58 protein-coding genes and 1 pseudogene (1 of these 59 cut by a window edge) are annotated in these 57,671 nt (G+C 43.2%); 32 read left to right on the forward strand and 27 right to left on the reverse strand.

Features of this window, described 5'->3' with window-relative positions:
- Window positions 1–377: 377 nt before the first annotated feature.
- From V5G28_RS34705 to sufB, 9 genes are all read right to left on the reverse strand, one after another.
- Complete coding sequence (locus V5G28_RS34705) at window positions 378–653, reverse strand: TM2 domain-containing protein (RefSeq protein ID WP_096561202.1); 276 nt, start codon at window positions 651–653, stop codon at window positions 378–380.
- A gap of 696 nt (window positions 654–1,349) precedes the next feature.
- Window positions 1,350–2,930, reverse strand: coding sequence for a CPBP family intramembrane glutamic endopeptidase (locus V5G28_RS34710; RefSeq protein WP_332996111.1), 1,581 nt, complete (start codon window positions 2,928–2,930; stop codon window positions 1,350–1,352).
- Window positions 2,931–3,421: 491 nt separating this feature from the next.
- A complete protein-coding gene (locus V5G28_RS34715; RefSeq protein ID WP_332996113.1) occupies window positions 3,422–3,838 on the reverse strand; it encodes an Imm1 family immunity protein in 417 nt (138 codons plus the stop codon).
- Window positions 3,838–4,239 (reverse strand): deaminase, encoded by a 402-nt coding sequence (locus V5G28_RS34720; protein WP_332996290.1) that lies wholly within the window; start codon window positions 4,237–4,239, stop codon window positions 3,838–3,840. Before V5G28_RS34720 ends, V5G28_RS34715 begins: the two co-directional genes overlap by 1 nt.
- 69 nt (window positions 4,240–4,308) lie before the next feature.
- Window positions 4,309–4,944, reverse strand: coding sequence for a Uma2 family endonuclease (locus tag V5G28_RS34725; protein ID WP_332996115.1), 636 nt, complete (start codon window positions 4,942–4,944; stop codon window positions 4,309–4,311).
- A gap of 322 nt (window positions 4,945–5,266) precedes the next feature.
- Window positions 5,267–6,529 (reverse strand): SufS family cysteine desulfurase, encoded by a 1,263-nt coding sequence (locus V5G28_RS34730; protein ID WP_332996118.1) that lies wholly within the window; start codon window positions 6,527–6,529, stop codon window positions 5,267–5,269.
- Window positions 6,530–6,598: 69 nt separating this feature from the next.
- Window positions 6,599–8,020 (reverse strand): Fe-S cluster assembly protein SufD, encoded by a 1,422-nt coding sequence (sufD, locus tag V5G28_RS34735; RefSeq protein WP_332996120.1) that lies wholly within the window; start codon window positions 8,018–8,020, stop codon window positions 6,599–6,601.
- On the reverse strand, window positions 8,020–8,808 hold the full coding sequence (sufC, locus tag V5G28_RS34740) for a Fe-S cluster assembly ATPase SufC (protein ID WP_332996122.1): 789 nt from the start codon (window positions 8,806–8,808) through the stop codon (window positions 8,020–8,022). The genes sufD and sufC overlap by 1 nt, the downstream gene beginning before the upstream one ends.
- A gap of 134 nt (window positions 8,809–8,942) precedes the next feature.
- Window positions 8,943–10,379 (reverse strand): Fe-S cluster assembly protein SufB, encoded by a 1,437-nt coding sequence (gene sufB, locus V5G28_RS34745; protein ID WP_336231541.1) that lies wholly within the window; start codon window positions 10,377–10,379, stop codon window positions 8,943–8,945.
- Between the two features lie 233 nt (window positions 10,380–10,612).
- Between sufB and sufR the strand changes: the two genes are divergently transcribed.
- Both sufR and V5G28_RS34755 read left to right on the forward strand, forming a co-directional pair.
- Complete coding sequence (gene sufR / locus V5G28_RS34750) at window positions 10,613–11,290, forward strand: iron-sulfur cluster biosynthesis transcriptional regulator SufR (protein WP_332996292.1); 678 nt, start codon at window positions 10,613–10,615, stop codon at window positions 11,288–11,290.
- A gap of 152 nt (window positions 11,291–11,442) precedes the next feature.
- Window positions 11,443–11,703, forward strand: coding sequence for a hypothetical protein (locus V5G28_RS34755; RefSeq protein ID WP_073632356.1), 261 nt, complete (start codon window positions 11,443–11,445; stop codon window positions 11,701–11,703).
- A 132-nt stretch (window positions 11,704–11,835) separates the two neighbouring features.
- Here the strand turns inward: V5G28_RS34755 and V5G28_RS34760 are convergent, their stop codons facing one another.
- Window positions 11,836–12,459, reverse strand: coding sequence for a hypothetical protein (locus tag V5G28_RS34760; protein WP_096561196.1), 624 nt, complete (start codon window positions 12,457–12,459; stop codon window positions 11,836–11,838).
- Between the two features lie 500 nt (window positions 12,460–12,959).
- A complete protein-coding gene (locus tag V5G28_RS34765; protein ID WP_096561195.1) occupies window positions 12,960–13,286 on the reverse strand; it encodes a YbjQ family protein in 327 nt (108 codons plus the stop codon).
- 257 nt (window positions 13,287–13,543) lie between these two features.
- Between V5G28_RS34765 and V5G28_RS34770 the strand changes: the two genes are divergently transcribed.
- Window positions 13,544–14,227 carry a tetratricopeptide repeat protein gene (locus V5G28_RS34770; RefSeq protein ID WP_332996126.1) on the forward strand — a complete coding sequence of 228 codons (684 nt, stop codon included), beginning with the start codon at window positions 13,544–13,546 and terminating at the stop codon, window positions 14,225–14,227.
- 2 nt (window positions 14,228–14,229) lie between these two features.
- Here the strand turns inward: V5G28_RS34770 and V5G28_RS34775 are convergent, their stop codons facing one another.
- Window positions 14,230–15,081 carry an ABC transporter ATP-binding protein gene (locus tag V5G28_RS34775; protein WP_332996128.1) on the reverse strand — a complete coding sequence of 284 codons (852 nt, stop codon included), beginning with the start codon at window positions 15,079–15,081 and terminating at the stop codon, window positions 14,230–14,232.
- A 284-nt stretch (window positions 15,082–15,365) separates the two neighbouring features.
- Window positions 15,366–15,560 carry a hypothetical protein gene (locus V5G28_RS34780; RefSeq protein WP_332996129.1) on the reverse strand — a complete coding sequence of 65 codons (195 nt, stop codon included), beginning with the start codon at window positions 15,558–15,560 and terminating at the stop codon, window positions 15,366–15,368.
- Window positions 15,561–15,812: 252 nt separating this feature from the next.
- On the opposite strand from V5G28_RS34780, the gene V5G28_RS34785 reads away from it, so the two are divergent.
- Window positions 15,813–15,989 carry a hypothetical protein gene (locus V5G28_RS34785; protein ID WP_336231542.1) on the forward strand — a complete coding sequence of 59 codons (177 nt, stop codon included), beginning with the start codon at window positions 15,813–15,815 and terminating at the stop codon, window positions 15,987–15,989.
- A 66-nt stretch (window positions 15,990–16,055) separates the two neighbouring features.
- Here the strand turns inward: V5G28_RS34785 and V5G28_RS34790 are convergent, their stop codons facing one another.
- Complete coding sequence (locus V5G28_RS34790) at window positions 16,056–16,895, reverse strand: 3'(2'),5'-bisphosphate nucleotidase CysQ family protein (RefSeq protein WP_332996133.1); 840 nt, start codon at window positions 16,893–16,895, stop codon at window positions 16,056–16,058.
- A gap of 245 nt (window positions 16,896–17,140) precedes the next feature.
- On the opposite strand from V5G28_RS34790, the gene V5G28_RS34795 reads away from it, so the two are divergent.
- Complete coding sequence (locus tag V5G28_RS34795; RefSeq protein ID WP_332996134.1) at window positions 17,141–17,551, forward strand: nuclear transport factor 2 family protein; 411 nt, start codon at window positions 17,141–17,143, stop codon at window positions 17,549–17,551.
- A gap of 29 nt (window positions 17,552–17,580) precedes the next feature.
- On the opposite strand, the gene V5G28_RS34800 is transcribed toward V5G28_RS34795, so the two are convergent.
- The gene (locus V5G28_RS34800; protein WP_332996136.1) at window positions 17,581–18,444 is read right to left on the reverse strand and encodes a sugar kinase; all 864 of its coding nucleotides are present in this window, start codon (window positions 18,442–18,444) and stop codon (window positions 17,581–17,583) included.
- A gap of 174 nt (window positions 18,445–18,618) precedes the next feature.
- Here V5G28_RS34800 and V5G28_RS34805 point away from each other — a divergent pair, with 174 nt between their 5' ends.
- The 3 genes from V5G28_RS34805 to V5G28_RS34815 all read left to right on the forward strand — a co-directional run bounded on the left by V5G28_RS34805 (window position 18,619) and on the right by V5G28_RS34815 (window position 22,384).
- Window positions 18,619–19,200 (forward strand): IS607 family transposase, encoded by a 582-nt coding sequence (locus tag V5G28_RS34805; protein ID WP_332996138.1) that lies wholly within the window; start codon window positions 18,619–18,621, stop codon window positions 19,198–19,200.
- Between the two features lie 38 nt (window positions 19,201–19,238).
- A complete protein-coding gene (locus V5G28_RS34810; RefSeq protein WP_336231543.1) occupies window positions 19,239–20,756 on the forward strand; it encodes a transposase in 1,518 nt (505 codons plus the stop codon).
- 95 nt (window positions 20,757–20,851) lie between these two features.
- Window positions 20,852–22,384: an alkaline phosphatase D family protein gene (locus V5G28_RS34815; protein WP_442994323.1), complete on the forward strand. Its 1,533-nt coding sequence runs from the start codon at window positions 20,852–20,854 to the stop codon at window positions 22,382–22,384.
- A gap of 91 nt (window positions 22,385–22,475) precedes the next feature.
- On the opposite strand, the gene V5G28_RS34820 is transcribed toward V5G28_RS34815, so the two are convergent.
- The gene (locus V5G28_RS34820) at window positions 22,476–24,845 is read right to left on the reverse strand and encodes a glycoside hydrolase family 31 protein (RefSeq protein WP_332996144.1); all 2,370 of its coding nucleotides are present in this window, start codon (window positions 24,843–24,845) and stop codon (window positions 22,476–22,478) included.
- A 305-nt stretch (window positions 24,846–25,150) separates the two neighbouring features.
- Here V5G28_RS34820 and V5G28_RS34825 point away from each other — a divergent pair, with 305 nt between their 5' ends.
- The 3 genes from V5G28_RS34825 (at window position 25,151) to V5G28_RS34835 (ending at window position 26,640) form a co-directional block, all read left to right on the forward strand.
- Window positions 25,151–25,357 carry a hypothetical protein gene (locus V5G28_RS34825; protein WP_332996146.1) on the forward strand — a complete coding sequence of 69 codons (207 nt, stop codon included), beginning with the start codon at window positions 25,151–25,153 and terminating at the stop codon, window positions 25,355–25,357.
- 124 nt (window positions 25,358–25,481) lie between these two features.
- Window positions 25,482–25,613 carry a hypothetical protein gene (locus tag V5G28_RS34830; protein ID WP_332996149.1) on the forward strand — a complete coding sequence of 44 codons (132 nt, stop codon included), beginning with the start codon at window positions 25,482–25,484 and terminating at the stop codon, window positions 25,611–25,613.
- Window positions 25,614–25,962: 349 nt separating this feature from the next.
- Complete coding sequence (locus V5G28_RS34835; protein WP_332996151.1) at window positions 25,963–26,640, forward strand: PEP-CTERM sorting domain-containing protein; 678 nt, start codon at window positions 25,963–25,965, stop codon at window positions 26,638–26,640.
- 518 nt (window positions 26,641–27,158) lie between these two features.
- On the opposite strand, the gene V5G28_RS34840 is transcribed toward V5G28_RS34835, so the two are convergent.
- From V5G28_RS34840 to V5G28_RS34855, 4 genes are all read right to left on the reverse strand, one after another.
- Entirely contained in the window at window positions 27,159–29,237 is a 2,079-nt protein-coding gene (locus tag V5G28_RS34840; protein ID WP_332996153.1) for a hypothetical protein, read from the reverse strand.
- Between the two features lie 36 nt (window positions 29,238–29,273).
- Entirely contained in the window at window positions 29,274–29,501 is a 228-nt protein-coding gene (locus V5G28_RS34845) for a hypothetical protein (protein ID WP_332996155.1), read from the reverse strand.
- 194 nt (window positions 29,502–29,695) lie between these two features.
- Window positions 29,696–30,208, reverse strand: coding sequence for an orange carotenoid protein N-terminal domain-containing protein (locus tag V5G28_RS34850; RefSeq protein WP_332996157.1), 513 nt, complete (start codon window positions 30,206–30,208; stop codon window positions 29,696–29,698).
- A 502-nt stretch (window positions 30,209–30,710) separates the two neighbouring features.
- Window positions 30,711–31,202, reverse strand: coding sequence for an orange carotenoid protein N-terminal domain-containing protein (locus V5G28_RS34855; protein WP_332996159.1), 492 nt, complete (start codon window positions 31,200–31,202; stop codon window positions 30,711–30,713).
- Window positions 31,203–31,576: 374 nt separating this feature from the next.
- Here V5G28_RS34855 and V5G28_RS34860 point away from each other — a divergent pair, with 374 nt between their 5' ends.
- Window positions 31,577–31,822 carry a hypothetical protein gene (locus V5G28_RS34860; protein ID WP_332996161.1) on the forward strand — a complete coding sequence of 82 codons (246 nt, stop codon included), beginning with the start codon at window positions 31,577–31,579 and terminating at the stop codon, window positions 31,820–31,822.
- A gap of 344 nt (window positions 31,823–32,166) precedes the next feature.
- Here V5G28_RS34860 and V5G28_RS34865 read toward each other — a convergent pair whose 3' ends face one another.
- The gene (locus V5G28_RS34865; protein ID WP_442994319.1) at window positions 32,167–32,706 is read right to left on the reverse strand and encodes a DUF6335 family protein; all 540 of its coding nucleotides are present in this window, start codon (window positions 32,704–32,706) and stop codon (window positions 32,167–32,169) included.
- A 562-nt stretch (window positions 32,707–33,268) separates the two neighbouring features.
- On the opposite strand from V5G28_RS34865, the gene V5G28_RS34870 reads away from it, so the two are divergent.
- From V5G28_RS34870 to V5G28_RS34915, 10 genes are all read left to right on the forward strand, one after another.
- Window positions 33,269–33,670, forward strand: a complete 402-nt coding sequence (locus tag V5G28_RS34870; protein ID WP_332996163.1) for a DUF2267 domain-containing protein — start codon at window positions 33,269–33,271, stop codon at window positions 33,668–33,670.
- 83 nt (window positions 33,671–33,753) lie between these two features.
- Window positions 33,754–34,845, forward strand: a complete 1,092-nt coding sequence (locus V5G28_RS34875) for a DJ-1/PfpI/YhbO family deglycase/protease (RefSeq protein WP_332996165.1) — start codon at window positions 33,754–33,756, stop codon at window positions 34,843–34,845.
- Between the two features lie 182 nt (window positions 34,846–35,027).
- Window positions 35,028–35,732: an SRPBCC family protein gene (locus V5G28_RS34880; protein WP_096564381.1), complete on the forward strand. Its 705-nt coding sequence runs from the start codon at window positions 35,028–35,030 to the stop codon at window positions 35,730–35,732.
- A 102-nt stretch (window positions 35,733–35,834) separates the two neighbouring features.
- Window positions 35,835–37,004 carry a zinc-dependent alcohol dehydrogenase gene (locus V5G28_RS34885; protein WP_332996168.1) on the forward strand — a complete coding sequence of 390 codons (1,170 nt, stop codon included), beginning with the start codon at window positions 35,835–35,837 and terminating at the stop codon, window positions 37,002–37,004.
- A gap of 91 nt (window positions 37,005–37,095) precedes the next feature.
- Window positions 37,096–37,833, forward strand: coding sequence for a hypothetical protein (locus V5G28_RS34890; RefSeq protein WP_332996170.1), 738 nt, complete (start codon window positions 37,096–37,098; stop codon window positions 37,831–37,833).
- Between the two features lie 106 nt (window positions 37,834–37,939).
- Window positions 37,940–39,109, forward strand: coding sequence for a zinc-dependent alcohol dehydrogenase (locus V5G28_RS34895; RefSeq protein WP_332996172.1), 1,170 nt, complete (start codon window positions 37,940–37,942; stop codon window positions 39,107–39,109).
- A gap of 190 nt (window positions 39,110–39,299) precedes the next feature.
- Complete coding sequence (locus V5G28_RS34900; protein WP_332996175.1) at window positions 39,300–40,484, forward strand: Gfo/Idh/MocA family protein; 1,185 nt, start codon at window positions 39,300–39,302, stop codon at window positions 40,482–40,484.
- A gap of 84 nt (window positions 40,485–40,568) precedes the next feature.
- Window positions 40,569–40,910: a cupin domain-containing protein gene (locus V5G28_RS34905; protein WP_332996177.1), complete on the forward strand. Its 342-nt coding sequence runs from the start codon at window positions 40,569–40,571 to the stop codon at window positions 40,908–40,910.
- 291 nt (window positions 40,911–41,201) lie between these two features.
- A complete protein-coding gene (locus V5G28_RS34910; protein ID WP_332996178.1) occupies window positions 41,202–42,122 on the forward strand; it encodes a manganese catalase family protein in 921 nt (306 codons plus the stop codon).
- Window positions 42,123–42,384: 262 nt separating this feature from the next.
- On the forward strand, window positions 42,385–42,534 hold the full coding sequence (locus tag V5G28_RS34915; protein WP_336231545.1) for a hypothetical protein: 150 nt from the start codon (window positions 42,385–42,387) through the stop codon (window positions 42,532–42,534).
- On the opposite strand, the gene V5G28_RS34920 is transcribed toward V5G28_RS34915, so the two are convergent.
- Together V5G28_RS34920 and V5G28_RS34925 are read right to left on the reverse strand one after the other, a co-directional pair.
- Complete coding sequence (locus V5G28_RS34920) at window positions 42,523–43,617, reverse strand: hypothetical protein (protein WP_332996182.1); 1,095 nt, start codon at window positions 43,615–43,617, stop codon at window positions 42,523–42,525. The two genes, V5G28_RS34915 and V5G28_RS34920, sit on opposite strands and share 12 nt — an antisense overlap.
- A 208-nt stretch (window positions 43,618–43,825) precedes the next feature.
- A pseudogene (locus V5G28_RS34925) lies at window positions 43,826–43,993 on the reverse strand (RNA-guided endonuclease TnpB family protein); the annotation flags it as partial.
- A 400-nt stretch (window positions 43,994–44,393) separates the two neighbouring features.
- Between V5G28_RS34925 and V5G28_RS34930 the strand changes: the two are divergent.
- The 7 genes from V5G28_RS34930 (at window position 44,394) to V5G28_RS34960 (ending at window position 50,912) form a co-directional block, all read left to right on the forward strand.
- Window positions 44,394–44,540: a hypothetical protein gene (locus tag V5G28_RS34930; protein ID WP_332996184.1), complete on the forward strand. Its 147-nt coding sequence runs from the start codon at window positions 44,394–44,396 to the stop codon at window positions 44,538–44,540.
- 100 nt (window positions 44,541–44,640) lie between these two features.
- Window positions 44,641–45,084: an urease accessory protein UreE gene (gene ureE, locus V5G28_RS34935; RefSeq protein ID WP_332996186.1), complete on the forward strand. Its 444-nt coding sequence runs from the start codon at window positions 44,641–44,643 to the stop codon at window positions 45,082–45,084.
- Window positions 45,062–45,751, forward strand: coding sequence for an urease accessory protein UreF (locus V5G28_RS34940; protein ID WP_332996188.1), 690 nt, complete (start codon window positions 45,062–45,064; stop codon window positions 45,749–45,751). Before ureE ends, V5G28_RS34940 begins: the two co-directional genes overlap by 23 nt.
- A gap of 545 nt (window positions 45,752–46,296) precedes the next feature.
- On the forward strand, window positions 46,297–47,631 hold the full coding sequence (locus tag V5G28_RS34945) for a KamA family radical SAM protein (protein WP_332996190.1): 1,335 nt from the start codon (window positions 46,297–46,299) through the stop codon (window positions 47,629–47,631).
- A 130-nt stretch (window positions 47,632–47,761) separates the two neighbouring features.
- Window positions 47,762–48,739, forward strand: coding sequence for a DMT family transporter (locus tag V5G28_RS34950; RefSeq protein ID WP_332996192.1), 978 nt, complete (start codon window positions 47,762–47,764; stop codon window positions 48,737–48,739).
- A gap of 753 nt (window positions 48,740–49,492) precedes the next feature.
- The gene (gene ureG, locus V5G28_RS34955) at window positions 49,493–50,089 is read left to right on the forward strand and encodes an urease accessory protein UreG (protein WP_332996194.1); all 597 of its coding nucleotides are present in this window, start codon (window positions 49,493–49,495) and stop codon (window positions 50,087–50,089) included.
- Window positions 50,090–50,237: 148 nt separating this feature from the next.
- The gene (locus V5G28_RS34960) at window positions 50,238–50,912 is read left to right on the forward strand and encodes an AIM24 family protein (protein WP_332996196.1); all 675 of its coding nucleotides are present in this window, start codon (window positions 50,238–50,240) and stop codon (window positions 50,910–50,912) included.
- A 465-nt stretch (window positions 50,913–51,377) separates the two neighbouring features.
- Here V5G28_RS34960 and V5G28_RS34965 read toward each other — a convergent pair whose 3' ends face one another.
- The 4 genes from V5G28_RS34965 to V5G28_RS34980 form a co-directional block, all read right to left on the reverse strand.
- Window positions 51,378–52,079 (reverse strand): DUF6989 domain-containing protein, encoded by a 702-nt coding sequence (locus tag V5G28_RS34965; RefSeq protein ID WP_332996198.1) that lies wholly within the window; start codon window positions 52,077–52,079, stop codon window positions 51,378–51,380.
- A gap of 248 nt (window positions 52,080–52,327) precedes the next feature.
- The gene (locus V5G28_RS34970; protein ID WP_332996200.1) at window positions 52,328–53,761 is read right to left on the reverse strand and encodes an NAD(P)/FAD-dependent oxidoreductase; all 1,434 of its coding nucleotides are present in this window, start codon (window positions 53,759–53,761) and stop codon (window positions 52,328–52,330) included.
- Between the two features lie 245 nt (window positions 53,762–54,006).
- Window positions 54,007–54,135: a hypothetical protein gene (locus V5G28_RS34975; RefSeq protein ID WP_336231546.1), complete on the reverse strand. Its 129-nt coding sequence runs from the start codon at window positions 54,133–54,135 to the stop codon at window positions 54,007–54,009.
- Window positions 54,136–54,649: 514 nt separating this feature from the next.
- Window positions 54,650–55,270 carry a PEP-CTERM sorting domain-containing protein gene (locus V5G28_RS34980; protein ID WP_332996204.1) on the reverse strand — a complete coding sequence of 207 codons (621 nt, stop codon included), beginning with the start codon at window positions 55,268–55,270 and terminating at the stop codon, window positions 54,650–54,652.
- 425 nt (window positions 55,271–55,695) lie between these two features.
- Here V5G28_RS34980 and V5G28_RS34985 point away from each other — a divergent pair, with 425 nt between their 5' ends.
- The 3 genes from V5G28_RS34985 to V5G28_RS34995 form a co-directional block, all read left to right on the forward strand.
- Entirely contained in the window at window positions 55,696–56,661 is a 966-nt protein-coding gene (locus V5G28_RS34985) for an acetamidase/formamidase family protein (RefSeq protein ID WP_332996206.1), read from the forward strand.
- A gap of 32 nt (window positions 56,662–56,693) precedes the next feature.
- The gene (locus V5G28_RS34990) at window positions 56,694–57,065 is read left to right on the forward strand and encodes a TSUP family transporter (RefSeq protein WP_332996208.1); all 372 of its coding nucleotides are present in this window, start codon (window positions 56,694–56,696) and stop codon (window positions 57,063–57,065) included.
- Between the two features lie 243 nt (window positions 57,066–57,308).
- Window positions 57,309–57,671, forward strand: the 5' portion of a protein-coding gene (locus V5G28_RS34995; protein ID WP_332996210.1) for a BMP family ABC transporter substrate-binding protein. Its footprint extends 777 nt past the window's final position; only the first 363 of its 1,140 coding nucleotides appear in the window; the start codon lies at window positions 57,309–57,311; its stop codon lies beyond the right edge, outside the window.

The raw sequence follows: 57,671 nt of genomic DNA on the forward strand, positions 1-57,671 counted from the left end.
TAAGCTAATCCCAATACTGTGAGTAGTGTTAAGGTTATATTTTTACGTTTGAGCGTTAACATATTGGTAGAAATAAAATATTTTTCACTAAATATAAATAGTCTTTAGAGTAAGTAATAGAGTTCTAGTTTATTCTTAACTTAGAATTAATTGACACATACTATAGAAATAAATTTACCCACAGAAGGGTGAATAAAAGACAGATAAAGTTCCGCCCTTAGTGGTGACAAATCTTAAAGGTATAAGCAATGGTAACTCAAGGCTGTCAATAGCTGTTTGTAGGATGAGCAGTGCCCCTCCTACTACTGTAAAATTATGAGTTCATGCACCTCAGATAGATACTCTAAAATAGAAATTCAATACTGAAAGACGATTTTCTAAAACCAGCCCTGCTTTTTCACGAAGTAGCTATTAACAAATTCGTCGTGGGATTTGTTCAAATAAATCATCCCTTCAATTAAACCTACAAGCTGCATAATCAAGAATGTAAATCCGTAGGTGAAATAACCTCCTACTAAGGAAATCACTAGCATGATAAATCCTTCTGGTGCATACCCAAGAATAAATTTATGGATACCAAAACCTCCAAAAATAATGCCGCAGTATCCAGCTAAAAGTTGTTTGGCGGCGTGACTGGGGGTGAGATTTGCCATATGCGTCAAGCTCCTTCACTTTATAAATGACATATAAAATTGAAATTTTATACTGCTATAAAATAATTATGATTAATTACTGAGTATTAATATTTTTATCATAACTAAGTATTAATACAGGTAAAACAGATATGCAAAAGCAGCGTACCACTACTTTTTAGGGAACGCGGCAGCTTCAGAGGAGCGAGGTTTTCAGGGCAGCGACCACTTGAGCCTACACTCTTGAATCATTCCTGTTTCTTTACTTTAACGAGAAATCCCAGTACAGCACTTTTGTACGATTTCTTCCCCAAAAATGCTTTTATTGAGAGTATTTTGCAATTAATGCGAAATACAACTATGCCCCATTACTTCATACAAGTGAAGTCGTGCTATTTCCGGATTTTTTTTATTTCTCCTGACATAAGCATCAGTCTCCAAGCGCTTAACGATCCTACATACGCAGATACTTATGTGTACTCCAGCTTACACATCTCTAGACGATTCATGAAAAGTGGAGTTCCCATTTCGTTTTTGATTCGACCCATGCAGGGTTTGGGCTTTCAGACTTACCGCAATTTTTTGTAAGTGTTATCCGTAATAATATTTGTGCATTCAAGGTAGCATTGATTGACACTAAATACCAATAATGAATTGGTAAAAATTTGTAAATTTTTTTTAAAGATTTTGAGTATTTTCAACGGCAAGCAGAAAGTATTATTTACTAGTGCTGCCTAAGACAAAAAGGCTTAGCAGAGTGCCGCTGTTCCAAAGGCTGTGGAGAAGCATAGGAGCAAGGAGATTGCGCGATCGCGTGTAAACGATCCCCAAGACAATACCTAGGGCGAACAGCGGTAAAATTTCCGATAAGCTTAGGTGAGCAGCTGCAAATAGAAAAGCACTGGCAAGAATTGATCCCCATACAGGTAGATAACGAGTCAGGGAGGGTAACAAAAACCCGCGAAACAAAAGTTCTTCAAAAATTGGGGCGGCGATCGCAGCCGTAGAGAAGAATATGCCAAGCGCCACAGTATCTTGGCTTTCTAACGCCAGTTGCAACAAGGGATTACTTCCACCTTGTCCTCGCCAGAGTTGTTGATTAATCAAAGACACGACCACCACTATGGGCAAAGCCACACAATAGCCACCCAGCCCCCACAAAAACCACTTACCTCCTAACCGGAAGCGAAACCAGTCGTCTGGTAAAGGGAAAAAGCGTTTGATAGATAAATACAGTACTGATAAAGCACCAAATGCCACCAACAGGTAACTTACCAAGACGTATAATGCTTGAATTCTGACATTAGGGGCGGGACGCGGGATGGGGAGGACAGATATGACTATGGGCACAAGAAGTTGTCCCATCAAGAAAAAGCCCACGACAAAAACCTGTAAAATCGTTTCCCCATCCCAAGGCGTTGACCAACCCACATCTGAATTTTGAGCCAATAAAGCTGTTTTCCCTTGGATAAGGCGCTGTCCAACCAAAAAAATCAGCAGCCCTAAACCTAAAAAAGCCGTCAGTGCTGGAACGCTACCGATAATTGCTAATTTCAACAATGCTTGTTCAGCAGCTTCTTGTTGAACTGCTTCCAGATCTGCCAAAGCATCCTGACGCTCCTGAAGTTGGTATAACTCACTCAGAGCAATATAGCGAAACCAACCATCTAAATTGTTTTGAATCAGTTGTTCGGAAGAAGGGAAAATACGCGGGGGATCACTCCTCAGCCCCGCCAACACAGCTGCAGCTTTCTCAAATTCAGGATTAATGTCTGAACGTTGCTGCAATTGACTCCAAGTTTTCTGTGCCGTCTCTATTTTTCCTTGCTGCGCTTGTAAAATTCCCAGCCGCAAGTCTAATTCAGGAATTAATTTTTGCAGTTGTTTAACAGACTGCTGCAACTTTTGCTGCTGTTCCTGACGAGAGGTGTTGGTAACAGGAGGCAATTCTGGTTGCGGTTTAGGAGTTGTAGGAGTCGTAGCGGGTTCAGATTGAAGCTGCGCCAGTTGCTTTTTGGCTTTTTCCAAATTAGTTTGAGCGGATTTACGTGCCTCTTGATACTGTTCTGTAGCGCTTTCAAGAGGTTTAACGCCCAGTAGTGCATCCTGCAATGGCTTGAAATTCGCGCTGTTGCCATCTAGCGGTTCCCAAGAAGCAGCTTGCAGCACAATATTTGTTTGATAAAGTTCCAAACGACTCTGGAACTGAGGTTCCTGCCAACTACTTAACAAAGATAAGCCGACAAGCAATATCGCAACCAACGTCAGTATGATTAAACCCAACCGCTTGAGAGTCATCTGTTCTCCCTTAACTAACCAAATTTAGAGCGCAAGCTTCACAGATTCTCCTATAGAGGTTCACCGATTGGGAATTTTCGCAAGAAAACGCTGTCAGAGTATAAATTTCTTAATACAGAGACAATGGTTCTCGACTGGATATCATCAGTGTAAGAGTCTGCAAGCAACTTCACTATCTTAAAGTACAACCCATTGCACTGCTTGCCCTGTGGGGAGGATTTACCCAGTTCTGACGATATTCCTGTAGATAATCAATTGCAAGATTTGATCCCCAGTTTGCTCAAAGCAATCCTAGCTTAGGTATGGGTAAGCCGCATGCATTGGTTTTTTGGCGTTGACATGGGGATTTAGTACGATCTTGAGGAACCCGCGATCGTACCAGATGGATTTTTGAGTTTAGGAGTCCGCTGAACAACGTGCCCAAAGGTTGGCTCAAGAGTTGCGAAGACTAGAAGTACAGCCAGATTCTTTGACTTGAGATATCGCTCTTATCATGCCACTACTAATGACTTATCTTCTTCCCAAGAAAGTAAGGAGTCAAGCGTGCCTGATTCTGTAAATGTTCTAGCAGCTAGCAGACAGCGCAGCAAATCAACACACATTTTTGCTGGATAAATTCCTTCTTGTCCGCCCACAACCAGCTTTTCTGTTTCATCGGGTTTTGATAAATCAACTAAAGTATGAAAGTTGAGGTTATCGAAGGTTGCGGTAACAACGTATTTCCCCAAATTACCGCCCCCAATACTCATGTAAGTTTCATCATCTGCTCCCAATGTTACTAAAGTTTTGCTTTTGCCATCTAACTCGCGCATAGCTGTTTCGATTTGGCTCCAATTTGGGTTTTCAATTAAGTCACCTTCATTTCTGTTGCCATTCCATTTTTCAACAGATAAGTCTGATACAAACATTATTGCCTCCTTCTTTTTGGTGGTTTTACTATTATTGTTCTACTTCCAGTAGGAGTAATGATTTCTAATTCTTCTATACCTAACTGCCAAGCCATAGAATTTACCCCGCCTCTTAAACCGCAAGCATCGCAAAGTTCGCGGTCAACCCTCAAACAAGCCTTACCACCTCTAATACCAGTATTTGCTGCTTGCTGAAAAGCATCAGCCTCAGCGTGGGTTTTAGTGATGGGATTGACACTAAGTGTTATCAGTCGAGGATTTGGATTATTACTAGAATTTATACCGAAGAAACTTTGACCACCTATTTTTAAGTTGGCTATGGTTGATTTGTCTGTTTCACTACCAGCCGGGGGTAAACCTAGGCGCTGTCTATATTCAGCTAGTTCATTAAAAATACTAATCGTTTCGTCTTTTGTTTAATTTTTTGACCTATGTCCTTGATTGGGTTTTTTGCGTATATTAATGCAGACTCAACATCCTTTTTTCCCCCTCACCCAAGTGCGAAATGATTTTAGCAAAGCAATTTCCCCTACGGTTTTACTCTGCTCAATAAATCTGCTTATTTCATTGAGCGATACTATAGGAAAGGCAACGCTCAATTCGCGCTCAACATATTGCCCTTCTATCAACTGATAAAATTTCAACTCTCGCCCGTTATATCTCCAAAGTTCAGGTACGCCTAGCGCAGAGTAAATCTCAAATTTGTTAACTGAACTGCTGGTAATATCAATTTCAATTGCTAAATCTGGCGGTGGATCAGTTTCTAAATCAAGTGTTTGCCTACCTCTAACAATAGGTTCGCTTTGGATGTAGTAACAGTTGTCTGGTTCTATTCCTCGCTTTGCTAATCGCCGCTTTAATGTTGTAGAACCAGCACTTTTAATATCAATTTCTAGTTCTTCAACCAAGGCAAAGATAAAACGGTCGAATTGAATTTTCGGGTTTTCATGTTCAAAAAGTGGCGTCATAATTTCTAAAGTGCCACACTCATAAGCAAACCGAGAACCTCTATCCTCACCTGTTTCTGTTACCAAGGCTTCAAAGGTTTCCCAGCTAATATTGTGCAGCACTGTTCTTTGTTCAGCAGGGGTTGAGGTAGTAATCATGCTTGAAAAATACCTGGCGATGTTCGTAATGGCGGCTATACAAACATGACGCGAAGCGGCTTCCCGAAGGGAAGTCCGCGTAGGCGGACTTATATAATAACCTGTGTAGGCAGGCTTTGTATGTGTGCCTGCTTTGCTCCCAGACTTCTAGTCTGAGGGGCGCAACAAACATTAGACTTCTTGTAAAAATATGAGTTATGAATTTTTGAACCACAGATGGACACCGATGGACACCGATATTTATCCGTGTGCATCTGTCTTCATCTGTGGTTTAATTCCAAAAAAATTGACTTATGCAAGAGTTCTATTGTCCATCATCAACTTAACTTAAGAAACCGCCAAAGAAATCTAACGTTTCCTTCAACGCTTTGACGAAAACATCAATTTCTTCACGAGTGTTGTAGAAAGATAGACTAGCCCGTGCAGTCGCCGGGATCACTAAATGCCGGTGTAATGGTTGCGTGCAGTGGTGTCCGGAACGGATGGCAATGCCTTCTTGGTCTAATAATGTAGATATGTCGTTAGCGTGAATTTCTCCGGCGGTGAATGCAGCAAGAGCAGCTCTGCCCAAACCTGCTACTTTAGGTTTAGGACCGTAGATGCGAATTTGTGGAATTTGTTCTAGCTGCTCGAATAGATAGACAGTCAGTTCTGATTCGTAGGCATAGATTTTATCCATACCAATCCCACTAAGGTAATCTACCGCTGCACCAAGAGCAATTGTTTCTCCAATTGAAGGTGTACCCGCTTCAAATTTATGGGGTAAATCCGCGTATGTAGAATGGTCTAAAAACACATCCGCAATCATTTCACCACCGCCCAAAAAGGGAGGCATTGACCGCAGCAATTCTAACTTGCCATACAAAAAGCCAATCCCTGTTGGAGCGCACATTTTGTGACCAGAAGCCACCAACCAATCACAGTCAATTTGCTGCACGTTGATGGGCATATGAGGGACGCTTTGGCAAGCATCAATTAATACTTTCGCACCATATTTATGAGCTATTTCGCAAATCTCCTTTACAGGATTAATACAACCCAACGTATTAGAGACATGTACCAGCGACACCAATTTTGTTTTCTCGGAAATCAGCTTTTTGAACTGTTCCAAATCAAAAGTTTCTTCTGCAGCCAGTTCGACAAATTTCAGCACCGCACCCGTCTTTTGCGCGACAAAATGCCAGGGTACCAAATTACTGTGGTGTTCCATCACCGAGAGGATAATCTCATCCCCTCGTTGCAAATTGTTCATTCCCCAGCTGTAAGCAACCAAATTTATCGCCTCAGACGCATTGCGGGTGAAAACAATTTCCTGGCGCGATGCAGCATTGACGAACGCAGCAACTTTGTCTCTTGAGGCTTCGTAAGCGTCGGTGGCTTTGGCGCTGAGAATATGCACGCCACGATGCACGTTGGAATTGTACTGCTCGTAATAGTCTCGCAGGGTGTTGAGTACGAGCAAAGGTTTTTGCGACGTGGCGGCGTTGTCGAAGTAAATTAAGGGTTTGCCGTTAACTTCTTGGTGTAGTATCGGGAAGTCAGCACGGACTATATCAGCAAGGGTTTTTTCTTGGGTAAAAGTCATTTTAATTATTACTCATTAGTCATTAGCCATTGTAGAGACGCGCCATGGCGCGTCTCTACATGTTTGTCATTAGTCATTAATTATTGACTGATAACTGTTGACGGTTTGTGTGAGTCTTTCTCGCAAAGAGGGTACAGGTATTTGATTGATGATTTCGGCGGCGAAGGCGTTAATCAATAAGTTGCGAGCATCATTCTCATCGATACCCCGACTTTGCAAGTAGAAGATTTCATCATCTTCCAACTGGCTAACCGTAGCACCGTGGGCGCATTTTACGTTATCTGCGGTAATTTCCAATTGCGGCTTGGTATCAACTCTGGCTTTCGGCGACAACAGCAAGTTGCGGTTCAACTGTGCTGCATCTGTCAACTGTGCAGGCTTAGGTACAAAAACTTTGCCGTTAAACACTCCATGAGCGCGATCGCCTACAATACACTTGTGCAATTGCCGACTCGTACTATAAGGATAATTAAGGGCGATCGCACTATGCGTATCCCCCAACTGGTTCCCCCCAATCATCGTCAATCCATTGAGGGTGGTTTCCGTTTGCTCACCAGTTTGCAAAATCTCTAAATTGTGACGTGATAGCTTTCCACCAAGAGCGATCGCATGACAAGTATACCGACTGTCACGAGCTTGAGAAACAGCAGTCTTGCCAATATGGAAAGCCTCTGCACCTTCCAACTCAAGCCGAGTGTGACTCACCTGAGCATTTTCCTCTACCCAAATCTCCGTCACCGCATTGGTAAAGTAAACTCTCTTCTCTTCCTCCTTGGCGTTCTTGGCGTCTTGGCGGTTCGTATACTCTTCCACCAAAGTCACACTACTACCAGTCTCCGCCACTACCAAACAACGCGGTAGAGAAATCGAAGGAGCCTCCCCAGCAACAAGAAACACCAAATGAATCGGTGTTTCCACTACCACATTCTTCGCCACCCAAACCACCGCAACATCTTTGATTCCACTGGTATTGAGGGCGGTGAACACCTCATGCGCTCCCTCAGTTTGAGCCAAATATTGCTGCACGCGTGATTGTAGAGACGCGCCACCTCTCGTCTCTACAGGCAAATTAGTCAAATTGCTTACCACAATCCCATCAGGCAAATCTGCAACCGCTGATAAATCAGGCGCATAAACTCCGTTAACAAATACCAAGCGACTGTTAGCAGCTTCTGGTAGTAGCAGCGTATCTTTTTGTACAGACGCGCCACCTCTCGTCTCTACATTAAATTGCACTTTCCGCAAAGAGGATAAATCAGTGAAGCGCCATTCTTCATCGCGGGTGGTGGGGAGAACCGATTTACGTACCCAAAGCGCAGCGCGTTCATGTAACTCCTGCAACCAAGCATCAACCTCAACAGACGCGCCATGGCGTGTCTGGACAACCTGATTTAACAACTCAGTTAGATAAGCATCCCTATCCAGCACAGCAGATGCCAAATCTACTGGATTTGAGTTAGGAACCGAACTGGGAGAAACCAGAATATTCATCACACACCTACCTCAGCCGCATTCTCTTCCAACACCCAGTCATAACCACGCGATTCTAACTCTAGCGCCAATTCCTTACCGCCACTGGTAAGAATTCGCCCGTTTGCCATCACATGGACGTAATCTGGCACGATGTAATTCAGTAATCGCTGATAGTGCGTAATCATAATCGTGGCATTTTCTGGACTCGCCAGCTGATTCACTCCGTTCGCCACAATTTTTAGCGCGTCAATATCCAAACCCGAATCTGTTTCATCCAGAATTGCTAGCTTTGGTTCTAATAGCGCCATTTGCAGAATTTCGTTCCGCTTCTTTTCGCCACCCGAGAAACCTTCATTTAAACTTCGACTCAGGAAAGCAGGATTCATCTTCACGACATCCAGCTTTTGTTCAATCAAATCATCAAAATCAAACGCATCCAATTCCTCTAAACCCTGCGCCTTGCGACGGGAATTGTAAGCCACGCGCAAAAAATCCAAATTACTCACACCTGGAATTTCCAACGGATATTGAAACGCCAAAAATATACCAGATCTAGCGCGTTCCTCCGGTTCCATTTCCAGCAAGTTTTGCCCTTGGAAAATTATCTCACCGCCAGTCACTTCATACGCCGGATGTCCAGCCAAAACTTTAGAAAAAGTACTCTTCCCAGAACCATTCGGTCCCATAATCGCATGGATTTCACCCAAGCGTACCTCAAGGTTCACACCCTTAAGAATCGGTGTTCCATCAACATTAGCTGTCAAATCCCGTACCGACAGCACAACTTCACTATTTTCAATAATCATGCTTGTTCTCTCTCTCTTCTCTCTTTCTCTGCGTCCTCTGCGCCTCGGCGGTTTTTTATTTAAACCACAGATGGACACAGATGCACACAGATAATTTATCTGCGTCCATCTGCTACAACAGGCTGTGGTTCCATTTACCCAACACTACCTTCCAACTTCAGACTCAGCAGCTTATCAGCTTCCACTGCAAACTCCATCGGTAGCTGATTAAACACATCCTTACAGAAGCCACTAATCATCATCGAAATAGCATCTTCCGACGAAATCCCCCGCTGCGCGAAGTAGAATAGTTGGTCTTCCCCAATCTTGGAAGTGGAAGCTTCATGCTCCACCTTCGCAGTATGATTTTGTACTTGAATATAAGGGAAAGTATTCGCGTGAGCATTATCCCCAATCAGCATTGAGTCGCACTGGGAATAGTTCCGCGCCCCTTGTGCCTTGGGATTGATTTTCACTAAACCCCGGTAGCTATTACTAGATTGTCCGGCAGAAATTCCCTTAGAAATAATCGTGCTGCGGGTGTTCTTACCAACGTGAATCATCTTGGTGCCGGTATCGGCTTGCTGCATATTATTTGTCAGCGCCACCGTAAATTCACCCACAGAGTTATCACCCACTAGCACGCAGCTAGGATACTTCCAGGTGATTGCAGAACCAGTTTCTACCTGTGTCCAAGAAATCTTGGAATTGACACCTTGACACAAACCGCGCTTGGTGACGAAGTTGTAAATACCGCCTTTGCCATTCGCATCTCCAGCGTACCAGTTCTGCACGGTGGAATATTTAATTTCGGCATTGTCAAGGGCTACGAGTTCTACGACAGCCGCGTGTAGCTGGTTGCTGTCATACATCGGCGCGGTGCAGCCTTCCAGGTAGGAGACATAGCTACCTTCTTCAGCAACAATCAGTGTCCGCTCAAATTGTCCAGTCTCCCCGTTGTTGATGCGGAAGTAGGTAGACAGTTCCATCGGGCATTTTACGCCTTTGGGAATATAGACAAAGGAACCATCGCTGAATACAGCGGCATTGAGAGCAGCAAAGTAATTATCTGCGGCTGGGACAACGCTACCCAGGTACTTTTGCACCAATTCTGGATATTCCTGCAATGCTTCCGAAATTGAGCAGAAGATAACACCATCTTTAAGCAGCTTTTCTTTAAAGGTGGTACCGATGGAAACGCTATCGAAAATTGCATCCACCGCGACGTTTGCCAGTCGCTTTTGTTCTGATAAGGGAATGCCTAGCTTCTCAAAAGTATCCAACAAAGTTGGATCAACTTCGTCCAAGCTGTTAAGCTTTTGTTTTGCTTGCTTGGGTGCGGAGTAGTAGATGATATTTTGATAATCTATCAGAGGATACTTAACGCTTGGCCAAGTTGGTTCTGCCATTTTTTGCCACTGGCGAAAAGCTCTCAGGCGAAAATCCAACATGAACTCCGGCTCGTTTTTCTTGGCGGAGATGAGGCGGACGATGTCCTCGTTTAGTCCACGCGGAATCATGTCGGCTTCAATGTCGGTGATAAAGCCGTACTTGTATGGCTGGTTGACTAAGGTTTTGACAGTGGCACTCATCGGTAGTTTTCTCTTGTGTTCGCTGTATGGAATCTCTTTAAGGATGGGAGACGGGCTTTTTGGGAGCCGATTCCCATATTCTGTAACCAAGTGGTTACGCGACTGCTAAAATAAGTATAGAGACTAAAACAACAACTATGTTGTTTAACTTATCTTCATTTTAAGCTAGATTAACAACAACATTGTTGTCAAAATCATATTTTCTTCAAAACAAATGAATTTTTAGGACGATGATGGTGACTATCCAGCAGTCCTCAACAAAGCAAGATATTCTAGAATATCTGCTGAAACACCCGCAGACTACAGCTTTTGATTTAGCCGAGGCTCTTGATATTAGCCCCCAAGCGATTCGTCGTCATCTTAAGGATTTAGAGGCGGAGCAACTGATTTCTTTCTCTTTGTCCGTGCAAGGGGGAATGGGGCGTCCGCAGCATATTTATCAATTAACTCATCAGGGACGCGATCGCCTGAGTAAGGAAGTTGCTGATAGCTACGGTCAATTTGCTGTTTCTCTACTGGATACATTAGCAGAAACGGTAGGACGCGACCAAGTCAGTTCAATTTTACGAAAGCAGTGGGAGCGTAAAGCACAAGAATATCGAGAACGCCTGGGTAACGCTTCCTTATCACAAAGGGTGGCAACTTTGGTAGAACTGAGAAAAGCTGAAGGCTTCATGGCTGAATCTCACCCTGTAGAATCGAGTGAGTCATCGCAAGGCGAACGATTTATTCTCATGGAACACAACTGCGCGATTTCTAATGTTGCAGAGTCTTTTCCTAGCGTCTGCGGTCATGAATTAGAAATGTTTGCCGCAGTTTTACCAGATTGTACAGTAGAGCGTACGCACTGGATTATTAACGGCGAACATCGCTGTGGCTATTTAGTACAAGCTAGAAAAAACAGACCTTAAGTTTTTCTATGACATGAGTAGCCCCAAGGAGTGGGGACTTCATATTAAGTCTAAGTTATGAATTCTAGGTAATTAGTAATAGCCTTTACCAATCAGCCATTATTCATCACCTGTTACAACTAGTAAATTTGAGTCAGTTTTAGACAAAAGTTATGGAGTTACCATCACAGCAGTCAACACCACAATTTTTAACTCCAGAAGAGGCAGTCAAAGTAGATGCAGCTTTGCTTTCCTCACCGGAGAAATTTTTAACCAGATTGACAATTTCATCACTCAGGCTTTTGAAACAAATTGCTCAAGAGTATGAAGTAAAGATTGAAGATTTGACAGCGCAACAGGTCATTGCTTGGTTTGAAAAAGATGGGAAGATTCGGCGAGAGCAAGGAATTGAGGCGGCGTACTTGAAGTGGTAGTGGGAAATAGTTAGTTGTTAACAACTAACTACTAACCAGTAACTACTACCAATAACAAAAAAGCACCTTAATTAAGGTGCTATAAAATGCTATAAAAAGATGATAGAGATATTTATTTTTATCAACAAGTTTTTATGCGTGATGGGTAGTGCGCGGACTACGAGTTCCAGCAGCAGCTCCAATCATTGAAGCGAGTAAACCCAACAAGGAACCAAATACAAACCACCACAAGCCGGAACGTACATTTGCTGCAATCTCACGAGCTTGTTGAGCAGTAACGTTGTTTTGCGGTATATTCACACCACCTTGCTGTTGCACTTGGTTAATCACTTCTCCAGCATTAGAAGCTGCAACACCAAAAGCACCTGATACCCCACTTGCTAGTAGCCAAGAGCTTAATGCCAAAGTCGTTGCCCAAAGTATTGCGCCGTTGAGAAGAGCAGTATTGCGGTTCATTGGACCACAAGCACGAGCCATAACCCAACCACCAGTAAATAGGGAAATCAACAAACCGATGGTTGACCAAATTCCCGCATTACCTGCAACATTAGGTGCAATTGTTCTGGGTGCACCTGAACCTTCAACAGTGCCTGCTGCGATCGCGCTAAACATGGCGCTCAAAATCAATTGAGTTGCTAAGGCAACCAACAAACCAGAAATAATAGGACCCCAGCGAACACGGTCGTGGTAATCGCCTACTCGACCGATCACAGGCTCGGTAATAACTTCGTCACCTACTCGATTTGTGTATGACATACTATATTTTCCCCTTAACTACTCCACTAAACTTTTTTCTCAGGTTTTCATGCTAATGATTAAAATTAAATGGCTTGTGATGATTTTACATATCTATCAGTGGAAATAATTAAGAACTCTATCTTTAGTTATAAGAATATTATTATTTTCACCACATTTGTTTAACTTTTATTAAGTTTTAATACCTTGATCAAATTGAAAAATTGTAATGAGAATTTACAAAATTTCAAAAGAGCAATTAGATGAAACTAACTTTTTTTAATTATAGCTCTATTTTTTTAATTACAGTTAATCTATCATTTAATAAATATCAAAATAGTTATTAGTAAACAGTTATGAGTGAACAGATAATAACTATAGAAATTCCATTTAATTTCAGAAATGTTGTTAATGGTTGTTTAGTACTTAGTCGGTAGTTGGAGCGTTGTTTACCACTACCGACTACCCACTATCAGTCATAACGAGTCAGTTCACAATATTTAGAATTGCTGTAATAACTGCTAACGCAGTTTCACAGCGGTGCCTGTGGCAGTAATCAGTATGAGAACACCTGATTGGTCAACATTGATTGTGCCAGTATCGACTTCAATGCCAATAACCGCATCTGCTCCTAAACGTAATGCCCGTCGCTCTAATTCTTCTAAAGCCTTGCGTTGACCCTCCTCAAAGAGGCGTTCGTAGCTACCCGTGCGTCCACCGATAATATCGCGGATGCTAGCAAAAAAATCTCGCAGGAAATTGCTACCATAGACCACTTCCGCCGTTACAATGCCTAAATATGACTGGATGATGGTTCCTTGAATCACATCGGTCGTAGTTAAAATCATACATTTGCCTCAAAAACATAATTGTCAGTTCATACTGCTGTTTGGATTTTCAAGCGTCGAAGCAGATACCTCAAAAGCAGAGTATATGAAAAATGAATGTTAATTTCCTGTAATTTCACACAACCAAAGGAAAATTATCGTAAATATTTTGTAAAAGTAAACAAATAGAGTTTGCAAAAGCAAATAGATCTGTTTTAATAGACAATCAACCACGGAGATTGTGGAAAAAAGTTGCAGAAACTTTCAGGTAATTTACTGTGTACAATCGAACATCATTGATAGTAAGTGTTCTCCTAGTAGGAAGCTTTGTAGCAACAATACCTTTGGTAGCTCACGCTCAAGAAGCACTACCGCAACAGCAAAGCAGCCAGGAGTTAAAGGGACTTTTGGAGGAAGGGCGGAGGCTGGTAGATAGTGGTGATTATAATGGTGCGATCGCCATCTATCAAAGAGCTGCTGCTCTAGAGCCAAAAAACGCCACGATTTATTCTGGCATTGGCTATCTCTACGCCCAACAAGGGAATTTTCCTGCAGCACTACAGGCTTACCGTCGTGCTGTTGCCCTTAATCCTAACAATAGCGATTATCAATATGCTTTGGGTTATGTCAGTGGCAATTTGGGAGATAACAGAACCGCCAAGGAAGCCTACCGTCAAGCGATACAAGCTAACCGGAGTAATGTCAACGCTTATATAGGGTTGGCTACAGTCCTGTTGCGTTTGGGAGAGAACAACAATCTGAAATGGGCATACGAACAAGCTGTCAACCTTGACCCGAAAAATCCTCAAGTCTATGAGTTGCGGGGTAATATTTTAATGAAGCAGGGCAAATCAAGAGAAGCAATTACAGTGTTTCAACAAGCCCGGGATTTATACCAAAAGCAGGGTATGCAGGACAGCGTAGCAAGGGTAGAAGCCGTACTCCGAACTTTAAGGGGGTAAGATTAGTCCAACTTGCGTCCCGTGAGTTCAACGAAAATATCTTCTAAGTTAGAGGGACGTACCATCATCCCTGTTTTATCATTTTGTTGATTTAGGTACAAGTTTGCATCTTCCAAAGTAGGGAAAAAAAGATATTCCCAACGGTCTCCTGTTTGCTTCATGACCAAACCTTCGCCATGAGCGGAGCGCAACTCTTGTAGGGTGCCAAGAGAAATTAATCTACCACTATCCATAATGCCAATGCGATTACATAAATACTCGACCTCATCCATATAATGAGTCGTAAGCAGCATTGTCATCCCTTGCTTGTTCAAATCCCGAATAATCTCCCAAAGACGTCGCCTTGTTTGGGGGTCTAGTCCTACCGTCGGTTCATCTAGAAACAGAATTTGCGGTTGATGTAACAACGCTCTGGCTATTTGTAGCCGCCGCTTCATACCCCCAGACAAGGTTTTTACCAAGTCATCGCGTTTGGTTGCGAGTTCAACATACTCTAGCCATTGATGAATCAGCCGCTGTCGCCCAGGATTAGCAATGTGATGTAGCCTGCCGTGCAGCTCCATATTTTCCCATACTGTTAAATCGTCATCCACACTAATTTGCTGCAAGACAACGCCAATATGCTGCTTTGCTAATATCGATTGCGACACTACATTATAGCCAGATACCTCTATCTGTCCCTGGCTTGGTTTCGTTAGGGTGGTCAACATCCGAATTGTCGTAGATTTCCCCGCACCATTCGGACCAAGTAAACCAAACATTTCTCCCGCATTGATCGTGAATGACAGGTCATTGACCACGGGAATTTTATTGTAAATCTTGTAGACGTTTTCTAGGTGAACAGCAACAGTCATGGATAGCTTGGCAAGAGAGAACTTGATCGCCTGTTGTGACCATTGTGCCAGAACAGAAGGCTTTACTCTATTTATCTATATTTATTTTTTGTAAAACAAACAAATCCCCTGCCCCGTATACTATTATGGGGCAAGGGGGGTAACAACTTACAAACATTTCAGACATTTCAGAAAACGCGCTCACATCAAGTTGTTGACATCACTCTCACAAAACTAACTAGGATATTCAAAGGAAAACTAAACAGCAATTTCTTATACTAAATCAGCTACTTGGAGCACGTACTTCAGTTGCTTTTGCCAATATATTTTCCATTGGAAGTCGCATCCTCACCACAAGAACTGCTATTCTTTGGTAAGGTTTGTACGGGCTGAGAGGGTTCAAGTAACTTGAGATGATTTGTGTTTGACGTTGATTCTACATGAGCAATGATGTCCCTAAGTCGATCATTGACTACTGTTGGTCGATGTTCTCTTTTCATACGTTCCACTCCTAAAATAGTAGATCACCCAACTGACAACAAATAGTGGAAACCTTCATTATATCTCAATTCAAGATTTCGTTAAGGTACATTAGAGCGAACTATTAAATTGCCCTACTTGATGATCTATCACTATCAAGTGCTTTAGCTATGACATCTGTAATACCATTTGCTTTTTAAAAGGTTAAGAAAAATTGAGTTGTTTTATATATATAGAAATATTATTACGTTTCAAGAACTCATATACTCTATTTGATAGATGACAGAAAGCCGGACTTACGCACTATTAAGGCTGATTGTTTGCTATTAGCAAAAATAAGTCGTCTTTTTCGAGACAAGAGCGATGGTACGTACCATTTGATACTTGCCAGTTTCTACATTTTCTGGCGTCGCTTCTACATCATCAAGGCTGAGGCAGATGACTGGTAGTTGGTGAAAAATGGCGTAAGCTGAAGAAAAAGCACCAATGCTGTAAGCTGTGCCTACTAAATAGCCCTAAAGCTGTGCTAAGATTTTTTCAGCTTGCTGACACAACACCTCGTGATACTGACCGTTGCTTGCAAGCAAACCACCCCATTGACTCACATCACCAGTGTTATATTGCAACGGCGTACCGTCAAAATGAGTGAACTTGCCACCAGCTTCTGTCAGAATTAGTTCTGGGGCAGCTATATCCCAATCTTTGGGGGCAGACGTACCAGAAAGAGAAATATAAACATCTGCCCGTTGTTCGACAATTGCTGCAATTTTGCCACCCACACTGCCAACTGCTTTCTGATTTTGACATGGTAAGTGTTGTAGTAGGTAATTTAATCTTTGATTGCGATGACTGCGACTCACAACTAAGGTTAAATCTTCGATACGTTCCCGTGATGACACTTGTAACGCTAGACTTTTCCCATCACGGGTTTCCACAAAAGCACCGCCTCCCTTGATGGCATAGTACAGCTTTTGAGCTTCAGGTACTGCTACTACAGCAAGCACTGGGCGTGTTTCCTGCACTAAGGCAATGTGAATTGCATACTCCCCAGTTTTTTCGATAAAGTCTCGCGTACCATCTAATGGGTCAATGATCCACACCGATTCTTGTTTTGCTTGTTCGACTTTGTAAGTTTCTTCGCTAATGTAGGCAAAATCATCATGACCTAAAGCCGCTTGCAGGTTCTCTAAAATGTAATTATTGACATTTACATCTGCAATTGTGACAGGCTCATTCTGTTTATACTGCACTTCTAGATTGTTGTCGCCAGTTTGATGGTAGAAAGAGCGCAGTATATCTGTTGCTCCCCAACCTACGGAACGAGTGAGTTCTAAGATTTTTTCTAAGTCTTTCATTAATTGCCTTCTCCTCTTATCTGTCTTGAGTGTTTAACGGCTATGTAATCCCCATATTCCAAAACTGAGGAGTGTTATACCGCACAGTACGGTATTAAACTTTGTACAAAAGGCTATCCCACGACTTGTAGGATACCATGACAGGTAAGCGTGTTATATTAAACCGTTACCTAGGAAGTCACATTCCCAAAGGATAGCTCGACTGTACTCTGTTGGATAAATAGTTAAGCTCGAGAAAATTACGCATGAGAACACCAAAGCAAGTGATTAGTGCGTGGGTGGACGCTATGAACGTTCACGATGCAGACGCCGCAGCCGCACTTTACGACGAAGATGCTGTGAACATTCAGATTGCTATCGGGACTCCTGTTGAGGGAAAAAGCGCCATTCATAGGGATTTTGTCAACTTCTTCCGTTCAACACCAGACACTTACACCCACATCGAAAACTTATTTGAGGATGGAGAGTGGGCTATTCTTGAATGGTCTGGCGGTGGTACATTCATTGGGGATGGAACGGAATTAGGCACAGTAGATAAAAAGTACACTTTGAGAGGCTGTGGCTTCTTTCATGTCATAGATGAGAAAATCCGCTTTCAGCGTGGGTACTGGGACAAGCTTACCTGGTTTAAGCAAGTTGGACGAACAATAGACTGAAAATCTAATACTTCGTTTAAAGTGAAAATTTACTGACGGGAATGCATCCAGCGGCGTGTGCCAAAAAATTGACAGGAAAAAGAAGCAATCTGCGCTGCTTGCTTTAATGCAGTGGGAAAACTTTCCCGTAAGATGTAATGACAAAAAGCACCGTGGAAAATATCTCCAGCCCCGAGTGTATCAACGGCTTGTACTGTCGGCACATCTATAACACCAGCTTTACCATGTTGGAGGTATCGAATGGGTTTTTCTCCATGAGTGATGGCGATGTGGGGAATACCAACTCGACTCAGATAGGTAAAAACCTCATCTTCAGTATGGCAGTTAGGGGGATAAAAATTAGCAGAACAAAGAGCATAATCTACATAGGGTAAGACTTTGTCAAACCCGAGTTTCCAACTACCGCCATCGATCGCAACTGGGATATTCTTAGCTTTTGCCATTTGGGCAATTTGATTCCCAACAGTCATCTGATGTCCATCAATCAAGACTATATCAACGTTTTGCAAAATATCTGGCGGTACAGATTCGCTGGTTGCTTGAGTTTTGACGGCGTTGATGGAAATAACTGCCCGTTCACCAGTTGCTTGGGTGACAATAATAGAAGAAACTGGCGGCGCGTTTTGGGTAGTGGGGTTAAGGTCAGTTATTAAAACTTTGTGATTTGCCAAATCTCCTTTAATCAACTGCGTCATTGGGTGAGAACCTATGACACCCAACACTGTAGCTTGATTGCCCAAATGACTGAAAGTGACAGCAGCGTTAGTTGCTGGGCCACCTGCGGTTACAGTATAGTCAGCAGCGACTAGCTTCTGGTTATTCTTGGGGGGAGACTCAGCAAGGTAAATCAAGTCCAAGGTGACTAAACCGACAAATAGTCCATGTTTTTCCATTTTTGTGCGGTAGGCGAGATATCTGCCATGATTGAATTATCTGTGGTTCCTAATAGTTAATACAGACTTTTGCAAAAAGTCTAATTTATGGCGGGCAAGATGCCCACCCCGTGTGATTTAGGTGGTTTTAATTAGGAGTAAAATGGAGTAAAACGTATTATTTAACTCCATTTTATGCAGTATCTATCACCGCAACAAGTTTACAAACAATATGGCTTTCACCCTAAAACCCTAGCTGATTGGGCAGACGCTGGAAAAATAGACTATATACGTTCCCCTGGTGGTCACAGACGCTATAGCCAAGCTTCCTTAGAAGGCATTAAAGGCAGAACTGACAACCGAAAAGTAGTTCTATACGCCAGAATTTCAACAAGTGGTCAAAAACCAGAACTTGAGAGCCAAATTACTTATTTAGGTAAAAACTACCCTAACTGTGTTTGTATTTCTGAAATTGGGTCAGGGATGAACTTTAAGAGGAAGAAGTTCATAGCTCTATTGGAGGATGTAACCAAAGGGTTGGTTAAAGAAATAGTTGTCGCGCACAAAGATAGATTAGCTAGATTTGGGTTTGATCTCATTGAGTGGTTCTGTCAGTTACATGATTGCACTATTACTGTTCTCAACAATACTGAACTAAGTCCTCAACAAGAGTTAATGCAAGACTTCATGAGTATCATGCACTGCTTCAGTTCAAGACTGTACTTTTTACGTAAATATGAAAAAAAGATTGAAAAAGAGGTAGTCAATTTGGAGTAAAACGCAGTAAAGTGTAGTTAATGTAGTTGGCGACACCGATGGTACGAAAGAAAGTAGTCCAAACAACTGAATATACAGTTACTAGGATTGCCTACTCTGTTGGTGACATACCAGACGAGTTAAGTAAGGTGGCTGACAGCTTAGGCGACTTACGTTCTGAGTTATGGAACAAATATGGGTCGCTGCAAGCTTGGGGAATTGATAAAAATACAATTATTAAGAACATCCGGAATACCCCAGAGCTAAAAAAACTATACGGTGCAGAAAGGTTCAATCTTAGCTCTGAGATATGGGAAAGAACTGTACAAGCTGTTATTGATGATATTCATGCAGTTCAAGAAGCAGCTAAAGTGCAAGTTATTCGGAAAATATACTCTACCTTTAAACCTGAAAAAAAACAGGTGGTTAAAGGGAAGAAAACAATATTAGTAGATAATCTAGAAACGTCATTCAGAGATGAACTTATCAAAAGTCTCAATTCTCAGGAGTGGCAACAATACCCTTTAATTAGTCGTTGGGTTAGACAATATTACAAACGTGGTCATACTTGGGTTGATAACCAAATTGTAATTAACGCTACTGGTAATACCATGAAAGGTAAGGTGTCTCGCAAGGGAAAAGTAACTACTTACCAAATACCTGGTTTTATGGATGGAAAGAAAGTAGCGTGGATATCTATGCCCATCCTTACTGGCAGGGTTACACCCAAGGCAGGACGCCTACGTTTTCTAATCAATAACTCCGGAATTGTAGAACTTCATTACCCTAAAACAACTAAGATTGAAGTCAGCCCTAACAAGGATAGCTTAGGAGTTGATAAGGGGTTTACTGAAGGCTTTTACGGTAGTGATGGCATAGCTTACGCTGAAGGTTTAGGAAGCGTTATTAATGATGCTTCTGATAGAAGAACCAAGAAAAATAAGAAACGTCAAAAGTTATTTGCTATCTCAAGAAAAGTTGACCCTGCACGGAGGCAACGAATCTTAGAAAATAACTTAGGGCGCAAAAAGGCGGGTAAGCTAGATAGTAAAAAACGTTACTACATCACTCAGCTTATTCGCACTGATACTAATAAAATATTTGATTCTTATGGCGAAGTAGTAGCCGAAGACTTAAGTAAATATATAAAAGGTAAAAACAGAGCTAAAGCTGTAAACCGAAGGTTAAATGAATGGAGCAAAGGTGAACTACAAAAAGCATTAGATGAAATATCTCTCCGAAAGGGTGGAGTAGTTAAATTAGTCAATCCTGCATATACCTCACAGGTTGATCATCGCAATGGTACGTTACTAGGAAAACGTCTGGGAGATCAATTCTTGACCTTCGATGGGGTGGTATTGCAGGCTGACCAAAATGCAGCGACAAATATCAAGATTAGAGGGTCGGACCTTCAAATAACTAGGTTTATGAAGAAGGAACAGATTCATAGATTCTTGCTAGAACGTACTGCATTATTCCTTGCAGAGCTAGGTCATAGTTTGGAGTCTGCTGTCTCAATGGGATGGTTAGATGAAAAGCACCATCCGCAAGGTAAACCGCCACGGCGTAGGCGGTAGGGTCTAGAAACGGTGTCCTAAGAGAACTGGTGCAATGTTTATCATCACAACCAGTTGCTACTGTCAATCAGACCGCGAAACAGACGAACAATCGTATATTTTGGGGTTTACTCCGATTTACTGCGATATGTTGTTACGCCAGAAGAGTTAACGCCCAGCCTACATTCTCTGCTTATCCATTTAGTTTGGGTGTCGCTTCCGGAGATCCACTACCAGACAGTGTGATCCTGTGGACACGACTAGCACCAGAGCCACTCAACTCAGGAGGCGGAATGCCGCAGCAGAGCTTCAGAGTGCAGTGGCAAGTTGCCAGGGATGAAAATATGCAACAAGTTGTCCGCAATGGCACAGCCATAGCAACTCCAGAGTTTGCCCACTCCGTCCATGTCGAGGTGCAAGGACTAGAGCCTGAACGCTGGTACTGGTATCAATTTCGAGCAGGCAATGAAGTGAGCCAGATTGGTCGGACTCGTACTGCTTCACTTCCTGGCGCTCCTCTTTCTCAGCTAAACTTTGCGTTTGTCACCTGCCAAAAGTGGGAAGATGGTTTCTACTCTGCCTACCGCAACTTAGCAAACGAAGAGCTAGATCTCGTCTTCCACTTAGGTGACTATATTTACGAATATGGTATCGACTCTACAGGTGGTGTACGTAATGTGTCGTTACCAGAGCAGTTTCAGCAAGAGACAAAAACTCTAGAACAGTATCGCCTGCGCTATGCTCTGTACAAAACTGACCCAGACTTACAATCATGCCATGCCTTGTTCCCGTTTGTGGTCACTTGGGACGACCATGAAGTAGACAACGACTACACTGACGATCTCTCAGAAAAAAACGACCCAGTTGAAGATTTCCTTAAGCGACGAGCTGCTGCTTATAAAGCTTACTACGAGCATCAGCCCCTACGCCGATTCTCCGTGCCACGAGGACCGGATATGCTCCTTTATCGGCGACTAGCTTTTGGAAATTTAGCTGAGTTTAGCGTGCTTGACACGCGACAGTATCGCAGCGACCAACCATGCGGTGACGGCGAGACGCCCCGTTGTGAGGCAGCATTAGATCCAGCAAAGACAATGACTGGGGACAGGCAAGAACGTTGGCTGTTTGAGGGTTTGGACCGTTCCCAAACACGCTGGAACATCATTGCCCAGCAAGTGCTCATGGCGGAGTTGGATCATAAGATAGGGGAGGGCGAAATCTTTTGGAACGACTCTTGGGACGGGTATCCCCTTGCACGCAAGCGCATCCTCAGCCATATTGCAGACCGAAAGATTGCCAATCCGGTTGTGATCACTGGGGATTGGCACTCTACATTCGTTAATGACCTGAAACTGGATTTCAAAGACCCTAACTCACCGACTGTGGCTAGTGAGTTCGTCACCCCCTCGCTCACTACCAACGGCGACCGAATTGTCTACGGTCCCTACTACGGTCCAATGATCCCAGAGAATCCACATATTAAGTTCTTCGATGGCGATCGCCGTGGCTACTTCCGAGTCAACCTCAACCACGAACGCTGGCAAACAGATCTGCGTTTTGTCACAACCGTAAGCCGTTCGGACGCACCGATAAGCACCTTTGCTTCGTTCGTTGTCGAAAATGGTCGCCCGGGCGTTCAAAAAGCATAAGACTGGAACACTCATCAGTGAAGACTCCGCTCTTTACCTTGTGGTACAAAGCGCGGAGTCTTCACTGCTATTTTTTGAAAATATTTAGCTTTTAAAACTTCAAAGTACGTGGTTTCCCATCGTCTTGAAATTGCTGCTCACCAACTCCCACAAGTTCAACTATCACCTCACGCGGCGATGGTGTCCATTCTCCCTCTCGCGCTCCAATTTCCACAATTGTTTGTTCTCCATCAGATGAAACACGGTAATTTATAGTTGCAAAAGCGCCCTTTTGGTACTCAAATGTATGTCCATCATCTTCGTAAAGTGTAAATTCACCAGTACCAGGGAAAATGCGTAACCTTAGCTGCTCAAGTGGATGTTCATCAACATATTGCATGACAGGTTGCATGGGGATAATCGCACCAGCACGGACATAAAACGGCATTTTTTCCAATGGTGCATGAGCAAGGATATGAACCGGACCAGAGTAACTCTCACCAGTCCACCAGTCATACCAAGTCCCTTCAGGTAAGTACACGGCGCGATGCTCAATACCAGGACGGTAAATTGGTGCAGCCATGAGAGAGGGACCAAGTAAAAGTTGGTCGTAGAGCGTGTAAGTTTTCGGATCGTTGGGGAAATGGTAGAGTAATGGTCTTAGAATGGGCGCTCCTGTTGTTGCTGCTTCCCAGAAGAGGGTGTAAATATATGGCAGCAACTGGTAACGCAGATTAATGTATACTCGACAAATTTTCTCTGTACGCTCTCCGAAAACCCATGGCTCATGACGAGCTGTACTCATAGCCGAGTGACCGCGCATCAAGGGGTAGAGCATTCCTACTTGCATCCATCGAGCGAATAATTCAGCGGTGGCGTTACCTGCAAATCCACCGATATCGCAACCTACAAACGCGACACCAGAAAGTCCCATGTTACACAGCATTGGCAGGGACATTTCTAAATGTTCCCACAACGACTGATTATCGCCCATCCACACCGACGACCACCGCTGCACTCCTGCAAAACCAGAACGAGTCAGCACAAAAGAACGCTCATTTCGGCGCAGTCGTTGCAAACCCTCCGCAGAAGCTCGCGCCATTGACAAACCGTACAAGTTATGTACTTCCGCATGAGTCGCCCTTTCCTTAGATGAGGGGGATATTGCTCCCTCATCTCCCCCATCTCCACCTTGAGGTGCATCCAGAGGAAACCAGATTTTATTACCACCATCTCCAAAAGGGCGATCGTCTATGGCTGGTTCGTTCATATCATTCCAAATTCCTGCAATACCAATATCTGTCAGGGTTTTGTGTAAGTCACCCCACCACTGACGCACATCGGAACGTAGAAAATCAGGAAAAACGGATTTTTCGGGCCATACGTAGCCGTGAAATAATCGTCCATCGGCTTGACGCACAAAATAGTCGTTTTCTATGCCTTGGTCAAAAACATCATAGTTGGCTTCTGGTTCATACTTCACACCCGGATCAATGATTGTCACTGCTTTAAAGCCAGCTTCTGCCAAATCACCGATCAATTTTGCTGGATCGGGGAAGCGTTTGGGACTCCAGGTAAACACGCGATAGCCCCGCATATAGTCAATATCGAGGTGGATAACATCGCAGGGAATGCGGCGATCGCGAAATTCCTGCGCCAGTTCGCGCACGACGACTTCCGACTCATAACTCCAGCGACATTGGTGGTAGCCCAGCGCCCATTTCGGCGATAGCGGCATTCTACCAGTTAGCTGGGTGTAAGTGCGGAGAATTTCGGCAGGTTCGGGACCATAAATCATGTAATAATCCAACTCGCCGCCGCGAGTTTCCATTTTCCAGCTTCCCGGTTTCTCTGCACCAATGTCGAACTGACTCCAGAAAGTTGTGTTGAAGAAAATACCGTATCCTAGTTGAGGACGCAAGGCAATAAAAAATGGAATTGCCTGGTACATTTCATCAGTCAGGGAATTGTAATCTAAGGCATCAACCGTCCAATTCGTTTTGACTTCGCTGAGTTTATCGAGAAAGCCTGTACGTTCGCCAAAGCCGTAGAAATGCTCGTCAGCTTCTATGTGTTTCCACGCAGCAACTGCACCCAAACGCCAACCCATACCCATGTCTGCATCTTGGGCAAAGGGACGACCAGATTTGTCGAAGCAGGTGATACGGCAATTTTGCCGTTGTACACTCACACGTATTTGCTCTGTTTCAATTTCTACTGTTGCGTCAGTTTCCCGCACCTGGAAGGGTATAACTGCCCATTCTGTATCATCCGATGCGATCGCCCAAGGACAGCGGCTTGTAAATTCACCACTTGGTGACATCCGCACTCGAATTAAATTTGATGCTAGCACGCTGATGACTACGCGTGAGTCACCACACTCAAGGTTGATAGTGCGTTCATCCCAATGTACGGCTTGCACTGTACCGATGGTTGTCCAAGGTTGGTCAGTTGTGGGCAGTTTTCCAAAGTATTGCGGCATGCATCCTCCAACGTAGACGGCTGATAACAACAGCAACTGTAGTACAGCCTACCATTGGGTACAAACCTACTGATGGATGAATTAGTGAATACTTTGTTTTTGATTTTCTTTCTAAACTGAATCTAAGTACCTGTAGGTGGAGATTCTCTTACCAAAGTTGTTTAAAGATATCTATTAAATCATTCTTAAAATATTTTTTTATCTTCCTAAAGTCAGAAGTTTAGCCTTTCGAGACTTGTAAATATTTAAATTGTTAACTTTACTAAATCTATTATTTTGAAAGATTAATGCACGAAAGGCTATTAATGTCGCTTAAGGAAAAAGAGGAATTTTTCCATATAGAACTAGTCAAACATGGTGTGGAATACCACAAAGCAGCAGAAGTTGCCAGGATTATAGTCTCTGGAAAACCTGATGAACTTTTAACCGACAAAGAGAGACAACTTGCTACGGAAGTTTGCAGAGAATGGGTAAAACAGCGCCAACGCTTGGCTTTCATATACGGACAATAGAGTATAAAGCAATGCCCTATATTGAGTGCATAGGTAATTCTGACGTTGGTAGCTCTGGACATTTTTATGTTGCTGTGGAAGAGGCGATCGCCCCAGATGAATTAAGTTGATTGACGGTATACCGATGGTTCTTGTTGAGGATCGGCGATTGCTCAAAGACCCTATGCACAAGGCGCAGCTCCAGGAAGAAGACATCCTAATGGTTGCACGCCAATTGCAAGGGCTGGAGAGCAAAATTAAGAATGGATCAAATTAAATACGCGGTGCTTGAACGCAGCGGCGGGATTTCAATTATTCCAAAACAGGAAAGTTAAGCTTTTTATATAGTCAAATATCATCTTCCATTTGGCTTATTTTTCTAGTATTCGCAAAAACTTGTCAAATATTTAGAAATATTGATTTTTTTTTAGGTATTCTTACAGTTGTTAATATCTAAAAAAGATTTCTGCTAGATTTTTAGTGTTATATAAATTTGCACCTTAAAGTACCGAGGAAACAGCCAGGTTCCATTGCGAATAGACTGCGGGGATACGTTCACTGTGACGGTTGAGGTGTACCAGCAGTCATTGTCACACCATTGTTATATTGGATACCAAAAATTGAACATGACTAAAATAGCAACCAAGATAGTGTTTTCTGCTTTGGGAGTCACAGGAATTAGTCTTTTGTCTTCTTTCACACCAGCAAGCGCCGTCATTTTGGTCGAACCCCTCGTGACGACACAGAATGAAGACATATTAAGAACGAGAAACCCAAGAGCGCTTGGACCAGAAATAACACCTGGGCTAGTCATAGAATATGGTGTCCCAGATGTAGCAAACAACCTCTTAAACGCTACTGGGCAAGATATAGGAAGCTTGGTTTTTGAATTACAAACACTGTCATATTCTAATCCAAATTCCACTCCACCCTTCAATAATGAGCCAGTGCAGTGGGGAGATGTTAATGGAGATGGCAAGATTGGTTTTTCTAATGTTCCTGGTCTCAATGATATTTTTACAAACGTTACCGTTACGGATAACGTCCTCACTTATAGTGGTGGTGTCATACCCAACGGAACAGTGTTTTTCAATCCATTCTCTAGTCAGCCTGATTTACGCCCAGGTCGTGGTATCATCCCACCAGCACCACCAGCACCAGCAGATCAAGATGGACCCATCCGCGTGAAAAGCTATTACACTGCTGTTCCCGAACCAACTGCTGCCTTGGGTTTACTGTTGCTTGGTGGCATAAGCTTAGCTTCAAGATTACAACGCAAGCTTAAGCAGCAAACTCATTCGTAATTAAATGATTACAGCGCTTATTCTATAGACATCTCCAGAAATGAATTATGCTGTTGGCGAATTCATAGGAAGTCAGACCCACCAAGCCTCGTTTCCAGGCTCCAGCCTGGAAACGCCGTCATGAGAGACTCTTGCCTCTCGTGTTTGCAGGAGGCAGGAGCCTCCAAAAAAAGCATTCCCAGGCAAAACCTGGGAACGAGGGATCGTAAGGTGGGCATTGCCATAAAAGCTTATGTGATTGACATTTGAGACATTAGTGGGCAATGCCCACACTACAGAAAATCACTGTAATTTATCAATGAACCGCTTTAGCCCTCTTTTCAAACGGGGCTAAAGTGGATCTCAAATGTTCCACTTAAAAAGCTATTGATATTAGACATCTCCAGAAATAAATTATGCGTTGTCTACAACCCTTGTAGAGACGTGCCATGGCGAGCCAGCGCTATGCAGGAGGGTTTCCCTCGTGCCGGCTCTGGCGTCACGTCTCTACATTGTTTTTTGGAGAGGTCTATGAGTAATTACCTTTTAGCTTGTACTGGCACAACTTCTGGGTCATCATCAAGTGACAGGAGAAATTCAACCAAATCAGTTTGGTCTTGAGTGGAAAAACCAGCCTGTTTATCCACCCAGTAATTGTGCCCACTACCGTCTGCATTGGACTTTTGCAAGTCAGGATGAGCGCGGTTAGCTAAAACGACTTGTCTACGTAAGTTGCGGTCTACAAGTACCCGCAAACTCGCACTGGGATCTGGTAAAATCCGGTTTAACAAGGTGCCTGGTATTCCCAACTGGTCACGATTAACAATCTCATAGTCATCTTTCTCCACTTTCAGCGCTTCTGATCCTGCTGCAGCACCGCCATCATGTAGATACGGTGCGGTGACGTGAAGTCCAATCAAGCTAGGAACTTTGTAACCGCCTGCGTTGCCAATGGCAAAAGCAAGTTTAAAGTCTTCTTCTGATGTGATGTCTGTGGGAACTTCTAGTACAGGCGGGTTAGCTGGCAGGGGAACTGACACGTTACTGGGATATGTTTGCGGTGCCACGAAGTTGCGGGCGACGGGTGCTTGTGCCTTTGCCCGTGAAGGCTGAGATTTGATTTCCTGTTCGGCAATGACATGATTGTTAGTGAAATACCGCCCACTATGACATTCAACGCACCCAGCCTGTGTGAAAATCGCTGCGCCGCGCTTCACCGCGTCTGAGTTGGTAGATTGATTTGGCGGCGGTGCGAGCGAGTTTTGAAACGCTGACATTCCATTGAGTTGTGCGGCAACTGGCATTCCCGGTGAACTTGCCATCAACCCATCAAGGATAAATGGTGAACCCTTCGGGTATCCTGGCATGACAATCACCTCGTTGATGATAGGTGTGCCAGGAGTTGGGTCATTTTTCAGGAAAAATTCCGATGGTTTAGCACCTTGTGGCAACCTAAACATTGGATTGGCGGCATTTTGCAGAATAACGCCTAAATACGTATCTTTATCAATGCCTAGCAGCTGCTGGCTAGCATCAGCAGTTGATGTCTGGTCTGAGTTTGTCCCATGAACGTTGCTGTTGAGTGAAGTCAGTCCGTGGAACCAGCCAATCGCAGAATTTCCACTCCAGCCGTAGGGGTATGCACCGAAAGTATAGGAAGATGGATTTTGAGAGGGATTGTTGTTATTGTCCGGGGTTGAGTCAAAGTTGCCAGGTGCCCAAGTGAGCAATTGTGCGTCTACAGCATCTTCTAAAGCTTTTGCATCTGGTAGACGTGCTTGGTTGTTGTTGGATTTGATGTAAGTATGTTCACCACGGCGAATTGTCAAAGGATTAACACCAGTTTGCCGGAACCATGCTGCTGAGTTACTGGCTAATGCGACAATTAAGCCTGTATCAAGGTCGTTGTTGGGTGCGCCTTCGAGGATGCGTCCGGTATCTTTATCAACAGTGGCATGGCATGCCGCGCAGGTGATACCAATGCGAATTTTACCGTCGTTGATGTGGGTGATAATTCCCAATGGAACGAGGGAATTAGCGGGAACGTCGAGCCCGGTGTTGAGGATATCGCCTTCTTTAAAAGTGCGATTACCCACCTTCATATCCCGATCCATCGTCACTTGCAGATTTGTTGTAGGCTTACCGCCAAGGGCTAATATTGCTTTCGTCAAGTTGCCGATATTCATTGGACCATCTAAGGCACCAGTGACATCAGTCAAGAAAACCTCATTCCCAAAGGTTTCTGTATAAAAAGCTTTGCGCCCGATATTTATCAAATTCTCAGTGATCGCAACCGCTCCATTATCTGCTGAGAGTTGCTGTTTACCTTCTTCTGTTTTTAGCAAACTTGCTGCTTCATCCTTACTGATAACCTTACCCAGCACATCATACGAGCCAATCTCTTGGGCTGTAGGCTGCGTCAGGGGTGTATACGTGTTATTAATACTTGGCGTTCCTGGCAATGCAATGTCAATTTGGTATGCCCAAAACCCAATAAAGAGAATCAAGGCAAGCAGTATAATAACCCCACGCAACCGCGTGAAACTTTGAAGAAATCTAACTTTCGGCGCTTTCGAGTTATTAGCTTCGTTTTCGGTTTGCTCTGGGGAAGACAACATGATACCTATATTGAAAATGGGGGAGATAGAGGGACTTTAAAATCCTCGACCACAGATAGAATCAACAACTGCGGCTGGCTGACTACTATTGCGATCTCGACATAGCAAAGTTTGAGCCAAACGTTGCTGGTAATAGTATTGATGAGCAATCCAGCCAATAGGCGTACCAGCAATAGTACCAATAATCAGACCAGTAATCAGACTATAAACAAGATGCTTTCTTTTGATAGTATTTGCTCTAACAGCAGTGTCTTGTCCTAACATAAAACTCTTCTTAGATACGAATTTTCAAGAATTTTCAAATAGTGATAGTTAAACAGATATAGGTAGGGCACAGCCCCACCTACACTTCTTTGATTTCTTTGAGCACACAGTACTCTAGAGGAAGCCTCTCTCTGGGAATCTACCAGAAGCTTCAGAGCAAGCGTCTAGAGAACTTAGAATGTTTTAAGAATGTTTTAAACCACCTGTGTCAGAAAAGACACTAATTCATCAGTGTTCAGAGCTTGGATGGAGTTCAACACAATTGTGACTTGCTCAGTAGGTGTCAACTCACTTAGACCGCCAATGATATTGCTTCCCAATCCTTGTGCTAACAGATACCAGAAAGCTATCCTAGCTTCAGCGCTCAATGAGCTATACTCATGAGCAGGAATTGTAGTTCCGCCGCCAGTAACAAGTTCACCCAGCGCCTTGCTTGGGTTTGGATCGAGGACCGTTGCATTTTGGTCATTTTTTTCTGCTCCTAGGAAGTCACGCAGAGCAGATAGCTGATTTTCTTGGGACAGTTGCTGAACTCGTGTTACCAAATTTGCAGCATCTTGTGTTGGCAAATTATTTGCAGCATCAGCGGGAACTGATTGAGCAATGTTGCGGTAGATTAACCCCAGCACTAGTAGCTGATCGTCGATAATCAAACCCTTAATTCCTCTTACAGCTTCTTGTACGGCATTGACATTTGTAGAAGTCATGAAACCTCCTAATTGGTAATAAATTTTTAGTGGCTTGAGAAGGTTAGCAACATAAATAAATTGAATTGCTAACATTCTTTCTGCGTATCATTCACGTAAGCCTAGGATAAATTAGTAACAAATCTGTTCCTAGAATGGCGACATTGCTTTATGTTGTGAAAATCTTTCTGCTAAAGCAACAAAGTAGAAATATTGACTGCTCTTGCTCATGCCTCTTCCAAGATTAAAGATTTAAGTCATCACCAAATCACTGTTAAAAGATAGAAATTTTATTTGAAAAAAATATTTTTATACCTGTCTAAAGAGAGATAAAATAGGTACGAGAAAATTAGAAAATTGAAAATTACCAAGTCAAAGGCGTGACGGCTATTATTAGGGTGTAACTACTCGAGTGATAAATATAGATAAACACAGAGTGAATAGAAGATGTTAACTCTGTGCTTATCTATGATTTTTTATTTGCTATTTGGCAAATAAAATGCTACTTTAAATTCTGGAAATTTTAAATTTCGGCACCTGGTTTGGGTTTAGCACCGAATGGCGCGACGTAATCGCGGAAAAGAGTAATTTGCTGTTCAAATTCAATTTGCTTAATTCTGTTGAGCAGCTCTTGAGATTGGGAGGAAAGCTTATAGTCAGGAGGCATAGGAATGATAGTAGCGTTTTCCATGCCTTGAGCTAGGCGATACCAAAACAGTAGCTCGGTAGTATCGCCTATTGAGCCATACATCCGGGTATATTGATTATCTACCTTGTTAATCAAATCGCGCTGGAACTGCAACTGTTCTTCATGGGATAATTCCTTAATTTGATTGAACAAACCGTCAGCAATATCTGAAGAAACAGTGCTAGCTCCGGGCGCTGCGGGGGTAATAGATTTGCCCATTTCTTTGTAAATGAACCAAAACAAAGCTAGCTGTTCATCTACATCTAAGCCTTGCCAAGCTTGGACAATTTCGCGAATAGTTGGGTCGTTCGTTTGAGTAAATGTCATAAAAAACCCCGATTGCAATTAATAACCAACAGTAGCAAGATTATCAAACGTGCATTTGGTGTTTAACCCCACTGAAGACAGATGTATCGAAATCAAAGAGAAGAACAATTAGAAAACGAAGAATTCAGAAATCAGGAGCCAGAATTTACAAGAGTTTTGTATTTCTGTTGTCATCAGTCATAAGAAAGGACTCAAAATCCAAACGTAAAACTTAAAAGGGCTTATTTCTTCTGGATTCTGAATTTTTGAGTGAATTGTTATACCAATTAAAAAAATAATTCTCACAGGTGAATTGACAGAACCGAGACCCAGAAAACACAAACCTATCCACAATCTAAAATCCAAAATCCAAAATTGTATTACGAGGTTGAAACGTGGATAGACGTTTACAAGGAAAAGTAGCCATTATTACAGGTGAGACAGCGCTGGTATCGGGGAGGCGATCGCCTGTATATGCGCAGAACATTCCTTCGGCGAAACCTTCTCCCCGATCGCACGCTGGAGGCAACCAAGGTGTGCCTGGTTGGCGCATACGGCGCTCCTCCGGAGCATCGCCCACAAATTCGCTAAAGAAGGAGATACACTATTCTGGTTACGCTCTCAACCCAAGGGCGAATTAAGCCTTGACCACTCGTGTGAAGGACTCGAAAATAAGGAGACAAAGAGTCTGATGTAGGAAGGAAGAAGAAAGAATGAAGAGAGAAGAACTTCTTTATTCTTCTTTGTTGTTTCTTTGTTGCTTAGTACAGAATTTCACAAGTTAGTAACGAATTAATTTCAGAAAGGCTCTGCGTTACTCTGCGCTGACTCCCTATGGCTGACGCCACGCCTGACGGCGAACGGGTTAACCAGTCGCCTGCTGTCGGAAAACCCTCCTGCATAGCGCTGGTTCACCGCGTCCCTCTGCGTTTTAAAACGCTACGAATGCGTTTAAAAAAGTTACGAACTTATGCAATGCCCGTACTTAGTCCCTTCTGTCTTCATAATCTGGCGAGGACATTGGGTCTAATTCCCAACGCCTGTCGTCGCGCTGCTCAAGTATTTCCGTTGTGCGTAGAAAGGCTTGATCCTCCATTTCTATACCAACAGCAGCACCAATTTCATCAACAATATCTTGATCGGGAGTAGGAGCGGTACCACCAACAGCCTCATCACCTACCATTGATTCCAGTTCCCAAGCCGCATCGATATCCCCCCCAGTCAGTTCTGGGCTGCCACCAATTTCATCCTTCTCTACTCTAGCAACTTGTTCCCAAACAGCATCCTCATCTGCAGCAGTTAGCCCTGGGCTGTTTACTGTATATTCTGCCCACTCAGATGGCATAGCTCCTGCACCGGTGAAAGGTTCCGACTGGTCTTTAACACCAGTTCCGTAAGATTCGGTAACTACCTGTGGCAAATCATCCGTTTCAAGTTCAATATCACTATTTTGCTGTGCTAAATCTTTTTTTTCTGCCATAATTCTAGCCTTTGCTGCATCCTCACGATAACGCTTTCTCTTCAAAGGGTAGTCTTCCTAGAGAAGTATGACTTTAGGGGTAAAAGAATTTCTTCCTTAAGAATGAAGAGAAGCTAGCCATTGCTGCCTAGTCTTGTATGTATAAATTCAGGTTATAGCCACTTCATAAAAGGTTATGAGTTCAGGAAGTAGAGGTTAAGAAATGGTTTCTTCTGCTAACTACCACAATTTTAACTCATAACTTTTTTTGCGATTTCTCGTAAAACAAAGATAGGAAACAATCAATGTATCACTTTAGAAAGAAAAAAGATATATCCCTTAAGATCGACGAAATAAGAGCTTTTTCAGCGTAATAATAATGAATACATGAATTCATGGTCGAGTGATAAGGGAGTAGCGTTTATGACTTGGGGTCACAAATACTTTGTCAAACCCCAACTCATGACTCCTAACTATTTTCTAAGACCAGCTATCGAAAAATGAGTTACCTTCCTAATAGCTGTAAAAAAAAATAAATACTTAATATTTAAAATTATTTAAAAATACTGAAGACTTCAACTTGAGCAAGCCAAGAATTTAGCCAAGAATTTAGTGACGGAGGCAGAAAGTGAAATACGGCGAGTTTATTAAACACGTTCAAAGTGTTGGTCAGTTGAATTCTCGTGAAGAAGCAGAACGCGCAACCCGTACCACACTAGAAGTTATCAGAGAGCGTATCGTTGGCGACGAAGCAAAAGATTTAGCATCACAGTTACCTCAGGAACTGGGCGAATATTTGCGTGGGCGAGAAGGTGAAAACGGTCAGCACTTTGAGTTACAAGAATTTATCAAGCGCGTCAGTGAGAAAGAAGGTGTAGAGCCAACGGCAGCGGTCATCCACGTCCGGTCTGTCTTTGAAGTACTGAGAAACGCCGTCACACCTGGGGAATTTGAAGATTTTCAGGCAAATTTCACAAAAGACTACGCGGAACTGTTCCCAACATCGCCAACAAGTGAAGTTCCTGCTTAGGAACGTAGTAAGCAGTTACTACTAGCCAAAGGCATCATACAACCAAATATTCAATTAGAAGTAGATATTTACAAGGAAAGTCAATGGTAAGTAATCATACAGGTAAGAAAAAAGTTGCTATCCTCATTGAAAACTTTGTAGAGGATGCAGAGTTTCAAGTCCCTTACAACGCCTTAAAGCAAGCGGGAATGGAAGTGGTTGTCCTCGGTTCCCGTGTGAACGAAACTTATAAAGGCAAACAAGGAAAACTTTCCAAGCAACCTGATGGCACAACAACCGAAGCGATCGCTTCTGAATTTGATGCAGTGGTGATTCCTGGTGGTATGGCTCCTGATTATATGCGGCGCAACCCCAACACAGTCAGGTTTGTGCAAGAAGCAATGCAGCAAGGAAAATTGGTAGCTGCAGTTTGCCACGGACCACAAGTTTTGATAGAAGGCGATTTGCTCAAAGGCAAACAAGCCACAGGCTTCTTGGCTATTCGCAAAGACATGATTAATGCGGGAGCTAATTATATAGATGAGGCTTTGGTCGTTGATGGGAATTTGATTACTTCACGTCAACCTGGAGATTTACCAATTTTCACCACAGCTCTATTGAGTCGTCTGGGTTATGGTGGCAAAGATGCAGCTTTACCAGATGAGCGAGATCCAAGAGCAGAATGGTGGAAACTGGCTGATGCATGGGGTGGTTCTACCAAGGGTGAGATTGTCAAAGCTTTGAATACAGCTCTTTCCGGTGAGCGTTATTCTTTGGAAGCGCTGCAAAAGTACTCTGATAAAGAATCCGATGCACAAATAAAGTCTCTGTTCCAAGAGTTGATTGGCAATAAGCAGCAGCACATCCAATTTTTGGAAACGCGTCTGGATGAATTGGGTGAAAAGCCTTCTTTAACAGCAAATCTCGCCAACCAGTATGCAAAGGTTAAAACTGCGCTTACAGGAAGTGACGATATTTTTCAGCTGCGTTCTGCTTTGGGCGATGCGCAAACTGGTATCGGTGATATCGGCAACTTGATAGCAGCAACAACCGACCCAATATCAACTGCAATTTTTACACAAATCCACAAAGATCTGTTGACGTACGAGCAGCGACTTGTAGAGTTGTATCGCTCGCGAGTGGGTTCACAAGTGAAGCCTGCTCAACCGACTACAGGGGCAGCTGTGTCAATGTAATGTCTTTGTGGAACGAACCACGTAGGCGCAAAGAAAAGGACACTTCCGTGCAGGGGTTCCCCCCGCCCTTGGAATGTGCCCGTAGGAACAACTTAAAGAGGGGATGTTTGCGCCTTAATGGTTCGTTTTTATTGTAGAGACGTGCCATAGCGTGTCTGTACAAAACTAAAGGAGAGAATAACGTGGCATCAACATCGGAGAATCAGCAGAATCAAGGTCAGACGGAAGCCAGTGAAACTGAGCGTTGGGCTTCATTAATTGGCGGTGGTGCAATGGTCTTAATGGGCTTAAGTCAACGCTCCCTCAGGGGGGTGTTGACGGCTGTGGCGGGTGGCGGTCTGATTTATCAGGGTGCTACAAAACAAAGCACGATCAAGCAAGCACAGCAAGCAATCACGGGTAGCGTGAGTCAAGCGATCAAAGTTGAAAAGACGGTAACGATTGATAAGCCAGCTTCGGAGCTTTACCGCTTTTGGCACAACTTTGAGAATTTGCCCAATTTTATGAAGCATCTCAAGTCTGTGAAAGTGTACGACAACAAGCGTTCTCACTGGATTGCAACTGCGCCTTTAGGCGCAAGTGTGGAATGGGATGCAGATATTATTGAAGACCGGGAAAACGAATTTATCTCGTGGGCTTCAGTAGAAGGTGCAGACGTTGACAACTCGGGTTTTGTCCGTTTCAAAAAAGCGCCTGGTGACCGTGGGACTGAGGTCAAGGTGGTTATGGAATATAACCCGCCTGGTGGAGCATTGACTGCTACTTTCGCTAAACTCTTCGGCGAAGAACCAGAACAGCAAATTGGTGATGAATTGCGCCGATTCAAGATGTTGATGGAAGCAGGCGAAATTGCCACTAATGAAGGACAACCGAGAGGCAATAGCTAGGGACAAAAGGAGTGAGGGAGAGAGCGAGGGAGAGAGGGAGGGAAAATTCTCCCTCTGTGACTCCTCCCACCTCCCCACACCCTTATACAGGAGAACGCTTAAATGAAGGCAGTATGTTGGCACGGCGCTAATGATGTGCGGGTGGAGACGGTACCAGATCCGAAAATTCTTAACCCGCGTGATGCTATTTTGAAAATAACGTCAGCAACCATCTGTGGTTCTGATTTGCACATCTATGATGGCTACATCCCGACGATGAAATCAGGTGACATTATTGGTCACGAGTTCATGGGGGAAGTGGTCGATATTGGTAGTGAAGTTAAGAAATTGCGAAAGGGCGATCGCGTTGTCGTCTCTTCAATTATCGGGTGCGGTCAATGCCATTACTGCCAACGTCAGAAGTGGTCGCTGTGCGATAATTCCAACCCTAATGGTTGGATACAAGACAAATTATTTGGGTTTGGTACATCAGGGATTTTCGGCTATTCCCATGCTTTTGGAGGCTATGCAGGAGCCTTCGCAGACTACATACGGGTGCCATTTGCTGATTACGGTGCTGTGAAAGTACCGCAAGGCATTCCTGATGAAAAAGTGCTGCCCATATCCGACGCCTTCCCCACCGGCTATATGGGGGCGGAAATGTGCGATATCCAACCCGGTGATATCGTAGCAGTTTGGGGTTGCGGTCCTGTGGGGCTGTTTGCCATGAAAAGCGCCTATATGCTGGGTGCAGAACGCGTCATTGCTATCGACCGATTCCCCGAACGCCTCCAAATGGCTAGAGACTTCGCCAATGCAGAAACTATCAACTATGAGGAAATGGATGCAGGCGAAGCCCTCAAAGAAATGACGGGTGGACGTGGTCCTGACTCTTGTATTGACGCCGTCGGACTTGAAGCACACGGTATGGGTCTAGAAGGATTCTATGATGAAGCCAAGACAGCGGTGAGGCTAGAAACTGACCGCCCCCATGTGTTGCGGCAAATGATTCTAGCTTGTCGCAAAGGTGGTACTCTTTCAATCATGGGTGTTTACTCTGGCTTTGTGGACAAAATGCCACTGGGTGCAGGCATGAACAAAGCTTTGACCTTCAAAATGGGGCAAATGTTCGGTCAGAAGTATATGCCCATGTTGTTGGATCATGTTTTGAATGACAAAGTTGACCCATCTCGCGTTTTCACCCATACCTTACCCCTTGAACAAACAAAGCAGGGCTTTGAGCTTTTCAAGCACAAGAAAGACAACTGTGTCAAAGTTTTGCTTAAACCATAAAGCTTGTTAGTAGATAGTTTTTAGTTGTCAAAAAGAACCAATATCTACTATCTACTAACTCAATCCAAACTGAATATATCGGAGGAATTGTATGAATCGCTTGCGTCAGATTTTGACTGTTTTTCTAGTAGGATTAACATTTTTCGTAATGCAGGCTTTAGGCTACGGTAACTCACTGATAGCACAAGCTGAAGAAACCGTACAATCTCCAGTGGGTATTTATTACAAGGGGACACCTTCTGATACAAGCTCTGATAAAAGCTCTGGTACAAGCAATATCCAAAACGACAACAAGCTGGTTGAAAAAGCCAGAAAAAATCTGAAAGAAACTGCTGATAATGTCAGAGAAAAAGTCAGCAATATTGGTGAATCTGTTTCTGGCAGTAGTTCTGGCAGTAGTGATGGAACCGTGAAATCCCCAGTGGGTATTTATTACAAGGGTACACCTTCTGATACAAGCTCTGATACAAGCAATATCCAAGACGACAACAACCTGATTGAAAAAGCCACAAAAAAGGTGAAAGAAACTGCGGATAATCTCCGTGCATCGGTCGATCTAGATGAAAACGTCACAACACCAGAGGCGAATTATTACAAAGCACAACCGCAAACAACCACGACCAGTAACGGCAACAACCTGATTGAACAAGCCAGAGAAAGCCTCAAAGAAACTGCTGACAATGTCACCGAAAAACTCAATCTTAATGAAGAACTTCCTCGCAGCACCAAAGAATTTCTGAATTCAACTGAAAAAAGAGTTGAAAAAACAGTTGCGCCAGTAACTGGAACAAAAGAAGGGTACTACCAAGAACCTCCTCAAGTTAGATAAGTAGAAATAGAGTAGGGGAAGTGGAGGAAGTGGGGGGAGTATCTTCATTCCCTATCTTCCCTTACTTCCCTATCCCCATACTCCACTAAATTAAGGACTATTGAATATGAAAGCAGTTTGCTGGCATGGTGCCAAAGATGTGCGAGTCGAGACGGTGCCAGATCCAAAAATTATTAACCCCCGAGATGCTATAGTCAAAATCACCTCGACGGCAATTTGCGGTTCTGATTTACATCTTTACGACGGTTTCATCCCCACGATGGAAAAGGGCGATATCCTTGGTCATGAATTCATGGGGGAAGTCGTTGAGATTGGCAGCGCAGTTAAGAATATCAAAGTGGGCGATCGCGTTGTCGTTCCCTTCACAATATCCTGCGGTAACTGCTATTTTTGCAAACATGATTACTGGTCGCTGTGTGACAACTCTAACCCGAACGGCTGGATGGCAGAAAAGTTGATGGGTTATTCACCATCTGGTCTATTTGGTTACTCCCATATGATGGGCGGTTACGCTGGAGGTCAAGCAGAGTATGCCAGAGTTCCCTTTGCCGATGTAGGCTTGTTCAAAATTCCTGATGGATTAACGGATGACCAAGTATTATTTTTAACAGATGTTTTTCCAACTGGTTATATGGCAGCAGAGAACTGCAACATCAAACCTGGTGATATCGTTGCTATCTGGGGTTGTGGACCAGTTGGACAATTCGCTATCAAGAGCGCTTATTTGCTGGGTGCAGAACGCGTTATAGCTATAGACCGCGTCCCTGAACGTCTACAGATGGCAAAAGAATACGGCAACGCAGAAGTCCTCAACTATGAAGAAGTGGATGTTGGCGAAGCCCTCAAAGAAATGACTGGCGGTCGTGGTCCTGATGCTGTGATGGATGCAGTGGGAATGGAAGCACACGGCACCGACTTTATGGCGTTATACGACAAAGCAAAGCAAGCAGTGCGTTTAGAAACAGACAGACCTACAGCCTTGCGCCAAGTCATTCTCTCTTGCAGTAAAGGCGGTCATGTATCAATTCCGGGTGTTTACGGAGGCTTTTTGGACAAAGTGCCGATGGGTGCTGCCATGAACAAAGGCTTAACGTTCAAGACGGGACAAACCCACGTCCACAAGTACTTACGTCCTTTACTTGAGCACATACAAAACGGCAAGATTGACCCAACATTTATCATCACCCACCGCTTACCTCTAGAACAAGCGCCCCACGGTTACGAAATTTTCAAGCACAAGAAAGAGAACTGCATCAAAGTTGTACTGAAACCCTAACATCCTTTGGGAACTGGCGACAGGGGACTGGCGACAGTTATCAGTTACCAGTTACCAGTTACCAGTTTTCAATTATCAAGTACCATGCTGGTACTGTTCACTGTTCACTGTTCACTGTTGACTATCCCTAATCCCTAATCCCTAATCCCATTCACTCCGCGCTCCTGTGCGTTTAAATCTTAAATAACTTATGTTTGACTCCCTTAAAAAAGAACTATCTCGCCGTGCTCTTTTACATAAAGCAGGTTATGGGTTCATGGGACTCAGTGTTGCTGGGGCAGTCGGACACATTATCAAACCTGTACGTACTTTCGGCCAAGCAGCACCAGCACCATCTAAAGAACCGTCTTTGCCTCCGGAAAAAAAGCTAGGATGGGCAGTCGTTGGTTTGGGTAAATTTGCCACCGAACAGATTATGCCTTCGTTTGCTGAGTGCAAGAGGTCAAAGTTAGTGGCTTTGGTGAGTGGCGATCGCCCTAAAGCCGAAAAGTACGCACAGCAATACGGCATCAACCCAAAAAATATCTATAACTACCAAAACTACGACTCTATCCGTAATAACCCGGAAGTAGACGTTATTTATATCATCTTGCCTAACGGGATGCATGCTGAATACAGCATTCGTGGGGCGCAAGCAGGCAAACACATCATGTGTGAAAAGCCGATGGCGAATACCGTTGAGGAATGCCAAGCAATGATTGACGCGGCAAACAAAGCAAACCGCAAGTTGATGATTGCCTACCGCGCCCAATATGAACCGTACAACCTCGCCACCATTCAACTTGCTCAAAGTGGCAAACTTGGGAAGCTTAAGTTGATCACCTCAGACCACGGACGTACACTCAACCCCAAAGACCCCGCCGACATATGGCGAATGCAAAAAAAACTAGCTGGTGGCGGTTCCCTCTACGACATCGGTATCTACAGCTTGCAAGCCGCACGGTATATTACTGGCGAGGAACCTGTAGCAATTAGCGCCATGATCTACAGCACCCCAGGCGATCCCCGCTTCCGTGAGGTCGAGGAAAATGTCAACTTCGTGCTACAGTTTCCCAGCGGCGTCCTTGGCAACTGTACCTCAAGCTACGGCTACTCCAATACCAAACGCATTCAAGTTTTCGGGTCTGATGCTGTCTTGGAATTAGATCCAGCCACCGACTACTACAAACATCGCCTAGTGATTAAGGACAAGAACGGTAACGAGGAGCAAAAGATTGAGGAAAAAAACCAGTTTGCCCTAGAGATGGATCACCTTTCCGAGTCTATTATGCAAAATAAACAGCCCAAAACTCCTGGTGAAGAAGGCTTGCAAGACGTTAAACTTATGCAGCTCATTTACGAAGCAGCCCGTACAGGCAAAACCATCAAAGTTTAGCACTTCCCTACTCTTCTCTTCTTTCTGGTGCGTTCTCTGCGCCTTGGCGGTTCATTTTTCATAAACCCTATTGAGGAAACAAATATGGCTGACACAAGTGTTAAAAAAGTAGACTCCGCTTATTCCCCTAAAGGTCAACAAGGTCAAAAATATCTTGCATCCGGCAAAACTGTTTCAATGCGTCTTTGGGAGAACGAACAACCTGACGAACCCAAAGAACCAGCAACGCGGGAATATGAAACCGTTGGTTATGTCATTAGTGGTCGTGCTGAGTTGCACATCGAAGGTCAAGTCATTTTACTAGAAACTGGCAATTCCTGGGTCGTGCCAAAAGGAGCATCCCACACTTACAAAATCCTAGAACCATTCACCGCCGTTGAGGCAACCAGTCCACCTGCTCAAGTTCACGGACGGGATGAGGATTAATTTATACAGCTTTACTTTTTACCAGAATCACTCATAGTAACATCTTACCAGAGGCTGAACCTCTGGTTTTTTCTTGAATTTACAAGGACAGCAGTCTCTCAAATAGAATTTTTAGTCTTCTGCCTAACAACTCAATGACCTCAGTCAATTTACTTATTTTTTCAGTATTTTTTATTTAACTATAGAGTGAGGTAGAGCAAGCATTAAATAGGTTTCCTAGAAAGCATAGGCGACACAAATATCAATTGAGCCTGAATTTGTGCCGCCCTGTATGCAAATGAGGTCACAATAATGTTTTACCACACTAAGAAGCTTCAGTACTTCAGACCACCAGAAAAACCCGATCCAATTTACGCCAAGAAAATTCAAGAACTCATTGGTGGCACCTTTGGTGAAATGACCGTGATGATGCAGTACCTGTTCCAAGGCTGGAATTGTCGCGGACCTGCAAAGTACCGCGATATGCTTTTGGACATTGGTACCGAAGAAATCGGTCACGTCGAAATGCTTGCCACGATGATTGCTCACCTATTAAATAAAGCACCCATCAAACTACAAGAACAAGGTGCACAAGACCCAGTGGTGGGCGCGGTTATGGGCGGTACCAATCCACGGGATGTGATTGTAGATGTTATGGCGGGAGCTATGAACCCCCAACACGCTATCGTTTCCGGTTTGGGTGCCACGGCAGCTGACAGCGTAGGCTATCCCTGGAACGGTCGCTTCATCGTCGCCAGTGGTAACTTGATGGCTGATTTCCGGTCAAATCTCCATGCGGAATCTCAAGGACGCTTGCAAGCAGTGCGGATGTACGAGATGAGCAACGACGCAGGAGTGAAAGATACCCTGAGTTTCATGATTGCCCGCGACACCATGCATCAAAACCAGTGGCTAGCAGCCCTTGAAGAGTTAAAAGCAGATGGACTGGAAGACACTCCAGTTCCCAGTTCCTTCCCATTGGAATTGGAGAAGCGCGAGTTTGCTTATCAGTTCTGGAATCACTCAGAAGGTACCGAAAGTGCTCAAGGTCGCTGGGCACAAGGACCTACTCCAGACGGCAAAGGGCAATTTGAGTATGTAGAAAATCCCAGACCGCTAGGACCAGAACCCCTACCACCCGTACCCGATCCAAGACTGCACGGGACACCTACAGACAGACAAGCGGAAGGTGGCGCAGACCCTTTAGTTAAGCGCACAACCATTGGCGGCTAACATTGACCAAACAGAACTCACGAGTCAGGAGTCAGAATGGCGAGTGTACTCCTGGCTCATCAGCCGAGGTTCCAAGCCCTTGGCTTTAAGCATAGAGAAATAAACGTAAGTCGGATCGTGGCTGAAACCCCTGGATTTATCCGTGGGGAAATTCTGAATACCGAATTCAGTATACCTGACTTCTTCTCATGCTTGCATTTTGCTAATTTTGGTTGTCACTGGGAAAAATAGCAGCCAACTTACTGGCACATACCATCCAAGTATGTGCCAGTTTTTTTATAGCCCTCTGCGCTCCTACAATCCTCACGGCAGTTTGGACACTGGTGGGAACCCCAACGCACTGCCTCCTGTATTGCATTCAATTGAAAAAGGCGATCGCGGCGCTTCATCGGAACACGGGTTAATTGCGTAACTGATAACCCACCTCCAAGAATATCTGCTGAAGTGCTTGAGTGTAAGGTAGCAAGATAGCTTGGTGTTCTGGCGTTAAACCCTTAAGCACTTCATCCACTAATAATTGAATTGATATTTCTGCTATCTCCCATTTGACTTCTATTGCCTTCAAAACCATCTTGCATAAATTAACGAGTTCCTGCTCCACTGGAACTAGGCTCTGCTCTAATACAGATAACCATAGGTAGGATTGAAACATAGTCAGGTCACGAATGCTCGAATGTGCCACATCTGGATCTGTTAAACAACCACTCCGGCTCTGATAATTGGGGAATAATTGAATAAGCCGATGGTGAACAGTCTGGGCTATTTCCTCAGCAACTGATATCATTTGCTCTACCAGAGATAATGCTGATGACCCCAACTTATGTGTACCAGCAGCAGTGCAAATTCGTTGCCAAGGCATAGAGACTTGTTCCTCAATAAACTTTAAGTAGGAACCAAGCAATACTTGCTCAATAGGTGTCAGGTAACTTAGGATTAATTTGTTTGTAAATTTCAACTGCGTTGTCATAAAACCCAAAGCACGCCAGTCTCTAGATGCCAAGAGTTGCTCTTGAAATACCAGTAATATTGGCTCAAGCTCGTATGATATCTGGGTGAGTGCTGATTTGTCGAACGATATAAACGATATAAATGAATGAGGCGCAAAAAAACCGGCTGCTTCTGACTGTTGTGCTGTACGCAGGGCAAGGCTTAGTGATTGCTTCTGGTAAATTTGTAGAAGTTTTCTATACACCCGTGTTGCAAATTGCGTGATTCGCCTTGCCTCATTTAAATCTAAAACGTTTGGAATGTAATTGTGGAGGGTCTTGGTTTGTAACCAAGCCATCTGGCTATTAAGATTTAGTACATTGTCTGTTAACTTTGTGACAGTTATGGCTCGTCCCTCTGGGGAATTTGCCTCAATGAGAGAATTGTAGTTTAAAGGATCTTTTAACAAGGCTAGAAACGATGAGTCAGGTATATAGCGCTGTGCCCAAAGGTTCAGCAAGCTTTCAATTGAGGGAGTTTCAAAAGTTTGAAGAGTTTTTAATAACATTTTCTTTCACCCATGAGTAGCAATCAACCAAAACATAAGGCTAAAGCTGCAATGCTTAACCTAGTCATTGTTTGAGATGCACTCCTGTCCTGACTTTTTCGATTATCTGGTTTACCCATTAAGCTCTGTTACCAATAAACGACAACATTGGAGAACATTTTCATGCCTAATCATCGTTGTCATATCTTGCAAACGAGAGACTAGTGAACTACCCACACTGACCTGGAGTACCAGGTAGAGTGTGGGCTTCTGTACTCATAGGCGAGTGCCTCAGATGAGACTTTCGCCCCATCCTTGGTCTTACCTCTCCTCCTACAGCAGAGACGGCTGAACCTTCCGCCTTTAGCATTCTGATTCCCTCTGCTCTAATTCGGACATCTCCTTCCGCGTTAAGCTACGCTCAACATAGGTCAGAGATGCCCTCGTCACCGTCCGGCTTATATCCCGCCACTGACCTGGGTACAGGTTCAGTGGGGGACTTACGCCGAGTAGTTAAAAGTAATATATACGTACGGCTATTAATTTTCAGTGCTTGAAATTACCGTAACTTATCTAACATTAGCATTAAGTACAACTGTCGGAAATAGTATTTTATTCACGGGGAGTGGGGACTAGGGATTAGGGACCCTTGGACTGGGAGGAATTGAGGACAGAGATTCTACTCCGCCCTATTCCAGCGATTGGGATAAGGAATTGGATTTGCAACTCCAACCCAATCCGCAGTGCCCAATTCCGGAACGCCGATTCCTCGCTGCCTTAACGTAAGTAAGGCGGGGATGAATCAGCGCGACTTGATGACCTGTAAGTATACCTGTAGCGCTGCAATGGGTGTTGGTATTGCTAGTGCTATGACTTGGAGCTTAGTATTTAAATGGTCGAGTATTGCTTACCAAGTGCTTCCGGGAATGCCTGCCGATGCTTGAGTGTATATAGTTGCTCGATTTTTTTACCCCGAATTGATTATCTTTATTCGGCAGGCACAAGTAAAAAAGAGTTTAGTAATTCCCTATACCCTAGAAAATTATGCTAACCTTCACCCAACGTAAACCGCCCAATGATGATACACAAGTGACCTTAACCCTGGCTTTAACAGCAGAAGAACGCACCCGCAGTCGTCATCGTTTTGAGACAGAATATGGACAAATTGTGTTTTTGGGTTTACCCAGAGGAACGGTGTTACGAGATGGGGATATTCTGCAAGATGAAACAAGTGGTAGTTTAGTAAGAGTTATTGCTATACCAGAACCAGTTTTAACTGTCACTGCCAAAACAGAGCTAGATTTACTACGGGCAGCTTACCATTTGGGAAATCGGCATGTGCCAGTAGAGATCACAGCGACCTATTTACGGTTATCTCCTGATCCAGTTTTACGCGCCATGCTAGAAAAACTTGGGCTGGAAGTCAAGGAGGAATTTTCACCGTTTCACCCAGTACCAGGTGCTTATGGACATCATCACACTCACTGATGGCAATCTTTTGTGTCTTTTGCAACTAGCTAGCCCAGCTTTGCCTGTGGGAGCTTATAGCTATTCTGAAGGATTGGAAACGCTGGTTGAGAATGGCGCGATCGCTCATCAAGCAGCCTTACAGCATTGGTTAGAGGCAGAACTGCGTTACGGGGCAATACGGTTAGAGGCGGCGGTGATGGTACGAACTTATCAGTCTGTCAAAATGGCTGATTTCAAGGCGCTATCGTACTGGAATATGTGGTTATCTGCTGCTCGGGAAACCGAAGAATTACGCACCTCTAGCTGGCAAATGGGGCGATCGCTCATCCAGTTGCTTGGGAAACTAGAAACACAAATTATGCCGATTGTCAATGCTGTTGGTAATCCTTGCAATTATGCGATCGCTTTTGGCATTGGGGCTGCTCATTGGGATATCAATATCAAAGCGGCATTATTGGGATATCTGCATACTTGGGCAAGTCATATGATCACTGCTGGAGTAAAGCTGATTCCTTTGGGACAAACAGTAGGACAGCAGTTAATGCGATCGTTACAAGGATTGCTTTGTGATGTAGTCGTGGAGATTATGAATTTGGAAGATGATGAACTCGGTTGTTGTAGCTGGGGTTTGTCTTTGGCAAGTATGATGCATGAAACCCAGTATACAAGGTTGTTTAGGAGTTAGGGCAAAATGAAGAGGCAGGGAAGCCTGTCGGAAATTAAAGGTTGAGCCTTTGAGAGGATGTCTGAGAAGTTTTAGGTGAGCTTCCTTACTTTTCAGACATCCTCTAATGTTCAAAGAACAACTCTTTCTTTTCCACATCCCGTGAAAAGTCAGGATTTAATCCGAAATTTCTGTTTAGCGATCGCCTCTGGTGGGGCAAAGCATCCTCACTCGTTTTTGTCCGACTTCAGAAAATCGCGTTGCTCCCATGAAATGTTATAAAAATTTTTACTATCTGCTTAACTGTCTTAAATGTCTTAACTGTCCATATCATTATTCACTTAACTGTCTTAACTGTCTTAAATGTCTTAACTGTCCATATCATTATTCACTTAACTGTCTTAACTGTCTTAACTGTCTTAAATGTCTTAACGGACAAAAAGACAAAAAAGATGTGTTCGTGGATATTACAAAATCGCGTTGCTCCGAATTTTATTGTTTATGATATTGTCTTACTTGTGTACAAAAAACAAAAAACTAATTTTTTCATGGAGGCAATATAATTGATGTACACTCTTGAGCATCGCGAGCTTCAAGAAGGCGAATTTTGGCGTGAAATCCCTGTTTTCGCTAAGGTTTCTCAAAACGAATTTCTCGACTACAAATGGCAGATAAAAAATTCTATTTCCGACTTCATAAAGCTCGCCGAGACAATCAAGGGCGTCGTTAGCGACGATTTTATTGTAGCTATGAGCAAGGGATTTCATTTGGCACCAATGAATGTTCGTGTCACTCCCTATTTGCTGAGTTTGATTGACTGGAATGACCCCTGGAATGACCCAATTCGCAAACAGTTTATACCTGTAAGCACCCAGCTTCATGAAGACCACCCGATGCTGACACTTGACTCCCTTCATGAGCAGAAAGATGCTCCAGTATCAGGTCTGACACACCGCTACATTGACAAAGCACTTTTTTTGACAGTAAATGCATGCCCAGTTTACTGTCGTTTCTGCACGCGTAGCTATGCTATTGGCGCGGACACTGAAACTGTTAAGAAAGTTGATCTGTCCCTCAATTCCAAACATTGGGAAAACGCATTTCAATACATTGAGTCCCGTCCAGAGCTTGAGGATATAGTCATTAGCGGTGGTGACACATATAATCTATCTGCTGAAGCTCTTAAAAAAGTCGGTTTTCGGTTACTTCAGATGCCCAATATTCGACGCATTCGCTTTGCAACCAAAGGGCTTGCCGTCATGCCAATGAAAATTCTCAGCGATGAGAAGTGGGTAGACGCACTCACGGAAGTATTCCTTTTAGGACGTAAATTACACAAACAAGTAGCTATCCATACGCACTTCAATAACGCTAAAGAAATCACGATGATATGCAAACGCGCTATGGATAAATTGTTTGAGCGTGGTATAAGCGTACGTAACCAGTCGGTACTTCTACGTGGCGTCAATGACACATCTGAAAAAATGCAGCTTCTCGTTAAACGATTGAGTTATATTAACGTCCAACCTTATTATGTCTTCCAACATGACATGGTCAAAGGTGTCGAAGATCTTCGCACTAGTGTTCAAACTGCTATCGAAATTGAAAAGAATGTGCGTGGTGTGACTGCGGGCTTCAACACCCCAACATTTGTCTTAGATGCCCCTGGCGGTGGTGGCAAGCGTTGCATTCATTCCTACGAATACTACAACCGTGAGACGGGTGTAAGTGTCTATACAGCACCATCCGTCAAGCCAGGTCAGTACTTCATGTATTTCGACCCCTTCCACAGTCTGTCAGAAGAAATTCGTCAGGCATGGAGAGACCAAAAGAAACGACAACAAATGTGCTTGGATGCAATATACCATAGCGGTGTGGGAGTGTACTCGCGCTTAGCCTGAGAAGTAGGGGATTTCTATAGGTTGATTCGTCATGCCTACCCGCTTTGGGTGGGCTCGTAGGGCTGGTCATTTTTTGGGGAGTATGTTAGTGATTGCTTGAGGACATCAGGTGTATTATTACAAGTAGTCTATGATAAAATTTATTCCAGAAAGTCACAAACACTCTCTGGGTGTTGTGTTGATCGTTGTTACAGCTTTAATATTGGGAACTATTCCTGCAGCAATCAAGGAGGCGATCGCTAGTCTTTCGCCAGCTACGCAATTTGCAATTCGCTTCACAATTGGGGCAATAATTCTTACCCCGTTTGTTCGTAACCTGAGTCTAAAGTTAGTACGTGACGGGCTAATTCTCGGAGTATTACTTTTTGCAATCTTTGCTACTGCAACGATTGGATTGGAAACTATCTGTGCAAACCAAGCTTCATTTATCTTTGGTCTCAACATGGTCTTTGTCACCTTGTTTGAGCTACTGTTTCGCAAGCGCCTATCCGTTAGGGCGGTACTATCAGTGATACTTGCTTTTGCCGGAATTGGGGTGATGTCTTGGAACAGTGGGGAGCCTCTTATCGGCGACTTTTGGTTGTTGGGTTCTGCCTTCAGCGATGCCGTTTATATCATTGTGCTTGAGATGTTTTCGCCACACCACCCACCCATACCATTGGTTACAATCCAGCTTTGGGTTGTAGCAGTGCTAGGCATATTGTGGGCTGGTTTCGGAGTGACTGAACACATTGAGGCAATTCAAACGAGTTTAGGTGTACTAATCTACCTTGGCGTAGTTGCCACTGCTATAGTCATTTTGTTCCAAACAGTTGCACAGCAATGGATATCTGCCCACGAAGCAGCACTATTCTTTGCTCTAGAACCTGTGTTCGGGGCAATTGTCGCATTTTTGCTACTCGGCGAAACCTTTTCAGCTCGCAGTTTCATTGGTGCAGCAATGGTGCTGGTTGGAATAATTCTGACTTTGATCCGTCCCAAAATTGACGAAAGTGATACAGAAACCCCACAATTACAGGAAAGCACGGTTCCAGACGGTATGGCACAAAAAGGCGAAGTTTTGGTAGGAATGCTAAGTGCTAATCAGGAAATTGAGGAGCTATTTTAACAGTTATCAGTTATCAGTTATTAGTTTTTTTGGTCACTGTTTACTGTTCACTGTTCACTGTTCACTGTTTTAATTTTTTCTCATAGCCTATTATAAGTGTCAATGTCAAAAATAACACATGAAAACACCTATCAATTCCATAAACTCCTCTCTTGCTAATGCATGTCAGCTAACTCAAGCTAGCTGCTGCAAGGCGGGTCTGTTGTTTTTGCCCGAACAAGAATATCAAGCAATTGTTCAGTGGCTCGCAGGCAACTCAGCAAATGAACTTAGTGAATTCGAGTCTCGATGTGTTAAGTACGACGGGTTCTACCTCTACAATCAAAAAGATAATTGTCAGTTTCTAACCGAAACAAACCTGTGCAGGCTGCATCCAGAGGGTGTAAAACCGTCTGAGTGCTTTTGGTGGCCCGTCCATATTTACGGCACAGAGCCAGAAAATCTTGAATTGTGTGTTGCAACTAAATGCTGTACTGCCTGCGAGTACATTGACGCTAACTCATGTTTGCTTGACGACATTACGAAGAGGGCTCATGAACTTGGATGTGATGTAATTTGTCGCTTTAGAAAAGTCTACTCGGGAAGCTATGAAAAACGGTTCTTGCGTAAGTTGTAGCGGCTTTAAGACCCCATTGGGCACCCTAAAGTGTTAGACTACGGATTTTGGACGAGCGATCGTAACACCGTCAGCCATGACATCACACGCGAACTTGCTTTTTTGTCCAAAGTCCAATGACTAATGACTAATTGCTTATGAACGCTTTTCGAGTTGGTGTTGCAGGTCCAGTGGGTTCTGGGAAGACGGCTTTGGTTGATGCTTTATGTAAGGCGATGCGTAATAAATATCAGATTGCTGTGGTGACGAATGATATTTATACGCAGGAGGATGCTCAGTTTTTGGTGCGTTCAGAGGCTTTGGTGAGCGATCGCATTTTGGGTGTCGAAACTGGGGGTTGTCCTCACACTGCTATTCGGGAAGATGCTTCAATGAATTTGGCAGCAATTGAACAATTGGAGACGCGGTTTTCAGATTTGGATTTAGTCTTTTTGGAAAGCGGCGGTGATAATTTAGCTGCAACTTTCAGTCCGGAATTGGTGGATTTAACGATTTATGTTATCGATGTTGCCGCTGGTGATAAAATTCCCCGCAAAGGTGGTCCTGGAATTACTAAGTCTGATTTGTTGGTAATCAATAAAACTGATTTGGCTCCTTATGTTGGCGCAGATTTAACTGTCATGGAACGGGATGCTAAAAAAATGCGTGGTGAGAAACCTTTTGTTTTCACAAACTTGAAAACACAGGAAGGTTTGGCAGAGGTCATCCAGTTTGTTGCTATAAATGTTTGCTAATGTGTTATGTTCAGCAGCTTGACTGCACCCCACCCCGCCTAAGCACAGCTTTGGCGGGGTGGGGTTCTTCAGGAATGATAAGTAATCAACCGAACCTGATATGACTATTATCTAGCGTCTACGTCTTTGTATAAAAAAGAGGAAAACAATGGCAATTTTTGAAGTTATAGCAAGAGAAGGATTGCGTTTAGTCAAGGTTCTTTTGCAAAACGAAACAGTGAAGACAGAGTCAGGTGCTTTGTACTATATGCGTGGCAATATTACCATGCAATCTAAAGCACCTTCAGCAGGTGGTTTGTTGAAATCCCTAGCAACAGGCGAAAACATTTTTCGCCCCACTTATACAGGAACTGGTGAATTATATTTGGAGCCTTCTTTATCTGGATTTCATATCATGGAATTAAACGGCACTGAATGGATTTTGGATAGTGGGGCATATTGGGCAAGTGATGGTTCTGTAGAAGTGGGTGTTGAGCGAAATAAATTGGTTGCTGGGTTAGTGGGTGGTGAAGGCTTGTTTCAAACAAAAGTCAAAGGCAGAGGTAAAGTGGTCATGGTAGCACAAGGACTTGTAGACGAGGTGCATTTGCAAAATGACCGTTTAGTTGTGGATGGTAATTTTGCAATTGCTCGCACAAGTACCTTAAATTATCGAGTTGAAAAAGCCACTAAGTCTATTTTTGGTTCAATGACTTCAGGAGAGTTTTTAGTCAATACCTTCGAGGGAACGGGTACTGTGTTACTTGCTCCTGTTCCTTATTGGGGAGTGATGTTGCTACGTCAAATTACCGCAGCGATTCCGAATAACTCTGGTTCAAAATAACTAGAAAAATTTAGAAAAGGAAGGAATTAGAAATTACAGCTATTTTCAGCTAATTGAACCACAGATTTTTGTAGGGGCAAAGGCTAGCCTTTCTTTGCCCCAAAGAGCGTGGTTTATCTACTTGAAAACCGCTGTAAATCATCACAACTACCCCAACTAGTGGTTTGTTTCATTAATTCTAATGGGTTACAAGAACCCCGACTTTGTAAAAGTTGTCGGAGATCTGACTGTAATTTGTAATTACCAATACAATTACAAATTACGAATTACAGACTACTAATTATATTGCTTTTTGGAGTTTGCAGGCAAGCTGAATTAAGTCATCCGCAGCGGCAGGTTGGAAGAGAAAAAACAAAGATTCGGGTCAAGCTGTTTATTTTTCACTTGTGCGATCGCCTAACTAATAAAACGAGTAAAATTTATATTAAAAACCCGCTTACCCTGCCCCTGTTGATCTATTGCATTTTATAATATTTGCAGCTCAAGCAGCACCTTCTCTACGAAAAAATAAAAAAACACAAGATTAAACCAGAACAAAAGCATTATTAAAAATGCAGTCATAGCTTTTTTTAGTATAGTCTTATACTTAATTTTTTCATAAGCAATATAGGCTGACAGTCCTAGAAGCATTTCTGGAATAACCAAATACACAGCCCAGTGATTAATTATCATAACATTCTGAGAAGACCATGAAGGCAATGCCCACATTGTTTGTTCAGCTACTCCAAAAATTAGCAAAGAAACAGTAGCTACACAAATGTAAGCAGTTCTCTGAGAAATATGCTTCTGTACTTGCTTTCCTGCCAAGATTATCAGAATAAGAGGAATAGTCCACATAAAAGCCATGTAGACTGGTATTGGACCAATTTTTATAAAACTATCTTCGGGATAAACCAGCACACCAAGCCCAGAGCAGAGAAACCAATCTGGCAAGACCATAAAGAGACTAAAGGGGAAAACAAATAGCCACAAATCAACCCAGTCATTGTGTTTAAGCCACAAACCTATTCCAGGAATAGCCAAATTATAAATAACGACTAAGGCGAATAGTCGAATGCCTATGGGTAGCCCCAGAGGAACCATGAGGATTACCACACAAAGGGCGGCAAATGCAATATGTAAAATCAGAATATTCCGTTCTTTGTTTTCTATTAATTGCCTGTCCATATATCTGACGTTTTATTCCAAATTGTCTTGATGATTGCAAGAATTCAGAATTCAGAATAAACAATGCTTACAGCTATAGGGATAAATAATTGCACAGAATCCATAGAAATGAGATTCCTTGCTCTCTATAACATTCTAAGTTCTGGCTCCTGATTTCTGAATTCTTACTAATGATTGGTACTGTTTGGTTCAATGAGATCACCAAACATCAAATGACTAAGAAATTAGAATTTTTCGCTTATGAAAAATCAAGTTAATCTCTGAGCGGTGATTTTTCGTATATCTTCGGATACTATCTCAGCTTTGTTCGGTGTTAATTCCAGCAATACACGCCAAAACATTCGAGGAGTAAAAAGTGAAGATGTTGGTTTCAACATATGCATTACCTCAGCAAAAGATTGGCAGATATCTGGTTCTCTAGCAGCTTTTTGTAAAAGCTGGTAAGTATATCTTTGAATTAATCTATAAACAAACCAAGGCTGGGGTTTAATACCCTTAGTTTTGCTCCAATTTAAGTCTTCTAAAGTTGCCAGTAACCAAGGATGAGCAATCACTTTGGCTAATTTTTTCTGAAACCGGATTGAAAAGCCAGTCAGTTTGCCTTTCTTGTATTTTTCTTCTTGGAGCAAATCATCTAAAGTTAATGCACTTAAAGCTGCTACTGTAATTCCCTGCCCATAAACAGGATTAAAGGCACAAACAGCGTCTCCAAGTGTAATAAAACCATCCGGCATTTGAGAAAGTTTTTCGTAGTGATAGAGACGGTTTTGTGTTTGACGATAACTGTGAATTTTCGACACAGGTTTTGCAGATTTTATCGCTTCATGTATTTCTAAACCTGGTAGCGTTTTACTAAACTCCAGAAAGCCTACTTCATCAGTTGGAGGATAGTCGCCATTAATTCCAATCAAACCAACATGCCAAAGATTATTTCCTACCGGATAGATTCCACCACCACGTAAATACGGTGGTCTTGGGTACATTTGAACAGCTTTCCAATCAAATTTGAATTCAGGCGAAGGTTGATATAAACGCGATGCATAACCAATTGATGCATCAACTACAGTTTTTTTTGGAAGTGTATAGCCTATTGTTGCTAACCATTTGTGAGCCTCTGTTGCTCGACCAGTCGTATCTACAACAAGTTCGGCAAGTAAGGAGTTAATAGATGGGCTGTCATCGTTTTTTCTGTTGTCGCTCCTACACAGTAAGACGCCAGTCACCCGTTTTTGAAGTGCGTCATATAATAACTCAGTGACTTCATGCCCCTCAAGAATGTGGAAGCCTTTAAAAGCTTCTAAACGAGATTTTATAGTCCAATCTAGAAGTGGTCTGCCCAGAAATAGCGTATTTAAATTGAAAGAAAATCTTGGCACTAATTGCGAACCATAAACAATTAATACATCTTTAGGCCAATCTATCTGTACTGCACCTAAATTCAGAAGTTCTTGCTCAATTCCAGGGAAAAGTGATTCCAAAATGATATTAGCGCGTACCATTAACTGATGGAGTTGATGGGCTTGAGCAATACCTCGGCGAAATTCTGGTTTTACAGGATAAATATCGCGTTCAATGAGTGTGACCCGCTCAAAATGATTGAGTAATATCCTACTGGTTAAAAGTCCGGTCATGCTACCGCCAATTACAATGACGTGATTTAATTTTGTTGTAGTCATCATCATTTTTGAACAGAAGAAAACACTTTAACTAATTCAACGTGCATTCGATAAAACCGTAGAGATTGTGCAATTCACAATCTAACCGAACGAAAAAGCGTTCTTAGAGTTATAAAGGCTTTTGACCAAGAAAGAATCATCCGCTACTAATCTGTAATCACATCTGCCAGATAATAAATTCATTCAACTATTATTTCTCGCAAATTTCTTACTTTTCTTACTTTTCTTACTTTTCCTAATTTTCCTACTTTTTATTGTCGAGAGCGCTCCAGCAATAAATCGAAACTTGGATTTATTCCTAAAATCTTTACCCGATTAAGTTTCTCCACATGAACTGAAGGCAATGCTGCCAAGAATTTTTGTAAAACTCGTCTCATCATTTCTCGTGTAGCTACTGGCAAGTTCAATGATTGTCTACCCTAGAATTTCAAACTTTTAGAGAAAATGCAAGGACAGTTAAGACAGTTAAGACAGTTAAGAAAAGGTTTAAATAAACTTAACACAATAGCTTAATAGCTTAATACTAACTTCAAAAAGTGAGCTGCACTCTTAGAACAATTGAACACACTAGCGCCACAGTGCCTGGAAATAAACCGATTACCATTAGACACTGGAGTTTAGACTAAAGCAGGCGATTGCGCGCAGCGCAGTACCTAAAGGGCGATCGCTACGCGGTCGCAATGCAAAAAAATGAAGGGATGCTTGTAGTTAGAACAAGCACCCCTTAAGCGGAAGATGAGAGAAGCACAACCCTTCGGGTGAGCCAGTCGCTACAACGGGGGGAACCCCCGCAACGCGCTGGCTCACCAACTCTCAACAACCGCTATGGATTCTTTTGCCAGATTAAAAGCATTTCGTCAAACCGTAATACTAGTTGAACGACTTAAATGTTGCTTAGTCTAAACTCCAGTTTTTACGCTTCAGCAGTGAAGCGATGCCCAAAGCAGACAACATTAATACCCCTAATGTAGAAGCAGGTTCAGGGACACGCGAAATCGAAGTAAACGCATTTGTGGAAGATAGGGTAGCCCCTGTGGGAGTATTAATAAGCGCAAATCCGGACGATGGGAGAGTCGTAACTAAATCGGATAAAGCATTGGAACCCAGGGAATTAGGTAGGTAAGCAAACGTAGCCAAAAATTTAGGATTGGTAGGATCAAAGTTTTTAAAATCATTAAACCCGATGACGTCTGCAGAAAGCCCACTATTATCTGGTCTCGCTAAATTACTTCCCACTACAATCGAATTGGAAGAACCTTTAAAGACATCTTTTCCGGCATTAATGGTATACTCTGGACTCGCGTTTCCATACAAAGTGGCACCGTCAGGTGTCACGCCCGCTGGGATTGAGTCATCAAAGACAAAGTTACCGCTAACTGGCTCACCAGTTTCTTGAGCGTTGAACTGGAAGTTGAAGTTAAAAAGCGAGGCTTGAGCGGGAGCACTACTTACAGTTCCCAGCAATGTAAACGCTGCCCCGACGATAGCCATTAATAACTTTTTTTTGGCTTTCATAAGATATTTCCGAAAACTGCCAATGCGTCTCTATAAGTGGCTGAAGCTCTGCAAACACGTGAGGAGAAAATCAACCAGTTTCCACTTTAAGAATATACTTATGTCTCAAAATCAAAAATGATTTTTTTTTAGGAAAATTTAGTATGTTTTTTGTTATTTATAAGAGGACTAATAGGGCGTTGTTGATTTGAAGTATGAAACGCGATTTTTTAAGAATAACGTAGCAAATTGAAGAATTACAGCATCCATCCCTGGCTTGGTCAATCCCACTACTAGTATCTCGTCAAACTCGGTAAATTCGCCCTCCCTTAGAGAGATTTTGCGGCTGATAAAAAACTGAATGCAACAATGCAATTTTGTGTAAGTTCTTGGGCATAAAACCCGCTATTCTAGGCAATAATTCTGACAAAGCACCTTCAGCCGCGATGACTCACCATATTCTCAAAGCCACCAGGGAAACCGTGCATCTGGGTGGGTTCTCTCATCTTTTAGAACCAGCACTCACTGTTGACTCTGGCGACACAGTTGATGTAGAAACATACACTGGCTACTACCTTTACGACAAAGCACCACCGGAGTTTCTCACACCTGCCTTCGTGGATATTTGTCAAAATCTTCCCCCAGAACGCAAAGTTGCAGCAGGACCGCATCTACTCACCGGACCAATTTACGTGCGGGGTGCGGAACCTGGAGATGTTTTGGAAGTCAAACTAGAAGTCATCACACCCAGTTTACCCGTTGGCTTCAATGCGATTCGTACAGGTTGGGGAGCGTTACCACATCAGTTTCATCAACCCGCCTTGAGATTTATTCCCCTCAATTTAGAGGATAACATCGCTGAATTTCCCAAAGGTAGTGGTATTAAAATTCCCCTCAAACCCTTTTTTGGTATCCTAGGTGTTGCGACTACGGAAGCATTGCGAAACTCAATCCCTCCTGGTCACTATGGTGGTAATATCGATAACCAGGAACTACAGGCTGGTTCTAAGATTTTTTTGCCGATTTTCGTTCCTGGTGCCCTATTTTCTATCGGTGATGGACATTCAGCACAGGGAGATGGTGAAGTCAATGTCACGGCAATTGAAACTTCTATGAACGGCAAGATTCATCTTAAACTTCGCAAGAATTTGCCATTGACAATGCCAATTGCTGAGACTCCCACAGATATCATCACAATGGGATTTGGTCAAACATTAGATGAAGCCTTAGAGTTAGCTTTAAAAAACATGATTGACTTTTTAGAGCGCTTCATCAATTTGTCGCCGGAAGATGCTTATGTATTGTGTAGTTTAGCCGTAAACTTTCGCATCACTCAAGTTGTCAATAGTCCACAAAAAGGCGTTCACGGAATGCTACCAAAATCGATATTTTCCTCGAAAATCAATCTATAATTAGCCATAATTAGCCATCTACCCACATTTTTATGTCTAATATAGCCATCCAATTGTTGCTTATTGGTTTAGCTGCTGGGGTTGCAGGAGGTATGTTTGGCATCGGTGGCGGTGCAATTATGGTACCGGCAATGGTGCTTTTAATAGGTATGGATCAAAAGTTTGCCACTGGCACTTCTATTGCTGCTCAAATATTGCCAATCGGTATTTTGGCAGCAATAGTTTACTATCGAAACGGCAACGTCAATATCAAATATGCTGTGTTTATTGCAGTTGGTCTCATAATTGGCAATTTGTTTGGGGCGCTGTTTGCTAATCAGCCCTTTATTAGCAGTGAAACAATGAAAAAGCTGTATGGCATCTTTTTGTTACTAATTGGTCTGCGGTATTTACTAGTACGCTAACGAGAATTAACAATTTCACTTGCTTTGGAGGGTGGGAAAGACCACCCTTTTATCAATAGACTTCTTGCAAAAATTGATTTTTCCTGAGGGGAAAACTTATAACTTAGTACGGAGAGCACAGTATTTTTTCTGAGTGATGTGTTCTTCTTTATTCTGTCAAAGTTTATCTTTAGTTTGTATAATCGAAAGCATTTATATCTCAATTATTTATAACAGTTTGACTTGGTAGACAAATTGATAAATATGCAGCGTCGAAAATTTCTAAAGTATGCCACTTTAGTAGGAACTGGCTTTACGTTTGCTGGCTGTAGTGGCGGTCAGTCTCAACCACAAGGTGAAGTCCCAGTCCGAGCTTCCCCTATGGCAGCGAATGAAGTTCTCAAGGTAGGATTTGTATATGTTGGATCTGTGGGTGATTTTGGGTGGACTTATGCCCACGATTTAGGTCGCAGAGAAATGGAGGCAAATCTTCAGCAGAAGGTGAAAACGACTTTTGTGGAAAATGTCAGCGAAGGTGCGGACGCTGAGAGGGTGATTCGTCAATTGGCATTAGAAGGCAATAAGTTAATTTTTACAACTTCTTTTGGCTATATGAACCCCACAATG

It is taken from the genome of Scytonema sp. PRP1 (assembly GCF_036697665.2).
Classification (GTDB): Bacteria; Cyanobacteriota; Cyanobacteriia; order Cyanobacteriales; family Nostocaceae; genus Kalymmatonema; species Kalymmatonema gypsitolerans.

Bases quoted from the DNA above. Each gene is read 5' to 3' on its own strand.
- V5G28_RS34730 (WP_332996118.1), bottom strand. From the start codon at position 6,529: ATGACTTTTACCCAAGAAAAAACCCTTGCTGATATAGTCCGTGCTGAC.
- V5G28_RS34715 (WP_332996113.1), bottom strand. From the start codon at position 3,838: ATGTTTGTATCAGACTTATCTGTTGAAAAATGGAATGGCAACAGAAAT.
- V5G28_RS34890 (WP_332996170.1), top strand. From the start codon at position 37,096: ATGAATCGCTTGCGTCAGATTTTGACTGTTTTTCTAGTAGGATTAACA.
- V5G28_RS34840 (WP_332996153.1), bottom strand. From the start codon at position 29,237: ATGTTGTCTTCCCCAGAGCAAACCGAAAACGAAGCTAATAACTCGAAA.
- V5G28_RS34965 (WP_332996198.1), bottom strand. From the start codon at position 52,079: ATGGACAGGCAATTAATAGAAAACAAAGAACGGAATATTCTGATTTTA.
- ureG (WP_332996194.1), top strand. From the start codon at position 49,493: ATGAACGCTTTTCGAGTTGGTGTTGCAGGTCCAGTGGGTTCTGGGAAG.
- V5G28_RS34930 (WP_332996184.1), top strand. From the start codon at position 44,394: ATGAATCAGCGCGACTTGATGACCTGTAAGTATACCTGTAGCGCTGCA.
- V5G28_RS34920 (WP_332996182.1), bottom strand. From the start codon at position 43,617: ATGTTATTAAAAACTCTTCAAACTTTTGAAACTCCCTCAATTGAAAGC.
- V5G28_RS34975 (WP_336231546.1), bottom strand. From the start codon at position 54,135: ATGATGAGACGAGTTTTACAAAAATTCTTGGCAGCATTGCCTTCAGTT.
- sufD (WP_332996120.1), bottom strand. From the start codon at position 8,020: ATGAATATTCTGGTTTCTCCCAGTTCGGTTCCTAACTCAAATCCAGTA.
- V5G28_RS34830 (WP_332996149.1), top strand. From the start codon at position 25,482: ATGGTTCTTGTTGAGGATCGGCGATTGCTCAAAGACCCTATGCACAAG.
- V5G28_RS34910 (WP_332996178.1), top strand. From the start codon at position 41,202: ATGTTTTACCACACTAAGAAGCTTCAGTACTTCAGACCACCAGAAAAA.
- V5G28_RS34795 (WP_332996134.1), top strand. From the start codon at position 17,141: ATGAGAACACCAAAGCAAGTGATTAGTGCGTGGGTGGACGCTATGAAC.
- V5G28_RS34875 (WP_332996165.1), top strand. From the start codon at position 33,754: ATGGTAAGTAATCATACAGGTAAGAAAAAAGTTGCTATCCTCATTGAA.
- V5G28_RS34940 (WP_332996188.1), top strand. From the start codon at position 45,062: ATGGACATCATCACACTCACTGATGGCAATCTTTTGTGTCTTTTGCAA.
- V5G28_RS34845 (WP_332996155.1), bottom strand. From the start codon at position 29,501: ATGTTAGGACAAGACACTGCTGTTAGAGCAAATACTATCAAAAGAAAG.
- sufR (WP_332996292.1), top strand. From the start codon at position 10,613: ATGGTGACTATCCAGCAGTCCTCAACAAAGCAAGATATTCTAGAATAT.
- V5G28_RS34725 (WP_332996115.1), bottom strand. From the start codon at position 4,944: ATGATTACTACCTCAACCCCTGCTGAACAAAGAACAGTGCTGCACAAT.
- V5G28_RS34825 (WP_332996146.1), top strand. From the start codon at position 25,151: ATGTCGCTTAAGGAAAAAGAGGAATTTTTCCATATAGAACTAGTCAAA.
- V5G28_RS34915 (WP_336231545.1), top strand. From the start codon at position 42,385: ATGTGCCAGTTTTTTTATAGCCCTCTGCGCTCCTACAATCCTCACGGC.
- V5G28_RS34970 (WP_332996200.1), bottom strand. From the start codon at position 53,761: ATGATGATGACTACAACAAAATTAAATCACGTCATTGTAATTGGCGGT.
- V5G28_RS34960 (WP_332996196.1), top strand. From the start codon at position 50,238: ATGGCAATTTTTGAAGTTATAGCAAGAGAAGGATTGCGTTTAGTCAAG.
- V5G28_RS34985 (WP_332996206.1), top strand. From the start codon at position 55,696: ATGACTCACCATATTCTCAAAGCCACCAGGGAAACCGTGCATCTGGGT.
- V5G28_RS34705 (WP_096561202.1), bottom strand. From the start codon at position 653: ATGGCAAATCTCACCCCCAGTCACGCCGCCAAACAACTTTTAGCTGGA.
- V5G28_RS34800 (WP_332996136.1), bottom strand. From the start codon at position 18,444: ATGGAAAAACATGGACTATTTGTCGGTTTAGTCACCTTGGACTTGATT.
- V5G28_RS34710 (WP_332996111.1), bottom strand. From the start codon at position 2,930: ATGACTCTCAAGCGGTTGGGTTTAATCATACTGACGTTGGTTGCGATA.
- V5G28_RS34990 (WP_332996208.1), top strand. From the start codon at position 56,694: ATGTCTAATATAGCCATCCAATTGTTGCTTATTGGTTTAGCTGCTGGG.
- V5G28_RS34900 (WP_332996175.1), top strand. From the start codon at position 39,300: ATGTTTGACTCCCTTAAAAAAGAACTATCTCGCCGTGCTCTTTTACAT.
- V5G28_RS34780 (WP_332996129.1), bottom strand. From the start codon at position 15,560: ATGAAAAGAGAACATCGACCAACAGTAGTCAATGATCGACTTAGGGAC.
- V5G28_RS34950 (WP_332996192.1), top strand. From the start codon at position 47,762: ATGATAAAATTTATTCCAGAAAGTCACAAACACTCTCTGGGTGTTGTG.
- V5G28_RS34820 (WP_332996144.1), bottom strand. From the start codon at position 24,845: ATGCCGCAATACTTTGGAAAACTGCCCACAACTGACCAACCTTGGACA.
- V5G28_RS34980 (WP_332996204.1), bottom strand. From the start codon at position 55,270: ATGAAAGCCAAAAAAAAGTTATTAATGGCTATCGTCGGGGCAGCGTTT.
- V5G28_RS34760 (WP_096561196.1), bottom strand. From the start codon at position 12,459: ATGTCATACACAAATCGAGTAGGTGACGAAGTTATTACCGAGCCTGTG.
- V5G28_RS34885 (WP_332996168.1), top strand. From the start codon at position 35,835: ATGAAGGCAGTATGTTGGCACGGCGCTAATGATGTGCGGGTGGAGACG.
- sufC (WP_332996122.1), bottom strand. From the start codon at position 8,808: ATGATTATTGAAAATAGTGAAGTTGTGCTGTCGGTACGGGATTTGACA.
- V5G28_RS34810 (WP_336231543.1), top strand. From the start codon at position 19,239: ATGGTACGAAAGAAAGTAGTCCAAACAACTGAATATACAGTTACTAGG.
- V5G28_RS34895 (WP_332996172.1), top strand. From the start codon at position 37,940: ATGAAAGCAGTTTGCTGGCATGGTGCCAAAGATGTGCGAGTCGAGACG.
- V5G28_RS34755 (WP_073632356.1), top strand. From the start codon at position 11,443: ATGGAGTTACCATCACAGCAGTCAACACCACAATTTTTAACTCCAGAA.
- V5G28_RS34835 (WP_332996151.1), top strand. From the start codon at position 25,963: ATGACTAAAATAGCAACCAAGATAGTGTTTTCTGCTTTGGGAGTCACA.
- V5G28_RS34805 (WP_332996138.1), top strand. From the start codon at position 18,619: ATGCAGTATCTATCACCGCAACAAGTTTACAAACAATATGGCTTTCAC.
- V5G28_RS34790 (WP_332996133.1), bottom strand. From the start codon at position 16,895: ATGAAAGACTTAGAAAAAATCTTAGAACTCACTCGTTCCGTAGGTTGG.
- V5G28_RS34905 (WP_332996177.1), top strand. From the start codon at position 40,569: ATGGCTGACACAAGTGTTAAAAAAGTAGACTCCGCTTATTCCCCTAAA.
- V5G28_RS34765 (WP_096561195.1), bottom strand. From the start codon at position 13,286: ATGATTTTAACTACGACCGATGTGATTCAAGGAACCATCATCCAGTCA.
- V5G28_RS34775 (WP_332996128.1), bottom strand. From the start codon at position 15,081: ATGACTGTTGCTGTTCACCTAGAAAACGTCTACAAGATTTACAATAAA.
- ureE (WP_332996186.1), top strand. From the start codon at position 44,641: ATGCTAACCTTCACCCAACGTAAACCGCCCAATGATGATACACAAGTG.
- V5G28_RS34855 (WP_332996159.1), bottom strand. From the start codon at position 31,202: ATGACATTTACTCAAACGAACGACCCAACTATTCGCGAAATTGTCCAA.
- sufB (WP_336231541.1), bottom strand. From the start codon at position 10,379: ATGAGTGCCACTGTCAAAACCTTAGTCAACCAGCCATACAAGTACGGC.
- V5G28_RS34945 (WP_332996190.1), top strand. From the start codon at position 46,297: ATGTACACTCTTGAGCATCGCGAGCTTCAAGAAGGCGAATTTTGGCGT.
- V5G28_RS34850 (WP_332996157.1), bottom strand. From the start codon at position 30,208: ATGACTTCTACAAATGTCAATGCCGTACAAGAAGCTGTAAGAGGAATT.